The sequence below is a fragment of the Bradyrhizobium erythrophlei genome (genome assembly GCF_900129505.1).
GTDB lineage: Bacteria > Pseudomonadota > Alphaproteobacteria > Rhizobiales > Xanthobacteraceae > Bradyrhizobium > Bradyrhizobium erythrophlei_D.
Genome location: NZ_LT670818.1, coordinates 6186847 through 6242049 on the forward strand (window position 1 = coordinate 6186847; position 55203 = coordinate 6242049).

The 55203-nt window shown below is 63.1% G+C and carries 56 protein-coding genes and 1 riboswitch (2 of these 57 cut by a window edge); of the genes, 27 read left to right on the forward strand and 29 right to left on the reverse strand.

Annotated features, from left to right (window positions below):
• Both B5525_RS28635 and B5525_RS44550 read right to left on the reverse strand, forming a co-directional pair.
• Positions 1 to 899: the 5' portion of a DUF2336 domain-containing protein gene (locus B5525_RS28635; protein WP_338075216.1), read on the reverse strand. Its footprint begins 190 nt before the window's first position; only the first 899 of its 1089 coding nucleotides appear in the window; it begins with the start codon at positions 897 to 899; the stop codon falls past the left edge of the window.
• 142 nt (positions 900 to 1041) lie between these two features.
• Positions 1042 to 1299: a hypothetical protein gene (locus B5525_RS44550; protein ID WP_154073488.1), complete on the reverse strand. Its 258-nt coding sequence runs from the start codon at positions 1297 to 1299 to the stop codon at positions 1042 to 1044.
• Positions 1300 to 1594: 295 nt separating this feature from the next.
• On the opposite strand from B5525_RS44550, the gene B5525_RS28640 reads away from it, so the two are divergent.
• Positions 1595 to 1930 (forward strand): hypothetical protein, encoded by a 336-nt coding sequence (locus B5525_RS28640; RefSeq protein ID WP_244567620.1) that lies wholly within the window; start codon positions 1595 to 1597, stop codon positions 1928 to 1930.
• On the opposite strand, the gene B5525_RS28645 is transcribed toward B5525_RS28640, so the two are convergent.
• Positions 1923 to 2693 (reverse strand): exodeoxyribonuclease III, encoded by a 771-nt coding sequence (locus B5525_RS28645; protein WP_079569007.1) that lies wholly within the window; start codon positions 2691 to 2693, stop codon positions 1923 to 1925. The two genes, B5525_RS28640 and B5525_RS28645, sit on opposite strands and share 8 nt — an antisense overlap.
• A 37-nt stretch (positions 2694 to 2730) precedes the next feature.
• On the opposite strand from B5525_RS28645, the gene B5525_RS28650 reads away from it, so the two are divergent.
• Positions 2731 to 2955, forward strand: a complete 225-nt coding sequence (locus B5525_RS28650) for a cysteine rich repeat-containing protein (RefSeq protein WP_079573904.1) — start codon at positions 2731 to 2733, stop codon at positions 2953 to 2955.
• A 6-nt stretch (positions 2956 to 2961) separates the two neighbouring features.
• Here B5525_RS28650 and alr read toward each other — a convergent pair whose 3' ends face one another.
• The 3 genes from alr to B5525_RS47315 form a co-directional block, all read right to left on the reverse strand.
• A complete protein-coding gene (gene alr, locus B5525_RS28655) occupies positions 2962 to 4185 on the reverse strand; it encodes an alanine racemase (protein WP_154073489.1) in 1224 nt (407 codons plus the stop codon).
• 49 nt (positions 4186 to 4234) lie between these two features.
• Positions 4235 to 5737, reverse strand: coding sequence for a replicative DNA helicase (locus B5525_RS28660; RefSeq protein ID WP_079569008.1), 1503 nt, complete (start codon positions 5735 to 5737; stop codon positions 4235 to 4237).
• Positions 5738 to 6033: 296 nt separating this feature from the next.
• Entirely contained in the window at positions 6034 to 6156 is a 123-nt protein-coding gene (locus B5525_RS47315) for a hypothetical protein (RefSeq protein ID WP_276328804.1), read from the reverse strand.
• A gap of 134 nt (positions 6157 to 6290) precedes the next feature.
• Here B5525_RS47315 and B5525_RS28665 point away from each other — a divergent pair, with 134 nt between their 5' ends.
• A complete protein-coding gene (locus B5525_RS28665) occupies positions 6291 to 6497 on the forward strand; it encodes a hypothetical protein (protein WP_079569009.1) in 207 nt (68 codons plus the stop codon).
• Positions 6498 to 6507: 10 nt separating this feature from the next.
• On the opposite strand, the gene B5525_RS28670 is transcribed toward B5525_RS28665, so the two are convergent.
• Positions 6508 to 7752 (reverse strand): SAM-dependent methyltransferase, encoded by a 1245-nt coding sequence (locus B5525_RS28670; protein ID WP_079569010.1) that lies wholly within the window; start codon positions 7750 to 7752, stop codon positions 6508 to 6510.
• 277 nt (positions 7753 to 8029) lie between these two features.
• On the opposite strand from B5525_RS28670, the gene B5525_RS28675 reads away from it, so the two are divergent.
• Complete coding sequence (locus B5525_RS28675) at positions 8030 to 9187, forward strand: hypothetical protein (RefSeq protein WP_079569011.1); 1158 nt, start codon at positions 8030 to 8032, stop codon at positions 9185 to 9187.
• A 147-nt stretch (positions 9188 to 9334) separates the two neighbouring features.
• On the opposite strand, the gene rplI is transcribed toward B5525_RS28675, so the two are convergent.
• From rplI to rpsF, 4 genes are all read right to left on the reverse strand, one after another.
• Complete coding sequence (rplI, locus tag B5525_RS28680; RefSeq protein ID WP_079569012.1) at positions 9335 to 9934, reverse strand: 50S ribosomal protein L9; 600 nt, start codon at positions 9932 to 9934, stop codon at positions 9335 to 9337.
• Positions 9935 to 9989: 55 nt separating this feature from the next.
• Positions 9990 to 10964, reverse strand: a complete 975-nt coding sequence (locus B5525_RS28685) for a DUF2232 domain-containing protein (protein WP_079569013.1) — start codon at positions 10962 to 10964, stop codon at positions 9990 to 9992.
• A gap of 135 nt (positions 10965 to 11099) precedes the next feature.
• The gene (gene rpsR / locus B5525_RS28690) at positions 11100 to 11339 is read right to left on the reverse strand and encodes a 30S ribosomal protein S18 (protein ID WP_002711478.1); all 240 of its coding nucleotides are present in this window, start codon (positions 11337 to 11339) and stop codon (positions 11100 to 11102) included.
• A gap of 5 nt (positions 11340 to 11344) precedes the next feature.
• Positions 11345 to 11812 (reverse strand): 30S ribosomal protein S6, encoded by a 468-nt coding sequence (rpsF, locus tag B5525_RS28695; RefSeq protein WP_079569014.1) that lies wholly within the window; start codon positions 11810 to 11812, stop codon positions 11345 to 11347.
• A 337-nt stretch (positions 11813 to 12149) separates the two neighbouring features.
• Here rpsF and B5525_RS28700 point away from each other — a divergent pair, with 337 nt between their 5' ends.
• The 10 genes from B5525_RS28700 (at position 12150) to gmk (ending at position 21550) form a co-directional block, all read left to right on the forward strand.
• Positions 12150 to 12869: a TetR/AcrR family transcriptional regulator C-terminal domain-containing protein gene (locus tag B5525_RS28700; RefSeq protein ID WP_079573908.1), complete on the forward strand. Its 720-nt coding sequence runs from the start codon at positions 12150 to 12152 to the stop codon at positions 12867 to 12869.
• Positions 12866 to 13891, forward strand: coding sequence for a fatty acid desaturase family protein (locus B5525_RS28705; protein ID WP_079569015.1), 1026 nt, complete (start codon positions 12866 to 12868; stop codon positions 13889 to 13891). The genes B5525_RS28700 and B5525_RS28705 overlap by 4 nt, the downstream gene beginning before the upstream one ends.
• Before the next feature lie 82 nt (positions 13892 to 13973).
• Positions 13974 to 14600 carry a LysE family translocator gene (locus tag B5525_RS28710; RefSeq protein ID WP_079569016.1) on the forward strand — a complete coding sequence of 209 codons (627 nt, stop codon included), beginning with the start codon at positions 13974 to 13976 and terminating at the stop codon, positions 14598 to 14600.
• 223 nt (positions 14601 to 14823) lie between these two features.
• A complete protein-coding gene (fabD, locus tag B5525_RS28715) occupies positions 14824 to 15783 on the forward strand; it encodes an ACP S-malonyltransferase (RefSeq protein ID WP_079569017.1) in 960 nt (319 codons plus the stop codon).
• Between the two features lie 17 nt (positions 15784 to 15800).
• Complete coding sequence (gene fabG, locus B5525_RS28720; protein WP_079573910.1) at positions 15801 to 16538, forward strand: 3-oxoacyl-[acyl-carrier-protein] reductase; 738 nt, start codon at positions 15801 to 15803, stop codon at positions 16536 to 16538.
• A 296-nt stretch (positions 16539 to 16834) separates the two neighbouring features.
• Positions 16835 to 17074 carry an acyl carrier protein gene (locus B5525_RS28725; protein WP_006610957.1) on the forward strand — a complete coding sequence of 80 codons (240 nt, stop codon included), beginning with the start codon at positions 16835 to 16837 and terminating at the stop codon, positions 17072 to 17074.
• Between the two features lie 96 nt (positions 17075 to 17170).
• A complete protein-coding gene (gene fabF, locus B5525_RS28730; RefSeq protein ID WP_079569018.1) occupies positions 17171 to 18436 on the forward strand; it encodes a beta-ketoacyl-ACP synthase II in 1266 nt (421 codons plus the stop codon).
• A 130-nt stretch (positions 18437 to 18566) separates the two neighbouring features.
• Positions 18567 to 19823: an endolytic transglycosylase MltG gene (mltG, locus tag B5525_RS28735; RefSeq protein WP_079569019.1), complete on the forward strand. Its 1257-nt coding sequence runs from the start codon at positions 18567 to 18569 to the stop codon at positions 19821 to 19823.
• A gap of 176 nt (positions 19824 to 19999) precedes the next feature.
• Complete coding sequence (locus B5525_RS28740; RefSeq protein ID WP_079569020.1) at positions 20000 to 20887, forward strand: YicC/YloC family endoribonuclease; 888 nt, start codon at positions 20000 to 20002, stop codon at positions 20885 to 20887.
• Positions 20888 to 20890: 3 nt separating this feature from the next.
• Positions 20891 to 21550 carry a guanylate kinase gene (gmk, locus tag B5525_RS28745; protein ID WP_079569021.1) on the forward strand — a complete coding sequence of 220 codons (660 nt, stop codon included), beginning with the start codon at positions 20891 to 20893 and terminating at the stop codon, positions 21548 to 21550.
• A 121-nt stretch (positions 21551 to 21671) separates the two neighbouring features.
• On the opposite strand, the gene B5525_RS28750 is transcribed toward gmk, so the two are convergent.
• The 9 genes from B5525_RS28750 to lptF form a co-directional block, all read right to left on the reverse strand.
• Complete coding sequence (locus B5525_RS28750) at positions 21672 to 22652, reverse strand: hypothetical protein (RefSeq protein WP_079569022.1); 981 nt, start codon at positions 22650 to 22652, stop codon at positions 21672 to 21674.
• A 213-nt stretch (positions 22653 to 22865) separates the two neighbouring features.
• Positions 22866 to 24083 (reverse strand): ABC transporter substrate-binding protein, encoded by a 1218-nt coding sequence (locus B5525_RS28755; RefSeq protein ID WP_079569023.1) that lies wholly within the window; start codon positions 24081 to 24083, stop codon positions 22866 to 22868.
• A 71-nt stretch (positions 24084 to 24154) separates the two neighbouring features.
• Positions 24155 to 25213 carry an alcohol dehydrogenase gene (locus B5525_RS28760; RefSeq protein WP_079569024.1) on the reverse strand — a complete coding sequence of 353 codons (1059 nt, stop codon included), beginning with the start codon at positions 25211 to 25213 and terminating at the stop codon, positions 24155 to 24157.
• A gap of 12 nt (positions 25214 to 25225) precedes the next feature.
• On the reverse strand, positions 25226 to 26092 hold the full coding sequence (rsmA, locus tag B5525_RS28765) for a 16S rRNA (adenine(1518)-N(6)/adenine(1519)-N(6))-dimethyltransferase RsmA (RefSeq protein ID WP_079569025.1): 867 nt from the start codon (positions 26090 to 26092) through the stop codon (positions 25226 to 25228).
• Positions 26089 to 27093, reverse strand: a complete 1005-nt coding sequence (gene pdxA / locus B5525_RS28770; RefSeq protein ID WP_079569026.1) for a 4-hydroxythreonine-4-phosphate dehydrogenase PdxA — start codon at positions 27091 to 27093, stop codon at positions 26089 to 26091. The genes rsmA and pdxA overlap by 4 nt, the downstream gene beginning before the upstream one ends.
• Before the next feature lie 3 nt (positions 27094 to 27096).
• A complete protein-coding gene (locus B5525_RS28775) occupies positions 27097 to 28032 on the reverse strand; it encodes a SurA N-terminal domain-containing protein (RefSeq protein WP_172899992.1) in 936 nt (311 codons plus the stop codon).
• Between the two features lie 79 nt (positions 28033 to 28111).
• A complete protein-coding gene (locus B5525_RS28780; RefSeq protein WP_079573912.1) occupies positions 28112 to 30577 on the reverse strand; it encodes an LPS-assembly protein LptD in 2466 nt (821 codons plus the stop codon).
• Positions 30578 to 30606: 29 nt separating this feature from the next.
• Positions 30607 to 31704: an LPS export ABC transporter permease LptG gene (gene lptG, locus B5525_RS28785; protein WP_079569028.1), complete on the reverse strand. Its 1098-nt coding sequence runs from the start codon at positions 31702 to 31704 to the stop codon at positions 30607 to 30609.
• A complete protein-coding gene (gene lptF / locus B5525_RS28790; RefSeq protein WP_079569029.1) occupies positions 31701 to 32870 on the reverse strand; it encodes an LPS export ABC transporter permease LptF in 1170 nt (389 codons plus the stop codon). The genes lptG and lptF overlap by 4 nt, the downstream gene beginning before the upstream one ends.
• Positions 32871 to 33215: 345 nt before the next feature.
• Here lptF and B5525_RS28795 point away from each other — a divergent pair, with 345 nt between their 5' ends.
• The 3 genes from B5525_RS28795 (at position 33216) to B5525_RS28805 (ending at position 35869) form a co-directional block, all read left to right on the forward strand.
• A complete protein-coding gene (locus tag B5525_RS28795) occupies positions 33216 to 34718 on the forward strand; it encodes a leucyl aminopeptidase (RefSeq protein ID WP_079569030.1) in 1503 nt (500 codons plus the stop codon).
• A gap of 20 nt (positions 34719 to 34738) precedes the next feature.
• Positions 34739 to 35197, forward strand: coding sequence for a DNA polymerase III subunit chi (locus B5525_RS28800; RefSeq protein ID WP_079569031.1), 459 nt, complete (start codon positions 34739 to 34741; stop codon positions 35195 to 35197).
• A gap of 123 nt (positions 35198 to 35320) precedes the next feature.
• Entirely contained in the window at positions 35321 to 35869 is a 549-nt protein-coding gene (locus B5525_RS28805) for a hypothetical protein (protein WP_079573914.1), read from the forward strand.
• A gap of 46 nt (positions 35870 to 35915) precedes the next feature.
• On the opposite strand, the gene B5525_RS28810 is transcribed toward B5525_RS28805, so the two are convergent.
• Positions 35916 to 37787, reverse strand: a complete 1872-nt coding sequence (locus tag B5525_RS28810; protein ID WP_079569032.1) for an ABC-F family ATP-binding cassette domain-containing protein — start codon at positions 37785 to 37787, stop codon at positions 35916 to 35918.
• A 184-nt stretch (positions 37788 to 37971) separates the two neighbouring features.
• On the opposite strand from B5525_RS28810, the gene B5525_RS28815 reads away from it, so the two are divergent.
• The 4 genes from B5525_RS28815 to B5525_RS28830 all read left to right on the forward strand — a co-directional run bounded on the left by B5525_RS28815 (position 37972) and on the right by B5525_RS28830 (position 41726).
• Positions 37972 to 38832, forward strand: coding sequence for an SDR family oxidoreductase (locus tag B5525_RS28815; protein ID WP_079569033.1), 861 nt, complete (start codon positions 37972 to 37974; stop codon positions 38830 to 38832).
• A 588-nt stretch (positions 38833 to 39420) separates the two neighbouring features.
• The gene (locus B5525_RS28820; RefSeq protein WP_079569034.1) at positions 39421 to 39813 is read left to right on the forward strand and encodes a septal ring lytic transglycosylase RlpA family protein; all 393 of its coding nucleotides are present in this window, start codon (positions 39421 to 39423) and stop codon (positions 39811 to 39813) included.
• 204 nt (positions 39814 to 40017) lie between these two features.
• A complete protein-coding gene (locus B5525_RS28825; protein WP_244567621.1) occupies positions 40018 to 40374 on the forward strand; it encodes a hypothetical protein in 357 nt (118 codons plus the stop codon).
• A gap of 191 nt (positions 40375 to 40565) precedes the next feature.
• Positions 40566 to 41726 carry a L,D-transpeptidase gene (locus B5525_RS28830; RefSeq protein WP_244567622.1) on the forward strand — a complete coding sequence of 387 codons (1161 nt, stop codon included), beginning with the start codon at positions 40566 to 40568 and terminating at the stop codon, positions 41724 to 41726.
• 164 nt (positions 41727 to 41890) lie between these two features.
• Here B5525_RS28830 and B5525_RS47965 read toward each other — a convergent pair whose 3' ends face one another.
• On the reverse strand, positions 41891 to 42196 hold the full coding sequence (locus B5525_RS47965; RefSeq protein ID WP_244568093.1) for a transposase: 306 nt from the start codon (positions 42194 to 42196) through the stop codon (positions 41891 to 41893).
• A 298-nt stretch (positions 42197 to 42494) separates the two neighbouring features.
• Here B5525_RS47965 and B5525_RS28840 point away from each other — a divergent pair, with 298 nt between their 5' ends.
• Positions 42495 to 42731, forward strand: coding sequence for a PilZ domain-containing protein (locus tag B5525_RS28840; RefSeq protein WP_079569036.1), 237 nt, complete (start codon positions 42495 to 42497; stop codon positions 42729 to 42731).
• Between the two features lie 114 nt (positions 42732 to 42845).
• On the opposite strand, the gene B5525_RS28845 is transcribed toward B5525_RS28840, so the two are convergent.
• A complete protein-coding gene (locus B5525_RS28845) occupies positions 42846 to 43151 on the reverse strand; it encodes a hypothetical protein (protein ID WP_079569037.1) in 306 nt (101 codons plus the stop codon).
• Positions 43152 to 43831: 680 nt separating this feature from the next.
• Between B5525_RS28845 and ltrA the strand changes: the two genes are divergently transcribed.
• Both ltrA and B5525_RS28855 read left to right on the forward strand, forming a co-directional pair.
• Positions 43832 to 45157, forward strand: a complete 1326-nt coding sequence (gene ltrA, locus B5525_RS28850; protein ID WP_172899993.1) for a group II intron reverse transcriptase/maturase — start codon at positions 43832 to 43834, stop codon at positions 45155 to 45157.
• A gap of 388 nt (positions 45158 to 45545) precedes the next feature.
• Positions 45546 to 46130 carry a DUF2147 domain-containing protein gene (locus B5525_RS28855; protein WP_079573917.1) on the forward strand — a complete coding sequence of 195 codons (585 nt, stop codon included), beginning with the start codon at positions 45546 to 45548 and terminating at the stop codon, positions 46128 to 46130.
• Positions 46131 to 46326: 196 nt separating this feature from the next.
• On the opposite strand, the gene B5525_RS47590 is transcribed toward B5525_RS28855, so the two are convergent.
• Positions 46327 to 46809: an integrase core domain-containing protein gene (locus B5525_RS47590; RefSeq protein WP_172899994.1), complete on the reverse strand. Its 483-nt coding sequence runs from the start codon at positions 46807 to 46809 to the stop codon at positions 46327 to 46329.
• A 517-nt stretch (positions 46810 to 47326) separates the two neighbouring features.
• Positions 47327 to 47433, forward strand: a riboswitch (SAM-I-IV-variant riboswitch).
• A 63-nt stretch (positions 47434 to 47496) separates the two neighbouring features.
• On the opposite strand from B5525_RS47590, the gene B5525_RS28865 reads away from it, so the two are divergent.
• Entirely contained in the window at positions 47497 to 48552 is a 1056-nt protein-coding gene (locus B5525_RS28865; RefSeq protein ID WP_079569040.1) for a threonine aldolase family protein, read from the forward strand.
• A gap of 10 nt (positions 48553 to 48562) precedes the next feature.
• On the opposite strand, the gene B5525_RS28870 is transcribed toward B5525_RS28865, so the two are convergent.
• On the reverse strand, positions 48563 to 48748 hold the full coding sequence (locus tag B5525_RS28870; protein ID WP_079569041.1) for a hypothetical protein: 186 nt from the start codon (positions 48746 to 48748) through the stop codon (positions 48563 to 48565).
• Positions 48749 to 48947: 199 nt separating this feature from the next.
• On the reverse strand, positions 48948 to 49199 hold the full coding sequence (locus B5525_RS28875; RefSeq protein ID WP_079573919.1) for a sulfur globule protein precursor: 252 nt from the start codon (positions 49197 to 49199) through the stop codon (positions 48948 to 48950).
• A 279-nt stretch (positions 49200 to 49478) separates the two neighbouring features.
• On the opposite strand from B5525_RS28875, the gene ndk reads away from it, so the two are divergent.
• Positions 49479 to 49901, forward strand: a complete 423-nt coding sequence (ndk, locus tag B5525_RS28880; protein WP_079569042.1) for a nucleoside-diphosphate kinase — start codon at positions 49479 to 49481, stop codon at positions 49899 to 49901.
• Positions 49902 to 49964: 63 nt separating this feature from the next.
• Positions 49965 to 50834 carry a YjbE family putative metal transport protein gene (locus tag B5525_RS28885; RefSeq protein ID WP_079569043.1) on the forward strand — a complete coding sequence of 290 codons (870 nt, stop codon included), beginning with the start codon at positions 49965 to 49967 and terminating at the stop codon, positions 50832 to 50834.
• A gap of 9 nt (positions 50835 to 50843) precedes the next feature.
• On the opposite strand, the gene ppx is transcribed toward B5525_RS28885, so the two are convergent.
• The 3 genes from ppx to B5525_RS28900 form a co-directional block, all read right to left on the reverse strand.
• The gene (ppx, locus tag B5525_RS28890; protein ID WP_079569044.1) at positions 50844 to 52346 is read right to left on the reverse strand and encodes an exopolyphosphatase; all 1503 of its coding nucleotides are present in this window, start codon (positions 52344 to 52346) and stop codon (positions 50844 to 50846) included.
• 12 nt (positions 52347 to 52358) lie between these two features.
• Positions 52359 to 54557, reverse strand: coding sequence for an RNA degradosome polyphosphate kinase (locus tag B5525_RS28895; protein WP_079569045.1), 2199 nt, complete (start codon positions 54555 to 54557; stop codon positions 52359 to 52361).
• A gap of 141 nt (positions 54558 to 54698) precedes the next feature.
• Positions 54699 to 55203: the 3' portion of a DnaA ATPase domain-containing protein gene (locus B5525_RS28900; protein WP_079569046.1), read on the reverse strand. The gene runs 173 nt beyond the window's last position; the window shows 505 of its 678 coding nt (coding positions 174-678); the start codon falls outside the window, past its right edge — the gene reads right to left on this strand; it ends in the stop codon at positions 54699 to 54701.

The following is a 55203-nucleotide window of genomic DNA, read 5'->3' on the forward strand; positions in this document are numbered from 1 at the left end:
GACTTGGCAAAAATGACGGGCATTTCGCCGGTGCTGTCGATCAATCCCCGCTCGATGACGTTTGCAGGCAGGGAGCACAACAAGGAGAGCGCTATGGTCACTTCCGGGAATCTATGGGACCGGGCATATTCGAGAATATCTTCCTCATGCAGATTGCCGTATCGATGAAGCGCCGAAATGGCTTTTTTTGCGCGAAAATAGTCTGGTGACGCGGGTCCGAACACCGAGTGCAATTGGCTGGTGACGTCCCTGACGAGAGCTCCAACTTCGGTCGCCTGGTCCGGGCGCTCCCGTTCCAGCTTCTTTCTGACTTCGTCGGAGGCTTTTGCGATCAACTGCTGGAAGATCGGCCTTGGAATGTCGCTGCGCTGGCCAAGAATCTCGATCAGGATCGAATCGCGCTCGGACCGCTTTATCAATTTGAGAAATCCCAAATCCGAAAAGCGCGCCCCGGCATTGCTCGCTACCGACTTCACGACCTCCTTGTTGCCAGCCGAAACCAGCACGTCCGTAACCGGTTCGGCGACAGAGTCCCTTTTCGATATCGCGAGAAGGTGTTGCTGACTCCCGGAGCTCGCAACCCAAACCAGGGTTCTCACGTCAACCCGCTTCGATTGCCGGAGAACGGGTTCCGCAACGAGGATCGACTTGTCGGCGGCCAACTTGTTGATGCAATTGACCGGAGCATTGTCTGTAACGGCAAGCCGTCTTGCGAGTTGCGCCCGCGCCACGACCTCGAGGTCGCGCGCGAGCCGCTCGATGATCTGTCCAAAGACCCAGACCTGGTTCTCGGAATATTGACCGGTTATCAGAACATCGGTCGTGTGCCACAACGCCCGCAACAGGCTTTCCTCAGAGCCACGCGAAATCGACTCTTCGAGCTCCTGCAAAAGCGACATGGTGCCATCCATTCGGCCGCTCTAGCTGCTTCAAAAACAAATCTGAAAAACTCTCGCGGATCACGCGCGGCGATGAATATTGCCAACCAATTACCGAACTATCCGAGCCTGGCCTCCCGCGGCTGACGAGTTAGGACATTGCCTAATCGACCAATCTTAGCTTGACCCGGCGAGGAGCTTCCTTTTCACATTTCTCCGCATGGAGTTTTCGCAAGCGGTCGTGTTCGTCCTGGAAATCCTGAAGCGCATGATGCAGGTCAGCTGCAGCCCGGCGCATTTGGCTTCGTATCTCACGGCGTTCAGATAAACCAAGGTGCGTCGATCCCAAATCTTCCCACGCCACCCGGAGCAATTGTTTCAGCCCGAGAATGTTTTTGGCAATCACTTCGAGTTCCGTCATCCGCGTCTCTTGATGACCAATAACCAAATATTCTGTGGACGGCGGCGATTCGCAACGAATTTCGTTGAGGGGGCGTGCGCAGCAATGCAACCGTGGCGATACAGACCGGCTGAGTTTCGCGCCGCTGTGCGCTGCTCAGATAGCGACACACTAGCCAAGTTGCGCCAGGATGGCGCCCGCCGCCGCCTGGTTAACCGGCCCTCACCGCGAAGCCCAAAAGACGCACGATCCCGCGGCTGGATCGTTAAAATTTGAAGCGTATTCAATTCAGATCGCCTTGGAGTTGGAATCAGTCATGAAGCATCACGACACGCCGCCGCTGCCCGTCATCGCCTTTCAAGCCATCGCCAACCTGGCGCCGTGCGATGAGGTGCCGGAGCGGGCGAGTTTCCCCTGGTATGCTTCCACCATGCTGGCCTGCGAATCCTTCGAAGTGATCCGTCTTCGTCTGGAAAAACTGCTGATCGGTGGCGATGACGCGCATCACGAGGCCCGCCTGATGGTGAGCGAGAAGGTCGACGCGATGTTCGAAGCCGGTGCGAGCCTGATGGCCGGCGCGACGCCTGCGTCCATCATCGACCGCTATCGCGAGCATGTTGCGGCGAACAGCAAACGTCTTTCGGCTATTTGAGCACGATCCACGCCGGGGCGTGGTCGCTGGCGCCTTCTTCCCCCCGGATTTCGCGATCGACGCCGGCCCTGATCAGGCGCGGTGCCAGCGCAGGGCTCAGCAGGAGGTGATCGAGCCGCAGGCCCGCATCGCGCTGCCAGCGGTTTCGCTTGTAATCCCAGAACGTGTAGATCGGCTTTTCCGGGTACGATTGCCGGATCGCGTCGCACCAGCCCTGTGCCACCAGCGATTTGAACGCGGCGCGGCTCTTCGGCTGGATCAGCGCGTCCTTGTCCCATGATCTGGTCGGGTAGATATCGAGCCCGGTCGGCGCGACGTTGTAGTCGCCCGCCAGCACGGTTGGAATCTCCTGCTTGATGAATTTCGCAGCGTGCGATTTCAGCCGCCTGAACCAGTCGAGCTTGTAGTCGAATTTCGGTCCGGGCTGTGGATTGCCGTTCGGCAAATAGAGGCTGGTAACGATGATGCCGCCCACGGCAGCCTCGATATAGCGCGCCTCGCGGTCATCGGCGTCGCCGGGCAGTTGGCTCCGGACCAGCACGGGATCGGCGTTGCGCGCCAGGATCGCGACGCCGTTCCAGGTCTTCTGTCCGCGCCAGACCGCGCCGTAGCCGGCCTTGTCGATCGCGGCGGCCGGAAACCCGTCGTCGGTCGATTTCAGTTCCTGCAGCGCGACCACGTCGGGCTTTGCCGTGCGCAGCCAGTGCAAGAGATTGGGCAGGCGGCGGTTGACATTGTTGATGTTGAAGGTTGCGATTTTCATGGGCAGACTGGCGGATGCCGATCAGGGGGAGGGTAGCATGCCAAAGCTGGGTTTCGCCGTTGCCGCCATCGTGCTGGGATTTTCCTCAGCCGCATTCGCGCAAGCCCTGACCGCCGAAGATCAGGCGGCCTGCAAGGCGGATTTTGAAAAATACTGCAAAGGCACCGTCCCCGGCGGCGGCCGCATCATCGCCTGCCTGAACAAGCAGTACGCCGAACTCGCCGCGCCGTGCAAGAAAGTGCTCGACGCGCAGAAAAAGTAGGAAGCGCTAGCTTGCGGCGGTGGCCGGGCTGGTTGCCGCGGCGGCGGGTTGGGCTACGGCCCCGGCGGCCGCGCCGCCTTTGTAGACCCGCGTATAGCGCGGGCCGAGGCTGGTCAGCACTTCGTAGCCGATGGTGCCGAAATGGTGCGCGAGTTCGTCGACCGTGATGCCCTCGCCAATCAGCGTCGCCATGTGGCCGCGCCGCGCCGCGTTCTTTTCGAGATCGGTGATGTCGACGGCGATCAGGTCCATCGAGACGCGGCCCGCGATCGGGCAGCGCTTGCCGGCGACGATCACCTCGGCGCCGCGGGTGCCGTCGTTGCTGCCGCCAGCGCGGAAATAGCCGTCGGCATAGCCGGCGGAGACGATCGCGAGTTTTGTGGGTCGCCGCGCGGTCCAGGTTCCGCCATAGCCGACGGTCTCGCCCTTATCGATCGAGCGGAGCTGCACGATGCGGGCCTTGAGGTCGACCACGCCCTGCATCGGGTTGTCGGCTTCCGGCGTCGGATTGATGCCGTAGAGCGCCGCCCCCGGCCGCACCAGGTCGAACTGGAACTGGGCGCCAAGGAAGACGCCCGACGAATTCGCCAGTGAGGCCGGCACGCCGGAGAACAGGCTGGCGATCTCGCGGAAGGTCGCAAGCTGCCTGGCGTTCTGCGGATGATGGAGCGCTTCGGCGCAGGCGAGGTGGCTCATGACCAGCGTGATGCCGTGGTCGCCGGCATTGATCCGGGGGATGATGCCCTGGGCTTCCGTGATGGTCAGGCCGAGGCGGTTCATGCCGGTGTCGATATGGATGCCCGCGCCGCCCTCCCAGCCCGAGCGCCGGCAGAACACGTCCCATTCGGCGAGTTCGTTGAGATCGCCGATCACGGGCCTGGCGTTAATCTTGGCGTAGGCGTCGCCGCAATTCTGGAAGAAGCTGTCGAGCACATAGATGGCGGCCTGCGGCAAGGCGGCGCGTGCGGCGCGGGCCTCGTCCAGGGTAGCGACGAAAAACGTCTTGCAGCCGGCGCCGGCCAGCGCGCTGGCGACCGGCGCGAGGCCGCAGCCATAGGCGTTCGCCTTGATTACCCCGGCGCATTCGGCCGGCACCGCCATCTTCTCGAGTTTGCGCCAGTTGGCGACGATGGCGTCGAGATCGACGGTCAAGACGCCGGTGGCCGCCGCCTGGCTGGCTTCGGGCGAAAGCAGGTCGCTGACCGGTTTCGGGGCGGAGGCGATGTTCATGCCGCCGTTTTACGCGCCACGACGCGGCGGTTCAACCGGGCAGGACCCGTTAATAGCCGCGATCCGGCACTTGGCCGTCGGGGGCGAGGTCGCCGAAGCGGGTGACGTTGGCCTCGAAGTGCAAGTCGACGGTGCCGGTCGGGCCGTGACGCTGCTTGCCGATGATGACTTCGGCCTTGCCGTGCGCGAGGTCCATTTCGGTCTGCCACTTCTCGTATTCCGGCGTGCCCGCGCGGGGCTCCTTGTTGGCGAGGTAATATTCCTCGCGGTACACGAACATCACGACGTCGGCGTCCTGTTCGATCGAGCCGGATTCGCGCAAGTCCGACAGTTGCGGACGCTTGTCGTCGCGGTTTTCCACCTGGCGCGACAGCTGCGACAGCGCGATCACGGGAACGTTGAGTTCTTTCGCCAGCGCCTTCAGGTTGGTCGTGATCTCCGTGACCTCCTGCACGCGGTTGTCGTTGCCGCGCTTTCCCGAGCCTTGCAAAAGCTGGATGTAGTCGATCACGATGAGGTCGAGCCCCTTCTGCCGCTTTAGCCGCCGCGCCCGCGCGGTGAGCTGCGAAATCGACAGGCCGCCGGTTTCGTCGACATAGAACGGCAGCGACTGCAGCTCGATCGAATAATCGCGGATCTTTTCGAAATCTACTTCGGTGATGCCGCCGCGGCGGATCAAACTGGAGGAAATGCCGGTGCGCTCGGCGATGATACGGGTGGCGAGCTGTTCGGCCGACATTTCGCAGGAGAAGAAGCCGACAATGCCGCCATTGATCGACTTCATGGTGCCGTCGGGCTGAACCTCGGCGCGGTGCGCCCTGGCGACGTTAAAGGCGATGTTGGTGGCGAGCGCGGTCTTGCCCATGCCCGGACGGCCTGCCAGGACGATGAGGTCGGAAGGCTGCAGGCCGCCCATCTTGGTGTCGAGGTCGCGCAGGCCGGTGGCAATGCCGGAGAGCTTGCCGTCGCGCTGGAACGCTTTGGCGGCCATGTCGACGGCTACCGTCAGCGCCTGGGAAAAGCGCTGGAAACCGCCGTCGTAACGGCCGGACTCCGCCAGTTCGTAAAGCCGTCGCTCGGCATCCTCGATCTGCGCCCGCGGCGCGAAATCCACCGGCGCCTCATAGGCGACGTTGACCATGTCCTCGCCGATCCCGATCAGATCGCGGCGCAGCGACAATTCATAAACGGTACGTCCGTAATCCTGGGCGTTGATGATGGTGGTGGCCTCGGCGGCGAGGCGTGCGAGGTATTGGCCGACCGTCATGCCGCCGATGTCGGTGTCCGCGGGGAGGAAGGTCTTCAGCGTGACGGGGGTGGCGACCTTGCCCATCCGAATCAGGCTGCCCGCGGTCTCGTAGATCGTCAGGTGAAGCGGCTCGAAGAAGTGTTTCGGCTCCAGAAAGTCCGATACCCGATAAAAAGCGTCGTTGTTGACCAGTATAGCGCCGAGCAGGGCCTGTTCCGCCTCGATATTGTGCGGCGCGCTCCGATAGGCTGGAGTTCCGGCGTCGGGAGCGAGTTTCAGGACGTTCGAATCAAGTGCAGCCATGGTGCTCGAGTGTTCGTGGAACTTGGGCGGATACGGGGCGGCGATAAAGCGCCTGTCCTAGGGCAAGCGGAAGCGCCGTGACGCCTTATGCACGATTCACACAATGGGTGTTGGGATTTCCCGATGCTGTGGCGCAATGGAGCTTGACGGGTTTCCGCCCTGCCAACCTGCCGGCCGGCGTCGTCCGGCGCTCGAAAATCCCGGGAATATGACGGGCGCGGACTGAACCTTATCCCGCCCCGGAGATACCCATCCTAGAGGCAGAGGCCAGTCCGGGACCCGCGATCTCCGCTGGTTCAGATCAGGACGAGGTAGATCAGCGCGATCACGGCCGCGCCGACACTGGCTGCGATCAGGGCGTAGTCGGTGCCGAGGTCACCCTTCGGGCCGAACGGAGATTGGCAGGTTCTCTGGGCCATGGCGGAAGCTTTAGGATAGTCCGCCGGGTCTTTCTGTGAAGCACCTCACATCCGACCGGTGATGTTTGCGGCATGGTGGGGAACAGACGGCAGATTTCCGGATTGGTAGTGGGGCGTTTTGGCAAGGACAGGCAATGGGCCGGCGGCTTCAAATTTGGCGATCAGGGGACGGCGAGCGACGCTGGCTGTCGATGCTGGTCGACGCCATGGAAGAAGTGTCGCGCCCGGAAATCCGGAAGATTCCCTGCGATCCGCGGATCGTGATCGCGCTTCGCGCCCAGCTGGCGCGCCCGGCCTCGCCGTATCCTTACGGCATCTCGAAATTCAGCCTGCGGAACTAGTTTCCCGGCCTTACTCCCCGGCGATCTGCAGCCGCGGCCGCTGGCCGCGCTCGATGCCGCGCAGCTTCGTCTCTTCGTGGCCGATGTAATCGCGCGTCATCGGCACCACGCCCTGGCGCTTGGTGAGCTGGATCTGGAAGTTCATCATGTTCTGCTTGCGGAACGACATCTCGGAGCAGGCGAGGTAAAACTCCCACATCCGCGCAAAGCGCTCGTCATAGAGCTGCACCGCTTCCTCACGCCGGGCCATGAAGCGCTGACGCCAGGCTTTCAGGGTTTCGGCGTAATGCAACCGCAGGATTTCGGTGTCGCACACCAAAAGTCCGGCGCGCTCGATCGCGGGCATCACCTCGGAAAGCGCCGGGATGTAGCCGCCGGGGAAGATATATTTCGCGATCCAGGGATTGGTGGCATCAGGTCCCTCGGATCGGCCGATCGAGTGCAACAGCATCACGCCATCGTCGGTGAGAAGTTCGGCGCAGCGCCTGAAATAGGTCTCATAGAAGTCGACGCCGACATGCTCGAACATGCCCACCGACACGATGCGGTCGAACGGCCCGGTGACGTCGCGATAGTCCTCGAGGAAAAATTTCGCCGTCAGGTTCTTCTCGGCGGCACGCGCGTTCGCCACCTGCAATTGTTCGGTCGACAGCGTGATGCCGGTGACGTTGGCGCCGGTCATCTCGGCCAGATAGAGGCTAAGTCCGCCCCAGCCGCAGCCGATGTCGAGCACGCGATTACCGTGCTCGATCAGCAGCTTCGCGGCAAGATGGCGCTTCTTGGCGAGCTGGGCATCGTCAAGGGTTGCGTCCGGCGTTTCAAAATAGGCGCAGCTGTATTGCTTGTCGGCGTCCAGGAAGAGGGAATACAGCCGCCCGTCGAGATCGTAGTGATGCGCGACGTTGTCTTTCGAGCGGTCGCGCGGATTGAACTGCCGGACGTGCCTGACGAGATAGCGCAGCCACCACTGCAGCTTGGCCCAGCGCGGCAGAATGTCGGGCTGGTCCATCAGGATCGCCAGCGCATCCGCAATCGTGCCGTTCTCGACGACGAAGCTGCCTTCCATGTAGACTTCGCCGAGCGCAAGTTCGGGATTGAGGAGCACCCTGCGTTCGGCGTCAGCGGTCAAAAAGCGAACGGACACCGGCTGGCCGGTTCCATCGCCGCAGCTAAATTTCGCCCCGCTCGCAGTGGTAAAATTCATCGCACCGCGGCGAATGAACTGCTGCAGGAAATAACGCAACAAACGGTCCATCGAAACCACCAAACTGAGCGATCCCAACGAGCTAACGCACCGGCCGTCACTCGACGCATTCGGGACCAGATGATCCCTTCTGCCACCCATTAATAATAGGGATGATGAAACGCGCGCGCTAGTGCGTTGTTCACAAAGCGGATATTCCAGAATGGAACGCTCACGCGGTTGCGCCATAAGCGTGCTTCCATTCGCGGGATAATCGGCTAAAAGGTGACCGCCGCCGCTGCCCGGTTTGGGGCCGCTGGAAGCGATTTCCATATCCGGAGAACAGGGCATGTTGGGCCGAGCGCTCAGTTTAGCGACGGTGACGCTTTTGATCGGCTGTTTTGCGGCTGCCCCTGCGCGGGCGCAGACGCAGAATCTCGAGGCCGGCAAGAGCCCCTCCCAGATTTTCGCCGGCACCTGCACGGCCTGCCACAAGAGCCCGCGCGGTTTGTTGAAGACCGTGCCCGCGGGCTCGCTCCAGGGGTTCCTGAAGCAGCATTACACCACCAGTCCCGAGATGGCCTCGCTGCTCGCCGCGTTCCTGGTTTCGAACGGGGCGGCCGATACCCGCTACGTCGGGAACCAGGGCAAGCCGGGCAAGGATGAAAAACCGGAAGCCAGGCCCGGTAGCGCGCCGGAGCAACTCGACCGGTTCGGCCACAGGCTCCGCGCCGCGCCGCCACAGGAGGCTCCCAGGCCCGAAGCCGAACTGCCGCGCGAGGCCGCCAAGCCTGACGCTGATGGAGTTGAACCCAGCGGACGCCGCGGCCGCAACGCCAAGCGCCTGGCGCGGCCGGGCGAACCGCCTGCCGCGGAAGGGCAGGCGCCGGATCAGGCGGCCAGCGAGCGCGGCCCCGATGGCCGGAAATTGTCGGCCAAGCAGAAGCTGAGCAAGCGCGGCAGGCCGGCGGGCGAAGAGCCCAAACCCGAATCCGCCAAAACTGAATCCGGCAAAACGGAATCCAGCAAGACCGAACCCGGCAAGGAAGAGCCAGCGAAGGGCGAGGCGGCAAAGGAAGAGACGCCCAAGAACGAGCCCAAGAGCGAGTCCCAGACCGATACGGCCAAGGGTGATACTCCGAAGAGCGAGCCGGCCAAGAGTGAAACCGGCAAGAGTGAGACTGCCAAGACCGCGGGCGATAAGCCCGAGGGCACCGAGCCGTCCGGCGAGGGCAAATCCGAATCCGCCAAGGAAACCGTCAAGATCGATACGCCGAAGGAGACGGGCAACAAGGACACCCCGGCGCTGCGACCCGATCCGGTTCCACCGGTCACTGCGGCGCCGGCGGTTTCCGCGGCCGTCACCGGCAGCACGGCGGAGCCGTCTGCCGGATCCTCTGCGCCAACGCCCGCTCAGTCTGCGCCGCCGCCGGCCACGACAGAATCGCTGCCGCCTTCACCGCCCGTTGCCCCGGCGGGACCGCCGGCGCCGCCGATCTCTCAATAATTTTTCGACGGAGCAGGCCCGGCGGCATCCGTGACCGTCGCGCTGGCCTTGATTGCGATGCGCGAGAAAGCGCCGGCAAGAGTCCCAAACCCGGCCTGACCGGGCCGGGCTTGGACACTTCGCCGTGATCAGGACGCGAAAGGCGCGTTACTTTTCCGAAGCGGCTTCGGCCTCGGGTTCCTCGTCGCGGCGGGCTTCCGGATCGAAGAATTCGCCGGCCGCGGCGAGCGCTTCGGCGGCGGCATCCTGGTCTTCCTGACGGGTGGAGATGTCCTCGCCGCGATTGATGCGTTCGGCCTCGTCGGCGCTGCGCGCGACCGTCACGCTGACGCCGACCTCGACTTCCGGATGCACGGCGATCGCGATTTTGTGCTTGCCGATGGTCTTGATCGGCGCGTCCAGCATGACCTGGCTGCGGCTGATGGTGACGCCATCGGCTTCAAACGACGCGAGAATGTCGCGAACCGATACCGAGCCGAACAACTGGCCGGACTCGGAAGCCTGACGCAGCACCACGACGTTGCGGCCGTCGATCTTCTCGGCGACCTTGGTTGCCTCGCCCCTGGCCTTGAGGTTGCGGGCTTCAAGTTCGGCCTTCATGCCGTCGAACTTGGAGCGATTGTCCGCGGTGGCGCGCAGCGCCTTGCCGCGCTTGAGCAGAAAATTGCGGGCAAACCCGTCCTTGACGCGGACGACTTCGCCCATCTGGCCGAGCTTGGCGACGCGTTCGAGCAAAATGACTTCCATATTGGTTCTCCTTTGGTTGGCTTGAGGCTTGAGAAGTTGAGTTGAGAATCCGAATTCACGATGCGGGGAGGGGCGGCGGCCTCCCTTGCAGATAGCGCTGGCGAAGGCCGAAGACCGCGTCGGCCAGCCCGAGCGCAACCATTGCCAAAACCGGCCAGCCGAACACCGCCACGACAACGTAGGTGCAGCCGAGCCAGACCGCGCGGCTCTTCAACGCCAGTGTCAGCGTGTGCAGCACTGCGAAGCCGACCAGCGCGTAAGCCATCATCAGGGTAGCGGTGACGATCTGCGCCAGGATCGCAAGCAGCCCGCCGGTAAAGCACAACGCGATCGCGACGCACAATGCGGCCAGCGTCATCGGCGGCAGCGCAGCGCTTTTCAGGTTCGGCCAGGGGCGGTGCAGCCGTCCCGAGGTCGCGGTGATCTTGGCTGCCAGAAAGAGGTTGAGCGTCAGCGTTGCCATCGCGACCAGGGCTGCCGCGGATGGTGCAATGTTAACGAGCGCATCGATCCATCGCTCGGTCTCGGCGCTCGGCGCCGCGTCGCGCAGATCGAGCATCCGCAGCAGGAAGCGTCGCAGGGCGCCGGTGATGGCGTCGGCGTCGGTGCTAAGCGTGAGCAGGGCGGCCATCGTGGTCAGGGCGGCAAAAGCGCCGATCCAGAGCAGGATGCGGCCGACCGGATACCATTCAAGGTCGGGTGCCACTGGCGCGGCACCATCGGCCGACGAGACGTCGCTGGCGATAGACCGCCCGAGCAGCGCCAGATGCCCGAGCCACCAGGCGGGCACCGCCACGGTGACGGCAAAGGCGATGCAGTAGGGAAGGCCGAAGATCGCGCCGAGACCGATCGCCGCCGCGATGCCGCCGACGGTGGCGCTGAGCGGTCCCCATCCGATCGCGGCCACCATCAGCGGCAGCGGCGCCAGATAGAACAGCAATAGCGAGATCAGCGCGCCCGAGATGATCGAGGCGAACATCAGCGCCGACGCGCAGCCGGCGGCAAGCGCAATGAGAAGGGTCGCGATCATCAGCTGTCCCGCTCCTTTCGAGCGGTTAGAGGTTCTGTTCGAGAACCCCAACCATCGGCAACCGGACGACCCGGAAGCCTTATGAGTTATGAGTATGTGACCCGCGGCGCGAACGCCGCGGATCAAAAGACGTTGTTAGCGGATCACGTAAGGCAGCAGACCGAGAAAGCGCGAGCGCTTGATGGCGCGCGCGAGTTCACGCTGCTTCTTGGCGGAGACGGCGGTGATGCGGCTCGGCACGATCTTGCCGCGCTCGGAGACGTAACGCATCAAAAGCTTGGAATCCTTGTAGTCGATTTTCGGCGCATTCGGACCCGTGAACGGGCAGGTCTTGCGGCGGCGGAAAAACGGACGGCGTGCACCAGCTTCAGCCATGATTCTTACTCCTCAACCGCTGCATCATCGTCGCGCGGACGGCGCGGACCGCGGTCGCCACGGTAGCCGCCGCCCTCACGGTCGCCCCGGAAGCCACCCTCGCGGTCGCCACGGAAGCCGCCGCCACGGTCGTCGCGATCACGGTCGCGATCGGCCTTGCGCATCATCGCCGAGGGGCCTTCCTCGTGCTCTTCGACGCGAACGGTGAGATAGCGGATCACGTCTTCGCTAATCCGCTCCTGCCGCTCGATCTCGGAGACCGCCGCCGACGGGGCGTCGATGTTCAGCAGCACGAAATGCGCCTTGCGATTCTTGTTCATCCGGTAGGTGAGGGAGCGCACGCCCCAGTTTTCCATCTTCACGACCTTGCCGCCGAGCTGCTCGACGATGCCGGTCATCTGGGTTGTCAGTTCTTCGACCTGCTGGGTGCTCGCATCCTGACGCGCGAGAAAAACATGCTCATAAAGAGGCATGGGTGTCCTTTCCTAGTGTTGGCGCGGTTCCCGGCGGCAAGCCCTTCGAGCCCTTCGGAAAGGACTCGACGATAAGCTCAGAAGGCGGAAGCACGGGACGACGGGCCGACTGGCCCTGCCACATCAACATCGCCGATAAGGTGAAATTGCTGAGACCGTCCGTTCAGCTCCCGGCCGGGATCCACGGATGGCGCGGTTTATAAGCATTTTGAGCGGGCTGGCAAGCGCTCATGCTGGGTTCGGGGCCGGATTCGGGAGGGGCCGGCGGGCCTTTCATAGCGGCCCGTTGACATTTTTGTTTGTATAACATACAAACAGAATGCCCGAGGGTAAGAAAATGACTCCCAAGTTCGTCCAAACGGCTGAAATGCCGGCCGGCGATCCCAAGCACGCCGCGCGCGCCACGCGTTCGGCCGGGCGCCAGATGCGCTCGCGGCTGCTCAATGGCGCCAGCCGCCTGTTCAAGGAGCGCGGCCTGTCCGGCACCTCGATCTCCGATATCGCAGCCGCCGCGGACGCGTTTCCAAGCCAGATCACCTATTACTTCCGCACCAAGGAGGCACTGTTCGTCGAGGCAGCCTGCCGCGACATGCTCTACGTGGCACGCGCGGCCGAGCAGGCGGCGCTATCCGCGCAGACGCCGCGCGAATACACCCGCGCGCTGGTCGACAGCGTGACGGCGACCGATTCGGTCGCCTTCTTTGCCGAAGCGCTGACGCTGACGCGCCGCCGCCAGGATCTAGCGCCGCTGGTCGAGCGCACCATCGAGCGGCTGCACGGCGAGGGCTTGCGCGCCTATGCCGGCCAGATCGAACGGCACGGCTGGAACACGCTGCGCGATCCCGATGCGACCTCGCGGCGGTTCTGGGCGGTCGCGATCGGCGTGATGGTCGAGGGCTATGCGATGGGCCGTTCGCCGGAGGAATTGTCGCGCGAGATGCTGCGCGTGCTCGGCGAGCAGGCGACGGCAACGTCCACCGGCGGCAGCGCGCGCCTGCGCCTCGTTGGCGACCACGCATCCACTTCAAGCTCACCCGATGGGGAGACATCATCATGACCGCGCTTCGCATGCGTGCCCGCGATTTCCTGAGCGAGGACGAACTGATCGCCGTGCGCGAGCGTTCGACTTGGAAAGGCGTCGCCATGATCGTCCATGCGTGGGCGCTGATATTGGGTTCGATCGCGCTGGTCGCGTGGTGGCCCAATCCGCTGATCTTTGTGCTGGCGGTTGGCATCATCGGCTCGCGCCAGCTCGGGCTCGCGATCCTGATGCATGACGGCGCGCATGGCTGCCTGTCGGCTGACGAGAAGACCAATCTGACCCTGAGCCAGTGGTTCTGCGCTTATCCGATTTTCGCCGAAACCCGCGCCTATCGCCGCTATCATCTCCAGCATCACGCGCGCACCCAGCAGGACGACGATCCCGATCTCATTCTGTCGGCGCCGTTTCCGATCACGAAGATGAGCTACCGCCGCAAATTCCTGCGCGATATCACCGGGCAGACCGGCTATCAGCAGCGCAAGGCGCAATTGCTCAACGCGCTTGGGCCCAGGGAATGGCCGTTCAAGCAGCGCGCCGCACATTTCTGGGAAAAGCTCGGCCCGCAATGCGTCGTCAATGCGGTGGTGTTCGCGGGGCTCGCTGCGGCCGGCGTGTGGTGGGCCTATCCGCTATTGTGGCTATTGCCGCTCGTTACCTGGATGATGGTGATCACCCGCATCCGCAACATTGCGGAGCACGCCGTAGTGCCCGACAGCGCCGATCCCTTGCGCAACACCCGCACCACGCATGCCGGTTTCCTCGAGCGGCTGTTCATTGCGCCGTACTACGTGAACTATCACCTCGAGCATCATCTGTTGTTCTACGTGCCCTGTTACAACCTGCCGCGCGTTCACCGTATTCTCAGCGCCAGCCGGCATGCCGAGCGCATGGAGGTGCAGCCGAACTACGCAGCCGTGTTGCGGCTGGCGACGGCGAAGCCGAACCAGGAGGATCGCCCGGGGCAATTGGTGAGCAGCCTGCGCCGCGCGCGGGCCGGCGCCGAGGTCGGCGGCGATCAAAAGGCAGGTGGTTTCTAGAGGTCGCGGTGCTTGATACGATTTCCGCCGCAGATGGGGGCGTAAGTTCAACCGGCAGCCCGAACTGCGCAGGATCTAACGAATGATCGATCTCACGACACTGATTAGCTACGTCGCGGTTGTGCTCGGCTTTGTGTTCATTCCGGGGCCCGCCACACTTCTCACGGTTACGCGGGCAACGAGTTCGGGCACAAAGGTGGGCCTCGCGACCGGCGCCGGGATTGCGGCCGGCGACGTGTTTCACAGCTTCATGGCCATTGTCGGTATCTCGGCCGTCGTTGCGACTTCGGCGGTGCTGTTCAGCGTCATCAAATACATTGGCGCGGCGTATCTTGTTTACTTCGGCATCCGTGCAATTCTGCACAAACCCGCGGCAAATCTGGTTGCCGTCGGCCTCCCGATCTCGGCCGGGAGAGCATTTAGGCAAGCGATTTTGGCCGAGGTGCTAAACCCGAAGACGGCACTTTTTTTCCTCGCGTTCCTGCCCCAGTTCGTGCGGCCAGAAAACGGATCGGTCATGCTTCAGTTGACGGTTTTGGGGATTGTCTTTGTTCTACTGGGCCTCGTCAGCACGGCGGTTTTTGCTGTGTGCGCCGGAGTTCTCGGCAACTTCCTCCGTCGAAATCCGACCGTGCTTAAATGGCAGGGCAAGGTCGTTGGCGGCATCTACTGTGCGCTTGGTGTTCGTTTGGCGTTGCAGGAACGCTGAATCGGCCGCTGTCGCGGCGCGCCGCATGGTCCAGGTTCGGCGTGCGGCATTTAAGACCGCGTAAGCGCGGCGGCGAAGTTCCAGACAGCGTAACCATTTTGCCTGCAAGGCGATTGCTTGTGCGATTGCACCTTCCGTCCGGCTTGACAGCGCGGCGAAAGCCGGTGTCTTACGGCCCGACTTTAGCCATTTCCAGCGGTCTCCTAGGCCACTCGGGGTAATAATGACGGCAGCATTCACCTTTCCGGGGCAGGGCTCCCAGGCGGTCGGCATGGGCAAGGCCATGGCGGAGGCCTTTCCGGCCGCGCGCGCGGTGTTCGACGAGGTCGATTCGGCACTCGGGGAGAGACTGACGACGATCATCTGGGACGGCCCGGCCGAGGCCCTGCAGCTCACCGAAAACGCCCAGCCGGCGCTGATGGCGGTCTCATTGGCGACCTTGCGCGTCCTGGAGACCGAGGCCGGTTTCTCGGTTGGGCGCGACGCCGCCTTCGTGGCCGGACATTCGCTCGGCGAATATTCCGCGCTGGCCGCCGCCGGCAGCCTTTCGATCTCCGACACCGCGCGCCTGTTGCGCACCCGCGGCCTTGCCATGCAGAAGGCGGTGCCGGTGGGTGTCGGCGCCATGGCCGCTCTGCTCGGCCTCGATTATGAAGCAGCGGTCGCGGTGGCGAACGAGGCGGCGCAGGGGCAGGTTTGCCAGGCCGCCAACGACAATGGTGGCGGGCAGGTCGTGGTTTCCGGCGACAAGGCCGCGGTCGAACGCGCGCTCGAGATCGCCAAGACCAGGGGCGCCAGGCGCGCCATGCTGTTGCCGGTGTCCGCGCCGTTCCATTGCAGCCTGATGCAGCCGGCCGCCGACGTGATGGCCAGGGCGCTCGCCAATGTCACGATCGCAAAGCCGGCTTCGCCGTTGGTGTCGAACGTACTGGCGGCGCCGATTACCGATCCGGACGAGATCCGCCGCCGCCTGATCGAGCAGGTCACGGGAACCGTGCGCTGGCGCGAATCGGTGGCTTACATGGCAAGCCACGGCGTCACCCGGTTCTTCGAAATCGGCTCCGGCAAGGTGCTGTCGGGGCTCGTCAAGCGCATCGCCGAGGGCGCCGTCGGCATTTCGGTCGGCGGCCCGAACGATCTTAATGCCGCGAAAGACGCGCTCGCTGCCGCGCAGCCGGCCTGAGCGAGGGAGAGACCATGATGTTCGATCTGACTGGCAGGACGGCACTCGTCACCGGTGCGACCGGTGGTATCGGGAGCGCCATCGCGCAGGCTCTGCATGCCCAGGGCGCGACGGTGGCCATTTCCGGCACGCGGCGCGAGGTGCTGGACACGCTCGCCGGCAAACTCGGTGAGCGCGTTCACGTGTTGCCCTGCAATCTCTCCGACTCAGCCGAGGTCGAGGCGCTGGTGCCGGCAGCCGAAAAGGCCATGGGCCAGGTCGATATTCTCGTCGCCAACGCCGGCATCACCCGGGACAATCTCTTTGTGCAGTTGCGTGATGAGGATTGGGACGAGGTCATCAAGGTCAACCTGACCGCGACGTTCCGCCTCGCCCGTGCCGCCACCAAACTGATGATGCGCAAGCGTTTCGGCCGCATTATCGCCATCACGTCGATCGTCGGCGTCACCGGCAATCCGGGCCAGGGCAATTACAGCGCCTCGAAGGCCGGACTGATCGGCATGATCAAGTCGCTGGGCGCGGAATATGCCAAGCGCAACGTGACCGCCAACTGCATTGCGCCGGGCTTCATCAGGACCCCGATGACCGACGCGCTCAACGACAAGCAGCGGGAAACGATTCTTTCGAGAGTTCCGGCCGCGCGGCTTGGGACGCCGGAAGATATCGCTGCTGCGGCGGTCTATCTCAGCTCGAACGAGGCGGCCTATGTCACCGGGCAGACCATTCACGTCAACGGTGGAATGGCCATGATTTGAGCCGGTTAACGGCCGCTTTCGCAAGGCGGAATGAGTTTCCGCGGGCCGATGGAGGCTTATAGTCAAGGCTTGGGAAGTATGATAACCGAACCCCCAACGGATGGGCAAAGAACGCCTTGCAGGAATTTGAAACCCTGTATATTGGCGGTGCTGAGCCTGCGACGTTCGCCGGGCCTTTGTCGGCTATGACGGGGCCAAATCAAGACTATGCGCGATTGCGAAGGAAAGTTTACCGACCAGGATGGCTCGTATCGTCTTGGGGACGGGTCTAATGGGAACAAGCACGAGGTTGAACGATGAGTGAGATTGGCGAGCGGGTTAAGAAGATCGTGGTCGAGCACCTTGGTGTTGAACCCGAAAAAGTTGTCGACAACGCGAGCTTCATTGACGACCTCGGCGCCGACAGCCTCGATACCGTCGAGCTCGTGATGGCGTTTGAAGAAGAGTTCGGTTGCGAAATCCCGGATGATGCCGCCGAGACGATTTTGACGGTCGGCGACGCCACAAAATTTCTTGAAAAGAACGCGAAGAGCTGACGCCCAGCGCGGTACTGACGGAGCCGGGCGGGCCGTGGTCGTGCGGTCCACCGGTTTCTTGTTGTGGGCCGCAAATGCTGGGCTGGAGTGCTGGATATGAGGCGGGTTGTCGTCACGGGCCTCGGCATGGTGTCGCCACTTGGCTGTGGCGTCGAACCGACCTGGAAGCGCATCCTCAACAGCGAGAGCGGTGCCAGGAAGATCGATACGTTTGACGTGTCCGATCTGACCAGCCGAATCGCCTGCGTGGTTCCGCGCGGCGACGGCTCCGACGGCACCTTCAATCCCGACCAGTGGATGGAGCCGAAGGACCAGCGCAAGGTCGACGACTTCATCATCTTCGCGATGTGCGCGGCGCGCCAGGCGCTGGACGATGCCGATTGGCATCCGTCCACCGAAGAGGATCGCTGCGCCACCGGCACCATGATCGGCTCCGGAATCGGCGGTCTGTCCGGCATCGCCGACACCGCGCTGCTGCTCAAGGAGCGCGGGCCGCGCAAGGTATCGCCATTCTTCATTCCCGGGCGTCTGATCAATCTGGCTTCCGGCTATGTCTCGATCGAGCACGGCCTCAAGGGCCCCAACCATGCCGTGGTGACGGCATGTTCGACCGGCGCGCATGCGATCGGCGACGCCGGCCGGCTGATTGCGCTCGGCGATGCCGATGTGATGGTGGCGGGCGGAACGGAATCGCCGATCTGCCGGCTGGCGATGGCGGGGTTTTGCGCCTCGCGCGCGCTGTCGACGGGCTTCAACGAAACGCCGGAGCGGGCATCGCGGCCTTATGACAGGGACCGTGATGGTTTCGTCATGGGGGAAGGAGCCGGCGTGGTGGTGCTCGAGGAATACGAGCACGCCAGGGCGCGCGGCGCCAAGATCTACGCCGAGGTGATCGGCTACGGTCTGTCGGGCGACGCCTATCATATCACCTCGCCATCGCCCGACGGTGACGGCGCATTCCGCAGCATGAGCGCCGCCATGAAGCGCGCCGGGATCCGCGCCGCCGATATCGATTACATCAACGCGCACGGGACATCGACGCAGGTCGGCGACGAGATCGAACTCGGCGCGGTCGAACGGCTAATGGGCAACGCCGCCTCGAGGGTGTCGATGTCGTCGACCAAATCGTCGATCGGACATCTGTTGGGCGCGGCGGGAGCGGTGGAGACGATTTTCGGCATCCTGGCGATTCGCGACAACATCGCTCCGCCGACGATCAATCTCGAAAATCCGTCGGTGGAAACCGCGATCGACCTCGTGCCGCAAAACCCGCGCAAGCGCGAGATCAATGTCGTGCTGTCGAATTCTTTCGGTTTCGGCGGCACCAACGCTTCCGTAATCCTGCAGCGCGTGGCCAACTGACGCGCTTGCAAGAAGACTCCACCGATTCGCCGTATTCGGTGCTAAATCCTATACGCGGGCGTAGACTACCGGCAGTTCGCGGCGATCTCGCGGGGCCACGATTAAACCGAACAGGATTCAGGTTGCATCGATGAGTGAGAGGCCGCCCATTTCGCCACGTAGCCCGCGCGCCGCGCTGGAGCCCGAGCAGGTTCCGCCGCCGCCGAGACGTTCGGCACGCGCGCGCAATCCGCTCGTCGTTTTCGGCAATGCCGTCATCACCATCATTCTGGTGCTGATGATCGGCGCCGGCGCCGGATATTTCTACGGCAGGCAGAAGATCGAGGCTCCCGGTCCGTTGGCGGAGGACAAGATCGTCAACATTCCCTCGCGCGCGGGAATGACCGACATCGCCGATACGCTGCAGCGTGAGGGCGTCATCGACAACAATCGCTGGGCGTTCATCGGCGCCGTGTTCGCGCTGAAGGCGCGCTCGGAGCTCAAGCCCGGCGAATATCTGTTTCAGAAGAACGCCAGTCTGCGTGATGTCATCGGCACCATGGTCGAAGGCAAGGTGGTGCAGCATGCCGTCACGATTCCCGAAGGCCTGACTTCCGAACAGATCATGGCCCGCCTCGCGGACAACGACATCTTTTCGGGCACGGTCCGCGAGGTGCCGCGCGAAGGCACCCTGCTGCCGGAGACCTACAAATTCCCGCGCGGCACCAACCGCGATCAGGTGATTGCGCGCATGCAGCAGGCGCAGAAGCGGGCGCTCGCGGAAATCTGGGAGCGCCGCAACCCGGATATCCCGATCAAGTCGCCGGAGCAGCTGGTGACGCTGGCCTCGATCGTCGAGAAGGAAACCGGCAAGCCGGATGAACGCAGCCGTGTCGCAGCGGTGTTCGTCAACCGGCTGCGGCAGAAGATCAAACTGCAGTCGGACCCGACCATCATCTACGGGCTGGTCGGCGGCAAGGGGACGCTGGGCCGGCCGATCAAACGCAGCGAAATCCAGCAGCCGTCGCCCTACAACACCTATGTGGTCGAGGGCCTGCCGCCGGGCCCGATCGCCAATCCCGGCCGCGCCTCGCTCGAGGCCGCCGCCAATCCGGCGCGCACCCGCGACCTGTTCTTCGTCGCCGACGGCACCGGCGGCCACGCCTTCAGCGACACCTACGACCAGCACCAGAAGAACGTCGCCAAGCTGCGCGCGATGGAGAAGCAGATCCAGAACGACACCGTGGAGCCGGCTGACGATCCCCCGCCGGCCGCGGCGGGCGCGCCGGCCGACACCACCCCGACCGCGACGACGACCAAGCCGGCGCCTGCGAAGAAACCCGCGCGCGCCCCGGCCCGGCAAGGCGCCGCGCAGTCGACGGCGTCGCCGCCGGAGGTGCAGCAGTAGTCCGCCGAGGGTACGGGTTTTGGGGAGCAGCCGGCCTTGCGAAGCGCCGCTGAGCATTAATTTGCGCGCATTGGCGGCGCAAAACCGGTATCCACTTTTGCGCAATACGCGATAAGGTCGCGCCGTAACTCTTTTTGCGAATCTCACACCTTTCAACTGCCGGGGAAATTCACGCGATGGCGCTGTCGAGCATGACCGGTTTTGCGCGCAGCCATGGCGCCAGCGGACCCTACACCTTCGAATGGGAGCTGAAGTCGGTCAATGCCAAGGGCTTCGACCTGCGGATGCGGCTGCCGCCGGGATGGGACGAACTCGAAGCCTTCGCCAAGAAGCGCGCCGGCGAGGTGCTCTCGCGCGGTACCGTGTATGCCAATCTGAACGTCAAGCGTACCGGCGCGGCCTCGACGATCCGTATCAACGAGGAGGTGCTGGCCTCGATCGTGAAGGTGGCCGGTGTGCTCGCCGGCAAGATCGATGCGGTGGCGCCGAGTATCGACGGGCTCCTCGGAATCAAGGGCGTCATCGAGCTCGTCGAGCCCGAAAGCAGCGAGGAAGAAGACAAGGCGGCAAAGGGGGCGGCCGCGGCCGCGTTCGATCAGGCGCTGCTCGACCTCGTCGAGATGCGCCAGCGCGAGGGCGTGACGCTAGGGCAGATCCTGAGCCAGCGAATGGATGAGCTCGAACGCCTGGTGCAGAAGGCGGAGGCGGCTCCCGGCCGCCGGCCCGAGGCGATCAAGGCACGGCTTGCCGAGCAGATCGCGGCGTTGCTGGAAACCTCCGATCGCTTCGACCCCGACCGGCTCAACCAGGAGGCGCTGTTGATCGCGGCCAAGGCCGACATTCGCGAGGAACTCGACCGCATCGCCTCGCATGTTTCGCAGACGCGCGAGATGATCGGCAAGGGCGGCCCGATCGGACGGCGGCTCGATTTCCTGGCGCAGGAATTCAACCGCGAGGTCAATACCTGCTGCTCCAAATCGAACGATCTTGAATTGACCAACACGGGCCTTGCGATGAAGAACGTGGTCGAGCAGTTCCGCGAACAGGTTCAGAATCTGGAGTGAGGCATGACCGCGCATGGCCACGGCTTCGACGGAGTTGAGCGGCGCGGGCTGATGTTCGTGCTGTCGTCGCCCTCGGGCGCCGGGAAGACCACGCTGTCGCGCCTGCTGATCGAACGCACCCCCGGCCTGAAGATGTCGGTGTCCGCGACCACGCGCCCGATGCGGCCGGGCGAAGTCGACGGCCGCGATTATCGCTTCATCGGCAAGGCCGAATTCGAAGCGATGGCCGAGCACGGCGATCTGCTGGAGTGGGCCACCGTGTTCGACAACCGCTACGGCACGCCGCGCGCGCCGGTCGAGGCGGCGTTGTCGGCGGGACAGGACGTGCTGTTCGATATCGACTGGCAGGGCACCCAGCAATTGCGGGAAAAGGCGCGCGCCGATGTCGTCAGCGTCTTCATCCTGCCGCCGTCCGCCGCCGATCTTGAAAAGCGGCTGCACTCCCGGGCCCAGGATTCCGATGAGGTGATCCGCGGCCGGATGAGCCGCGCCAGCCACGAAATGAGCCATTGGGCCGAATACGATTACATCGTGATCAATCACGATATCGGCGAAGCGTTTGCCGAAGTGCAGTCGATCCTCAACGCCGAACGGCTGAAGCGCGAACGCCGTACCGGTTTGACGACGTTCGTCCGCGAGCTGCAGCGGCAGCTGAAGAAGTAGACGGGTGCTTGATCATGATCCGATCGGATCATGATCGCGTCTCTTAGTTTGAGCATGATCTCCGAGCAAACACTTCGCGTTTGTCGAGGGAAAACCGCTACCAACTTTTCCGGATCATGCTCTAGCTGCGCGCCCGCTTTGAAATCTGCGCGTAGAAATCGGCGACCCTGTCGTTCGGCTCGGCGACCTGATCGAGGTCGCGCGGGAAGGGGCGTCGAGGGACGACATCGTCGTCCGAGTGAGCCGGCAGCCTGATGTTGTCGTTGTCCATCGATTCCCAGATCTGGTTCCGGCGCACGCGCTGGCGCGCCGTGCGCCGCGCCCCGCCGAATTTGAGGACGAGGCTGGCGGTGATGCCGGCGAGCGCCAGCGCGCCGCTCATCACAGCCAGCAGCACCGGGAGCGAAGCGGGCAGGCCTTGCGAGGAATCCGCCGTAGCGAGCGGAACCGCGGCCGCCGCGGGCGGCGGAGCGGCCGCGGTTGCATCCGATGGCGCTGAATCGGATTGCGGCGTAGCTGACTGCGACGAATCCGATGGCGGCGAATCGGATGGCGACGCCGATTGCATGTTCGGGGCTTGTTGCATATTCGCGGCTTGCATGTTCGCGGCCACTTGATCTGCCGGCGCTGGCGGACTGGCCGTCGAACCCGCGGCCGGGGAATCGGGCCAGCGCGAGGCGACAACCGACTGCGGTGCGTCCGCGCCCGCGGCGTTATCTGGGCTCGCCGCCGGATTGGCTGGCATCGCCGGAGCGTCGTTGTGCCCCGGCGGTTCGATGCTCGTCTGCTGCGGCCATTCGGCACGGGCGTCAGCGACCGAACGCTGCATTGGCGCGGCGGCAACCGGCTTTGCCGCAGCGGAGGAATTGGGCTCGGCGGTCTGCGATAGCTTTTCGCCTTCACCCCGCAGATACCAGCAATGGCGTTTGGTGCCGTGCTCGATGCGATAGTACCAATGGCTGCCTTCGGGCGTCTCGTTCTTCGGAGCGGCAAGGCAATCGTCCGCCGCGCGCGCCGCGTCATGCGTGACGGACGCGAGAGCGGCGACCGCGAGCGCGCTGACGAAGATTGCGGAGACGAATTTCGCGGCTCTGTCTGGCATGTGCCCCTCCGGTGATGATACGCGACACTTCACGGGCCATATCTCCGCAAAGACTTGGGTCGCAATGAGCCGCAATTCCGGAACGGGTAGGGTTTAATTTGGGCCTGCATTTGCGGCCGTAACGCCCCATATCGGACCAAAAGACAGCGGTTGTTTGTCATTGTTTGGATGACGTCCACTTTCCGGCGCAGCCCGGCCTTTTCCAGCGCAGGGTCAGTCGCTCGCGAGCACGTCGCTGAACAGCACGTAGCGCTGGCCATCGAAGCGCACCAGCCGCATCTGCTTGATCGGACGCAGATCGGTCGGGCTGGTCTTGAGACGGATCCCCGGCAGCAGCAGCGGCAGCTCCATGTCCAGGTGTGAGGCCTGCTTCATGATGTTCTCGCGCGTGAGATTGTCGCCGCACTGCTTGAGCAGTTGCACCACCGCGTAACCGATGTTGTAGCCATAGGGCGCGTAGTAGTCGCTCTTGCTGATGCGCGGATTGTATTTGTCCATCCACACGTTCCAGGCTTGCATCCGCGGATCGTCCCGCCATTGCGGGTCGGCCGGATCCTTCTGGTAGGCCGCGGAGATGATGCCCTTTGCGGCCTCGAACCCGGCCGGCTTGATCGCGCCCGCGATCGACGAACCGACGCTGACCACGAATTCCTGCGGATGCCAGTCGATGTCATAGGCCTTGCGAATGGCTTGCGCAGAGAATTTGGGGATCGTGACGATGAAGAACACGTCGGCGCCGGACGTCTTCAGCGAGACCACCTGAGAATCGACGGTCGGGTCGGTGGTGTTGTAGCTTTGCGTCGACACGATCATCGTCGACGCCTTGTCGCCGAGTCCGCGTTTGAAGCCGAGCAGATAGTCGCGGCCGAGATCGTCGTTCTGCGCCAGGATACCGATCTTGGCATCGGGTTTCGCAGACAGGATGTACCTGGCGTAGATCTCGCCTTCCGACGCGTAATGCGGCGTCCAGCTCATTGTCCACGGATAATGCTCGGGGTCGTTGAAGACGGTCGCGCCGGTGCCGATGAACAGATGCGGCACCTGCTTCTGGTTGATGTATTTCACCACGGCCATGTTGGTCGCGGTGCCGACCGGATTGACCAGAAACAGCACTTCGTCGCTTTCGATCAGGCGCCGGATCTGCTCCACCGTCTTGGGCGGGCTGTAGGCGTCGTCCAGGCTGATGAAGTTGATCTTGCGGCCGTTGACCCCGCCCTGGTCGTTGATCATCGCGAAATAGGCGGTAGCGGAGACCGCGCCGGCCGAATAGGCCGACGCCGGGCCGCTATAGGGCGTGGTGGTGCCGATCTTGATTTCGGTGTCGCTGGCGCCCGGACTGTATTGCTTCTGTGCCGGGGCCGGCGTCGCGGCCAGGCTCAGCGCGAGCGCCGCGATGGCGGCGAGAGCAGAACGATTCCTCCAACAAGCCATTACGTCCTCCCTGTCAAGCGAGGCTACATGGCACTCCGCCTCTTTTGGCGAGGCTTATAAAATGCGCTGCCTCAGTTCTTCAGCACGATGCGCCCGACGACTTTGCCGGCGCGCAATTCATCGATCCATTTTTGGACGTCGCCCATCGGTTCTTCCTTCATGGGGGTCGGCTTGATCTTGCCGGCTCGCGCCAGCGCCATCAGCTCATGCGCTTCGGCCAGCGTACCGACCATGAAACCCTCGATCGTCATGCGCTTGTAGATCCACTGTACCATGGGCAGGCTGAAATTACCGCCCATTAATCCGGACACCACGATCTTGCCGCCGCGGGCGATCACCGAGACCGCGAACGCCATCGACTTCTCGTTGCCGGCGAAATCGACGATCTCGTCGAACCCGCCTTCGGTCTCCTTGATGATGCGTTTGACCACGTCGGCTTCGGAAGGATCATAGGCGACGGCGGCGCCGTTCTTGAGCGCCGCCTCGCGCGCGGCCGGGCTCAGATCCGCGACCGAGATTTTCTGCTTGAACATCGCCTGCGCGAACGAAAGGCCCATCATGCCGACACCGCCAAGCCCGATCAGCAAGAGGTTGCGTTGCCGCGGCCGGTCGACCAGCCGCTTCAGCGCGCCGTAGGCGGTCACGCCCGAGCACATCAGCGTCGCCGCCTGATTGACCGGCAGCGGATCGTAATCCAGCAAATATTTCGCGTCCGGCACCAGTACGTGGCTGGCGAAACCGCCGTCGATGGAGACACCGAGAAAACGCTGCTTGAGACAGAGGTTCTCGTCGCCATTGGCGCAGTCGCGGCACTGGCCGCAGCCGATCCAGGGAAATACCGCCTTCTTCTTGTCGATCAGGTCCTTCGAAGCGTCGGGGCCGACTTCCTCGACGACGCCGGCGATCTCGTGGCCCAGCGTGAACGGCAGCGTCATGCCGCGGGTGGTATCGAGCCGCTTGCCGCCGCCGAGATCGGCATAGCCGTCCTGGATGTGCAGGTCGGAATGGCACAGCCCGCAGCGCTCGATGCGGACCAGGACTTCCCTGGCGGCAGGCTTCGGCGTGTCGATGATGGTCTCACACAATGGCGCATCGAATTTGACCAGTGATTGACGTCGCATCAGCGCCATGGTGATTCTCTCCTAAGGCACGTTCGATTTTGTGGTTCGTATATCGGTCAATTCGCGGGCCATGGCAACAAAGCCGGAGACCGGAATGGTCTCGGCGCGGCGCGTCGGATCGACATCCGCCGCCGCGGCCAGCTGGGCCGGGTCGACGCCGAGCGATTTGAGGCTCTGCCGCAGCATTTTCCGCCGCTGCCCGAACGCGGCGGCGGCAACCCGTTCGAGCGCCTTGCGGTCGCACGGCGCCGGCGCGGTGCGCGGCACCAATCGCACCACGGAAGAGGTGACCTTGGGTTGCGGCACGAAGGCGGCCGGCGAAATGTCGAACAGGATCTTGGTCTCGGCGCGCCAGTTGGCGAGCACCGCCAGCCGTCCATAGGCTTCGTCATCCTCGCGCGCGACGATGCGCTCGGCCACCTCGCGCTGAAACATCAGGACCATCATGTCGTACCATGGCGGCCACGGTTCGATCGACAGCCAGTCGATCAGGAGCGCGGTGGCGATATTGTAGGGCAGGTTGGCGACGATCTTTGCCTTGGTGGCGCCGATCAGCGGCCGCGGATCGAAATGCTGCGCGTCGGCACAGACGATCTCCAGGCGTCCCGGATATCGCCTGGAAATATCTTCGAGCGCCGGAAGGGCGCGCTGGTCGCGCTCGACCGCGATGACGTGCCGCGCCCCCAGTGCCAACAGCGCGCGCGTCAGCCCGCCCGGACCGGGGCCGACCTCGACGATCGTGGCATCTTCCAGCGGGCCCGCGGCGCGCGCGATCCGCGCGGTGAGGTTGAGGTCCAGCAGGAAGTTCTGGCCCAGCGATTTGCGGGCGGACAGGGCGTGCTGGCGAATGACCTCGCGAAGCGGCGGAAGGTCGTCGATCGCGCTCATGCGCCCTGCATCGCCGCCATGCGGTCGGCGAGCCGCAACGCCGCGACCAGGCTGGACGGATTGGCCTTGCCGGTTCCGGCGATGTCGAACGCCGTGCCGTGATCGGGCGAGGTGCGAATGAACGGCAATCCAAGCGTGACGTTGACGGCGTCGTCGAAAGCCAGCGTCTTGATCGGGATCAGCGCCTGATCGTGATACATGCAGATCGCGCAGTCATAGGTTTTGCGTGCGGCTTCGTGGAACATGGTGTCCGCCGGCAGCGGTCCGTGAACCGCGATGCCTTCTCTGCGCAGGATTTCGACGGCGGGCGCCACCAGGGTCTGGTCCTCGGTGCCGAGCGTGCCGTCTTCGCCGGCGTGCGGATTGAGGCCGGATACCGCCAGCCGCGGATTGGCGAGGCCGAAGCGGGCCTTCAAATCCGCGACCGCGATGCGGGCGGTCGTAACGATCAGTTCGCTCGTCAGCTGCGCGATCGCCTCACGCAGCGCCAGATGGATGGTCACGGGAACGACGGCGAGGACAGGCGACCACAGCATCATCACCGGCTGCGGCGTGTGGCCGCCGGTCGCCGCCAGTTCGGCGAGAAACTCGGTATGGCCGGGATGCCGGAAGCCTGCGCGGTAGAGAACGCTCTTGGCAATCGGATTGGTGACGACCGCGCTGGCCCGTCCGGCCGCGACGTCGCTGACGGCCTGACGGATGGAGGCGATGGCGGCGTCCGCGCTGCTGTGGTCGGGCTGGCCCGGCTGCGCCGTCGCGGGGTGGCCGGTGGCCACCACCGGCAAGACGTCGGGGAATGCAGCAAGTGCGTCCTCGGCGCGAATTTCGGCGATCGCAACGGTGAGCCCGAGCAGCTTTGCGCGGTGCCTGTGAAAGTCGGGATCGCCGAGCAGGTAAAAGGCGGGGAGTTTCAGTTCAGTCCGGCGCAGCCACGCCGCGAGGGTGATGTCGGGCCCGATGCCCGCGGGTTCGCCTGAAGTCAGCGCGAGCGGCTTTGCCATGCGTCAACGATATTCGATCATCGCGGCTTTGTGGAGTTCCTGCAGGTACCAGTTCGACTTCGCCGTGTATTTCTCCGCATACATCTTTTCCCGGATTTCCTTCCTCTTCGGCGTGTCGATAGTGGTGGGCGTCCTCGCGCACAGCGCCACCATCTCCACGCCCTGCTTGGTGATCTCGGGCGCGGTCAGATGGCCGATCGGGGTCTTGTCGAGCCCGTCACGAAGAACCTCCGGGATGTCGGCCGAGGTCTTCACCACGATATCGCGTATCGCGGCATTGGGCATGGACTTGAAGAGAGCGTTGGCCTCGGCGCAGCTCTGCACGCGGCTGCGCAGCGTTTCGGCCTCCTTCTGCCTTCCCTCGATGACGGCCTGGGCCGATCCCCGCGGCACGATCAGAACGATCGGCTGCATCTTGTACTCGAAGGCGTCCGCTTGCTGTTTTTCATCGCCGCCGCCGGCCTGGACGGCGGCAGCGACGTCCTTCTCGCCGACCTGGAGGCTCTCCTTGTACCGTCCGCGCACCAGGCTGGTCCAAACCATGTCGGCCTTGATGCGGGACTTCAGCGTGTCGGGCCGAATGCCCTGGCTTTCGAGGGATTTGGCCAGTTGTTCCGCCGAAATCCGCATCCTTCCGGCCATCGAGCCAAACGCCTGATCGACATCGGAATCGGCGGGGTCGACGCCGTATTTCTTGGCTTCCTTGATCTTCAGCTTTTCATCGATCAGCTCGTTGATCACCTGCTGTCGGTCGGCTTGCTTGTGTGTTGTCAGGAAGTTCAGCTTGCTGCGCTGTTCGATATCGAAAGTGGTGATGGGGTCGCCATTGACCATGACGGCGACGGATTGCGCATGCAGCGGCGTGGCGCAGGCCATCAAGAGAAGGCCCGCGGCACAGCCGAGGATGAGAGAGGAGAGGCGATGAGAGAACGTTGTCATGGTCATGTTCGCGATATCAGCCGATTCGAATTGCAGCGACGGTGGGACCCGGTCTTGCGGTCGCCCGCCGACGCCAGTTCTACTGAACGCCAGTGGCTCCGCTCGCCGACGCGGCCGAATTGGCGATGGTCCGCAAGCCGATCTGCAGCATGAAGGCGTGACTGAGCACGGGCGGCGTGGTGCCGGCCGAGTAACTGTAGGACGTCACGTAGTTGGCCGCCAGCACGAAGCAATCGTCCACATATCCGGCGCCGACGACGTACTGGTTGACCTTGTTCGCTTCGAGATCCCACCGCGCCGACCCCGTCACCACCCAGTTCGCGGCGAGCTTGACCGAGGCGGTGCCCAGGAGTCCTTCGCGGCGGGTCAGGTATCCCAGTTCCGGCTGCGGCGCGTAGTTACCGTACATCATGCTGACCGACCAGCGGTCGAACGCCGCCCGGCCTTCAGCCTCGAAACGGTTGACGTTGAGCGTCGCCTCGTCGAGCCGCGTGCGCACGCTGAACGTATAGGTGCGGTTGGGCGAATAATTGACCCGCGCCACGTAATCGGATTTTGCGTTCTGCAAGCCGGAATCGACCCCGGTATTGGTCACATCCTGCACCGCGTAGGAATTCAGGCCGAACAGCTGGTAGGACTGTCCGAACAGCACGTTGACCGATCCGCCGCGGTCGAACTGCGTCGTTGACTGCACGCCGACATTGGCGCGGCCACCGCCTTCGACGCGGTCATAGCCCGAGAATTTGTCGACGCTGAACAAGTTGCTGGCGTCGAAGACCATGCTCTGCGCGTCTTCGTTGGGAAGCTTGCCCGCATAGGATTCGTTGGGACGGGCGATGATCTGTGCGATCGGCTCGATCGTCGTGGAGCCCCACGGCTGCACGTTGATGAAGGGATAGCGATATTCGAGGCCGATCGTCGGCATCACCCGGAGCGCCTGCGTGTCGCCGACCGGCAGGAAGTTAGAGACACCCGGCTGGTTCGAGATCGAAGCATCGATCGCGTCGGCGCGGATGCTGGCAAACGGCGTCCAGATTTCACCGGCGGAATCGGTGAACGAGCGCCGCCACTGCGCCTCGCCCGTCAGCCGCGTATAGGTGCCAGGCATGCCGCGCAGCAGGCATTGCGACGGCGTCCGCGCCAGTGGATCGGCGGATGTCGTCGTGCACAGGCTGGCGGTATTAGCCAGCGTCGTGATCGGGTCAAACACGGCGTCGTTGCGCGTCAGGCTGGTGAAATTCGTCTTGTAGCTGACTTCGCCGCCGAAGATCGGGCTGTTGAGCACGTTCGAATAGTCGACGACCGGGTGAATGACCGGAACGTTCTGCTGGAAGCCGGAGAAGCTCAGATAGTAGATCGTACGCGCGTCGAAATAGCTGCGATTGCCGACGCCCGTTAGATAGAGCTGCGAAATGGCTTCGGTCGGCAGGCTCAGGAACGAGCCGAGCGGATCCTTGTACTGGGCCAGCCGATAGTCGGAGAAGAAGTAATAGTCCGTGAGCAAAACGCCATCCCAGCCCCACACCCATTTGTCGTTGAGCGCGAACTGGCCCTTGGTTTCGACGCCGCCACGGAACTGGCGGTCGCCGGGCTGGCCGGCGAAGGCGCCGGGATCAAGCTGATCGATGCCGTAGGCGCGGACCTGGTAGGCGCCGTTCAACAGGCGCTGGCGGAATTCGGCCTGCATCAATACGCCTTGCCGGGTCGTGAAGCGCGGGCTGAAGGTCGCGTCATAGTCGGGCGCGATGGCCCAGTAGAACGGCGTTTCAACGCCATATCCGTAGGTCGTGTCCGATGAGAAGCCCGGCATCAGGAACCCGGTCTTGCGCTTGACGGTCGGATCGGGGGTCGAGAAATACGGCATATAGGCCATCGGAACGCCGAAGAACTCGAGCTGCGCGTTCTCGAAGTACAGCATCTTCTCGTTCTGGTCGTGAATGATGCGCGCGCCCTTGACCTGCCACAGCGGCGGCTTCTTCGGATCGTCCTTGCAAGCGGCGCAGGCGGTATAGACGCCGTTTTCGAACACGGTGAAGTTGCCGCTCGAGCGGTCCGCGCGTGTCGCGGCCATCCGCGTCGCGTCGGCGGTGTCGACGCGCAGCGAATCGACGAACCCGTCGCGGTAGTCGTCGCTCAGATCCATGATGTTGGCGTAGGTAATCTTGCCTTCCGCATCGGTCATGCGGATGTTGCCTTCGGCATGCAGCCGTTTGGTCTTCTGGTCGTAGATGACCTTGTCGGCTTCGACGGATGTGCCGTTGTAAAACATCTGCACGTTGCCGACGGCCGACACCCGCGAGTTGTTGTAGTCGTAGTCGACCTCGACGGCCTGGACGAGCATCTGTCCGTCGTTGGCGACGCGGGGCGCCACCGGCCGGGTCGGTTGCGGATTGTAGGTGAAGCTCTGCGCCGAGGCGGGCGTCGCGGACGCAACCGCGCCGCCAATGACGGCGGCGAACATCAGCGCGAGAACGGTCCCACTGACGCCAGCCAAGCGGGAGCGATCGCCGCGCACGGGCGCGCGCCGCCGGAACGCGGACAACATTCTCTGGCGGGCGGCGACAACCACAGCCACTACCCGTCCTCCTGGTACAGCAAGGCCAAAAAGCCGGTGAGGCCGCCCACCAACACGGGCAGCCACGCCGCAGCGATCGGATGCATCAACTCAGCCTTGCTCAAATCCTCAGTTACTTTCGACAGAACGTAGAGCAGAAAGCCTGCGCCCACGCCACTCAAAACCATCTTTTGCACGCCGCCCATCCGGAAGAAGCGCAACGAGACGGACGCCGCCAGCATGACCATTGCGGCCAGCAAAAACGGCTGTGCGAGCAGCTTATGATACTGCAGGCGGTAGCCGGCGGTCGCAAATCCCGAGCTCTCCGAAGATCGGATATAGCTCGGGAGTTGCCAAAAGGACACAGTCTCCGGGGTGGAGAAACTGTTGCGGACCTGGGCCGCGGTCAGGCTGGTCGCAAGTCTGAAACTGTCCTGCTCGACCGGGGGCGAGTCGAGCGAATAGCGGCGGGCGGATTTGAACAGCCAGTAGCCGTCCTCGAGCGTCGCTTCGCGCGCCTCGATTCGCTCCTTGAACTGGAAGTCATTGTCGAATCGGAACAGCGTCAGTCCGGTCAGCCGCACGCCCTGCTGCTCGCTGCGCGCCGCGTTGATGATGACCTGTCCGTCGCTGTTGATCAGGTTGAGCCAGAAGCCGGAGGCGTCCTGGATGCCGCCGCCGGGCGCGGAGCCGAACAGATCCGCCTCCATCTGCTTGGAGAGTTCGCGCAAATTGGCGGACATCGGATTGTAGGCGGCGGTGGCCAAAATCCCGAGCACGATGGCGCTGGCCAGCGCCGGTGCGATGAACTGCCACGCCGAGACGCCGGCGGCGCGCGCGACCACCAGCTCAAGCCGCCGCGACAGCGCGAGATAACAGGTCATCGCCCCGATCAGGATGCAGAACGGCATCATCTTTTCGAGCAGCTGCGGGACGCGGAACAGCGACGTCTCGGCGACAACGACCGCCGACGCCGAAACCAGGCCCGACGTCTTCCTCACCATTTCGATGTAGTCGACCAGCACCAGCAGCAGGAAGATGCTCAGAAACACACCGAGCGCCGAGATCACGAAGCGGCCGGCAAAATATCGCCCGAGCGTGTTGGTCATCATGCTCATGCTGCGACGGGCCGCCCGAACAGCCGCAACAGACGTGCGTTCGATTTGTTGATCGCCTCGAGCAGCGCCGGCGGCGGTTCCACCACCACGCCGGCCAGGATGATCCAGATGCCCGCGCCGATCGTCGCCACCAGCATCAGATATTGAACGAACGGGGCGAGCGGCGATTTCACCGCCATGACGGAACAGGCAAATCCCGCCATCCGCAGCCCGAACACCGCGAGAATCGAACTGCCGATCGAGAAATTGCGGCTCTGGCGCGTGGTGCGCGGTGCGCCGAGGAAGGCGAAGGTGAGGGCGGCGAATGCGAACGGATAGAGCGGCGCCATGAAGCGGTCATGCAGCTCGGCGCGGAATTGTCCGGGCACCTGCGTGTAGACCGGATCGTCCGGCGGCGGATCGAGCAATTCCCAGAGGTAGCGCTCGCGAATCCCGAGCGCGGCGTCGTGGCCCTGATTGGAGAATTTCGACATGTCGAACGCATAGCGGGCGAACGCGACCAGCGCGGGATCGCGCTTGCCGATCTCGAAGCGCTCCAGATTGCCATCTTCCAGGACCAGGAACGACCCGCTGCTGTTCTTCAGCACCGTTCCGTGGTCGGCGACGATGGTGACACGTTCATTGGGATCGCGGCGGTCGTCGACGAAGATGCCGGCGAGCACGCCGCCCGGCTGCCGCTCGCGAATGCGGATGGTCAGGTTCTGGTCGAGCTGGGCAAAGCGGCCGGGCTGCAGGATGTTGGTCAGCACGTCGGCGGTGATTTCGGCATCCCATTGCTTCAGGCGGCGCAGGCCGTCGGGCGAGAGATAGGCGGCGATGAAGGCGACCATGATCGCCACCACGATGGTGGCGTAGAAGAACGGACGGAACAGCCGGAACGGCGAAAAGCCGGCCGCATTCATCACGATGATCTCGGAGTCGGTCGCGAGCTTGTTGAGGGTGTGCGAGATCGCGATCATCAGTGCGATCGGCGAGATGATCAAGACCAGCGCCGGGATCACGAGGCTCGTGATGCCGAGAAAGGTCACGATGGTCTGGCCCTGGCTGGTCATCAGGTCGATGCCGCGCAACGCCTGCGTAATCCAGATCACGCCCGTCAGGCTGACCAGAACCAGCGCAAACGACGCCAGGGTCGTTCGAAAAATGTACCTGTCGATCGACCCCATCGCCACCGCACGATTCCGCCCCGCCGAACCTGAACTGCGTCCACGACCAATCCCGAATCCGGGATCCCCTGTGGTCGTGCCGCGCTTTATCCAGCCAGCCAGTCCTCATTACCATCCCTTTGATCCGTCGACAAAATGGCTGCGCCATGGCACCCTCGGGATATCGTTAATAATTCGTGAGATGTGGCCTCCCGGCCACTGTCGGGCTTGGCAGCGCGGGCGCCGGCAGGCCATAGTGTTGCCGGACTGCTCTTGACGGACGTAAATCGCGGCCGGATGAGACATGACGCGCGCCGCCCGGCGGGTTCCCGACCAGCGACAGCCCCGATTTTGGAGGACTTCCCTATGCCCGACGCCGTCAAGGTCGGCTTCGTCCCGTTTTCCGCGAGCCCCCGCGGCATTCTGGTGATTTTCTGCGATGATTCGCTGAAGTTCGGCGAGGCGACCCGCAAGGCGCTGGGCGAGGCCGCCGATCTCGTCATACGGGCGGCCGCGACCAACCAGTTCAAGGGCAAAAGGGGCGCCACGCTCGATATTCTGGCCCCTGAGGGCCTCAAGGCCCCGCGCCTGATCGTGGTCGGCGCCGGCAAGCTCGAAGGCTTGAAGGACAACGACTTTTTCACGCTCGGCGGCACGGCCGCCGGCAAGCTTGTCGCCGGCAAGGAGCCCGTGACGATCGTGGCTGACTTGCCCGACGGACCGATGAAGCCCGAACAGGCGGCAGCGGTCGCCGCGGGCGTGCGGCTTCGCGCCTATAAATTCGACCGCTACAAGACCAAGAAGAAGGACGGCGAGGAGGCCCCCTTGCGGGCCGACGTTTCGCTTGCCGTCGGCGATGCCGCCGCCGCGAAAAAGGCGTTCGCGCCGGATGCCCACATCGTCGATGGCGTCATCACCGCGCGCGACCTCGTCAACGAGCCGCCGAACATCCTCTACCCCGACGAATTCGCGCGCCGCGCCAGCCAGCTGCGCAAGCTCGGCGTCGGCGTCGAGATCCTCGACGTCAAGGCGATGACCAAGCTCGGCATGGGGGCGCTGCTCGGCGTGTCCCAGGGCTCGGCGCGGCCCGGCCGCACCGTGATCATGCGCTGGAACGGCGGCAAGGCCGGCGACAAGCCGGTTGCCTTTATCGGCAAGGGGGTTTGCTTCGATACCGGCGGCATCTCGATCAAGGGCGCCTCCGGCATGGAGGACATGAAGGGCGACATGGGGGGTGCTGCCTGCGTCGTCGGGCTGATGCAGGCGCTGGCGGCGCGCAAGGCCAGGGTCAATGCGGTCGGCGCCATTGGCCTCGTCGAGAACATGCCGGACGGCAACGCCCAGCGCCCCGGCGATATCGTCACCTCGATGTCGGGCCAGACCATCGAGATCATCAACACCGACGCCGAAGGCCGGCTGGTGCTCGCCGACGTGCTCTGGTACGTGGCGAAGAAGTTCAAGCCGAAATTCATGGTCGATCTGGCAACCCTGACCGGCGCCATCATGGTGGCGCTCGGCACCGAACATGCCGGGCTGTTCTCCAACAATGACGAGTTGGCCGAGCGGTTGAGCAAGGTCGGGCAGGCCACGGGCGAGCGCGTCTGGCGTATGCCGCTCGGCGCCGAATACGACAAGCAGATCGATTCGCAGTTCGCCGACATGAAGAACACCGGCGGCCGTCACGGCGGTTCGATCACCGCCGCGCAGTTCCTGCAGCGATTCGTCGACGACACGCCGTGGGCGCATCTCGACATCGCGGGAACGGCGATGGGCGCGCCGAAATCCGAAATCAACCAGAGCTGGGGCTCGGGCTATGGCGTTCGCCTGCTGAACCAGCTGGTCGCGGAGTATTACGAAGCCAAGAAATAGTAGAGATAGCCTTAAATCCGATGACGGAAGTGCTGTTCTATCATCTGCAGAACATGTCGCTGGAAAGCGTTCTGCCGCCGCTACTTGAGAAGTCGCTCGAGCGCGGCTGGCGGGTGGTGGTGCAGTCGACGTCGCAGGAGCGCGCCGACGCGCTGGATGCGCATCTGTGGACCTATCGCGATGATTCGTTCCTGCCGCATGCCACCTGGCGCGCAGGCGCCGGCGAGGCGCCGGATCAGCCGATCGTGCTGGCGGTGGAAGAGGCCAATCCAAACGGGGCCAATGTCAGGTTTCTGATCGACAACGCCGCGCTTCCTGCCGACTGCGACGCCTATGAGCGTATGGTGCTGGTCTTCAACGGCGACGACGGCGACGCGCTTGCCGCCGCCAGAAGCGCCTGGAGCGATTGCAAGGCGCGCGGCTTCGAGGTCACCTATTGGCAGGCCGACGAGCGGGGCCGCTGGCAACGGCGGGATTAGCGATATCCGGCAATTGATGATAATCTGCGCTTTTGGCAGGCGAGCTTGTATCCAGCCACGGTCGTGCCGCAAAGTGATGGTGGGACAAGCGCTTATTGGTTTGGGGTGGGAAACTAGTTGATCGTGCAATACAGCAACAAGCCAAAACGACTGCTGGCGCTGTGTGTGTTCGCGCCCTTGCTCGCGGGTTGCGCGGGGTCCGATCTGCTCTCGAGGGACGCCGAATGGTTCTCGGGTCCCAGCCGGCTGTTCATCCGGAATATCGAAGCGCCGCCGCTCTCGCCTGACAAACCAGTCACCGCGGAAGATCTGGTCAGCGCCGAGGGCTATTGCCCGGGTATGGCACCGCCCGCCGCGAGTCCTGCCGACGCCAACGCCGCGGCCGGCGGCGCCGCCGGTGAGCCGGTCGTTCCCTCGACCTCGGGAACGGTGGCGCTGGGTCACACCGAGTGCGACGTCGTGCGCGGCATCGGCGCGCCCGCCAGCGTCAGCCTCTCCAACAATCCGCGCGGCAACCGGGTGGCGGTCATCACCTACGCCCAAGGCCAGCGCGGCGGGATCTATACCTTCACGGCCGGACGCCTGACCTCGATTGAGCGTGGGCCGGAAGCCGAGGCCCCGCCGCCGAAGACGGCAAAATCCAAAGCGAAGAAGAAGCCTGCGGCGACGTGATCGTTGCCGCTCCCCGCGGTTAAACGCTCGTCGCGCCTGAACCGGCTCAACCGGCCGCGTTGTCGAATTCCGAACTCGCCGCCAGCCATTCTTCCTCGGCGCGCTGCAGCGCGCTCTCGGCGCCGGCGCGCGCCTTGGCGAGCTGGCCGGCCTGTTTCGGATCGCGCTTGAACAGATCCGGCAGCGCCAGCGCGGTGTCTATCTTCGCGATAATGCCGTTGATGCGCGCGATTTCGGCCTCGGCGTCCGAAATCCGCTGTTTCGGCGAGTTGCGCTTTTCGTTTCTGTTGCGCTGGGGTTTTTCGCGGCCGCGATCGTTGCTGCCATTCTCGCGCGCACTGACGCGCATGCCGCGCGCCGACAGCACCATGCGCCGGTAATCGTCGAGGTCGCCGTCGAAATTCGTCACGGTGTGATCGGCGACCACCCATAGCTGGTCGGCGCAGGCCTCGATCAGATAGCGATCATGCGAGACCATGATGACGGCGCCGGGAAACTCGTTGATCGCTTCCGCCAGGGCGGCGCGGCTGTCGATGTCGAGATGGTTGGTCGGCTCGTCGAGAATGATCATGTTGGGACCGAAGAAGGTCGCAAGTCCCAATAGCAGCCGGGCTTTTTCGCCGCCCGACAGGCTCCGCACCACGGTGTCGCCGGCCTTGCCGGAAAAGCCGATCGCGCCGGTCCGGCCGCGCACCTTGGTTTCCGTTGCCTCCGGCATCAGCCTGCGGACGTGATCATAGGGCGAGCCGTCGAGATCGAGCTCGTCGACCTGATGCTGCGCGAAGTAGCCGACCGAGAGCTTGTCGGCGCGGGTGACATGGCCGGAGAACGGCGGCAGCTTGCCCGCCAGCAGCTTGACCAGCGTCGACTTGCCGTTGCCGTTGGAGCCGAGCAGGGCGATGCGGTCGTCAGTATCGATCCGCAAAGTGACGCGGTTCAATACCGGGCTCTTCGGATCGTAGCCGACCGAGACATTGTCGACCGCGATGATCGGCGGCGACAGCATCTTCTCAGGCACCGGAAACGAGATTTCGCGCACGTCCTGCGTCACCAAAGCGGTGACCGGCTTCATCCGCTCCAGCATCTTGACGCGGGACTGGGCCTGGCGGGCCTTTGAGGCCTTGGCCTTGAAGCGGTCGACGAAGGCCTGCAGGCGCTTGCGCTCGTCGGCCTGGCGCTTGGCGTGCTTGGCGTCGAGCACCTCGCGCATTGCGCGCTGCTCCTCGAACGAGGAGTAGGTGCCCTTGTAGAGCGTCAGCTTGCCGCGATCGAGATGCAGGATCTGGTCGACCGAGGTATCGAGCAGGTCGCGGTCATGGCTGATGACGATCACGGTGCGCGGATAATGCGCCAGATGGTCTTCGAGCCACAGCGTGCCCTCGAGGTCGAGATAATTGGTCGGCTCGTCCAAGAGCAGGAGGTCGGGCGCGGAAAACAGCGTCGCGGCAAGCGCGACGCGCATCCGCCAGCCGCCGGAAAATTCCTGGCAGGGCCGCGCCTGGTCCGCGGTCGAAAAGCCGAGGCCGCTGAGGATCGCAGCCGCACGGGCGGGCGCCGAATGGGCGTCGATGTCGACGAGGCGGGTCTGGATCTCTGCGATCCGATGCGGATCGTGGGCGGTGTCGGCTTCCCGCAGCAAGGCGTCGCGCTCGAGGTCCGCCTTCAGCACGACCTCGATCAGGCTTTCCGGACCATCGGGCGCTTCCTGGGCGAGGCTGCCGACGCGCCAGCGCGGCGGAAGGGCGATGGAGCCGCTTTCGATCGGCAATTCGCCGCGGATCGCGGCAAACAGCGTCGATTTGCCGACCCCGTTGCGGCCGACAAAGCCGACGCGGGCGCCCGGCACGATCTGGGCTGTGCCATGATCGATGAGAAGCCGTCCGGCAATCCGGACCGATATTTCGGTGAGTGAAAGCATGCGGGGTTGTCACCGCAACCGCCGCCAAACGCAACCCTGTTTTTTTGGACAAATAAAATAACGGACTTTGCCGATGCGGCGGGCCAGGAATTGGCCGGATTTGTCGTTCCATCGTATGCTCAGGGGCTAGGGACCGGAGATGCCGGTCGTTCCCACTGTCGGCACGCTTCAACGGGAGGCAGCAATGGCAATCGCATTGGTTACTGGCACGAGCAGTGGCATAGGATTGGCGACCGCAGTGACGCTCGCACGCGCGGGCCATCAGGTCATTGCGACAATGCGAAATCTGGATGGCGCCGGTGAACTGCAGAAGATCGTCTCCGCAGAAAAGCTCGCGGTGACGGTAGCTGCGCTTAACGTGGATGACGATGCTTCCGTTGAGAATGCGATCAGTAAGGCGATTGCGGAGAACGGCAGGATTGACGTTCTCGTGAACAACGCGGGGATAGGTGGTGGCGGATCGGTGGAGGAGGTGCCGATGGCCAGATTCCGCGAAGTCATGGAGACCAATTGTTTCGGTGCGCTGCGCTGCATCAAGGCTGTAGTACCGGGCATGCGCGAACGTCGGCATGGATGCATCGTCAATGTAACCTCGATTGCCGGCCGGATGGCTCTGGCTCCAGCAGCAGCGTACGCCGCTTCCAAGTTCGCTCTTGAGGCGCTGAGCGAGTGCCTTGCGCAGGAAATGAAGGCGTTCAATGTGCGTGTAGCGATCATCGAACCGGGCGTCATCGCCACGCCGATATTCGGTAAGGCGAGGCCGCAACCGCAGGACAGTCCTTATCCGCATGCCCGACGTCAAGCCGCCTTGTTTGCCGCATCACTCACGAAGCCGACCTCGCCATACGTCGTCGGGGAACAAATACGAGAGATCGTCGACGGCGACAGTTGGCAACTCCGCTATCCGGTCGGGTCGGACGCGGTGCCGTTCCTCACGTGGCGAGCGAGCAAGACCGATGAAGAAATGGTCGAGTATGGCGGAGCCAGCGATGAGGAATACAAAATCCTGATGAAGAGCGAGTTCGGCTTGGACGTGAATCTTTGAGTGCAGAAGCCCGCAGGATGGGTGGAGCGCAGCGATACCCATCACGTGAAGCTCGGGCGGATTAGCCGAAGGCGTCATCCGCCGAACGCGACCGCACTATCATCGCCGCTCGCCGAAGTCGTCGTTCGTTTCAATATCGGCGCCCCGATCGAGCGGAAACAATCCCGCACAGACATCGCGATGAAATCAGGAATACGGACAGTCGTGCACGCGACGATAATTGGGCATGCGGTGCAGGATCGCAGACCTGGTGTTTGACTGGACGGCGTTCGAACTCCTGCGTGCCGCGGAGAGCATCGGACGGGCTCTCGGCAACGATCGTTCCGCGTGTCACGGCGCCGTTCGCAAGCGAGAGATTGGAATCCGCAGCAATCCATCATGCGAGCGGTCGCGGTCCGTCGCGGCGAGCCGTGACCCAATGCCACCATCGCCGGTTCGGTCATTTGTCGTCGTCAAAATGGTGGTTCCGGCAACTTCGTAATAACTTTGTTGCGTCGCACAATGACCGCATTTGAATATGTAATGGCCTCCATCAACTGCGAACTTGTTTCGAGTTGGTGACAACATCAACAACATATGAGGCTATAAGTGAAGGATCGGCGCATCACAGTACTTGGAGTGGGGATTCTAATCGCATGTATTTCGTTTTCTTCTTCATCTAGGGCGGAAACCCAGACAGGAATTGCATCGGTATACAGTGGCGAGCCAACCGCCAATGGCGAGTATGCCCATGCCTTTGCGCTCACGGCGGCTCACCGCACTCTGCCGTTCGGCACCATGGTCGAGGTCACCAACATCCAGACCGGCCGCTCGGTCGTCGTCCGCATCAACGATCGCGGTCCTTACATCCGGGGTCGAGTCATCGACCTGACGCCGGCCGGCGCGCGGGCGATCGGATCCTCCGGCCTCGCGCCGGTCACGCTAACCGTGCTGTCCGCCGGGACTCACGGCAGCCGTTCGGACCGTTCTCTCAAGGGCTGAGCCAGCTTCGGCGGCGCGGATACGACCAACCCTGACTGTCCTGCCAGTAATCGGATGAAGGCCGTAGAGAAACCTACGGCCTTCATCCGACAGCCACTGCCCAATTTTCGACCCACTCCGACCAGATTTGAAGGAGACATTGCTGCCGGGAATGCCGCGTTTCTACTTGGATATCGCATGCGACTTCATTGCATGAGGTACTGAATGAGGGCACAGACCCTGTTAGTCGCTTTCGCCGCCTGCATCGCGACGTTCTCGTCGATCGGGATACCAACTGCGCAGGCGAAACAAGAATGCAGTGCCGCGACGCCGTCAAATTCGCACGGATATTGGTCCTGGCGTCTGATTGACGGAAGAAAATGCTGGTACGAAGGCAAGCCCATGCTTTCGAAATCCTTGTTGGAGTGGCCCACGCAGGCTTCAGCACAACCGAATTCCGATCGAGAAATTAAAAGCGCCCCGCCAGAGAAGCCCGGCAATCCCTTGGATTCACAAGCGCGGGCGCCGGATGACCCGGATACTTTCGAAGCGCGGTGGCGTGCTATCGGAATGACGCGTTAGGCGCCGGCTTCGCAGGCATCGTCTCGAAACGACCAAATCGCGCCTCCAGAATCGGGCGATGTCCGCGCGGGAATTACCAGCACTGCGGCGCGCGGAAACGCCTGAACAGTGCCGTGAGCGCCATGTCTGCACCTCTCTCCTCTGCACCTCTCTCCCGACGCATCAACATCGGATCCGTCCGCGCGATAACAATGGCGGTATTCGCCATTTTGGTGCTCTCGGCAGGAACCGCACACGCTCAATTTCTGTTCTGGCCCCGGTACACGTTCTGGCCACACCACTATGCTCCGTTCAAACACAAGCACCACCACCGGCAGACAAACTCTGAATCGGCAGGGAACGCCCGGCCCGAGGCCGCTGCGAAGGGCCCGCTCCAGATCGTCATCTCGATCGCAGACCAACGGGTCTCGCTTTTCGACGACGGGACCCTGATCGCGCGCTCTTCGGTGTCCACGGGAATTCAGGGGCATCCTACGCCCCTCGGCGTGTTCAGCGTTATCGGCAAACAACGATGGCACCGTTCGAATATTTATAGCGCGGCCCCCATGCCCTACATGCAGCGCATCACCTGGTCGGGGATCGCGTTGCATGCCGGTTTCGTGCCCGGGCATCCGGCGTCACACGGCTGCATCCGTTTGAAAAACGACTTTGCCGCGCGACTGTGGCATCTCACGAAGCGCGGCACGCGCGTGATCATTGCGCGCGACGATGTCCAGCCGGTCGAGATAACCAATCCGCACCTTTTCCAGCCGAAAACCGTGTCCGATTCGGCGGAATTTCAGGCTGGCACTGTCGCGGGCAACAGCATCGGTGCAGCCGCGGCAACGCAGGGATCACCAGTGTCCAACGCCGAAACTCCGGAAACCTCTGATCTCCAGATTCCAGGCTCGGCTCGCGCCGGAGGTGCATCTAAAAAGATCGTTCCGATCTCCGTCTTCGTGAGTCGCAAGTTGAGCAAGCTCTTCGTGCGCCAGGGCTTCTCGCCTTTGTTTGATGTTCCGATCAAGATCGAAAATCGGGAGGAGCCGCTGGGAACGCACGTGTTTACCGCGATGGAATTCCAGAACGAGGGAGCGGCCATTCGCTGGACCGTCGTATCGCTTCAGAAGGAATTTCCTCGTATGTTCGAGGCTGCCGGGAAAGAGCGCGAACCGCCCGCAAAGCAAGCCGCCGCCCTATCGGTACCGTTGCCCGATAAAGCCAACGCGGCCCTCGACCGCATCGAGATCCCCCAGGATACGGTTGCGAGGATATCTGAATTACTGACACCAGCCTCTTCATTGATTATTTCCGACGACGGATTTAGCCACGAGACCGGAAAAGGCACGGATTTCATCGTTGTCACGCATTGAGGCAGCGGCGCAACGAACGCTGCCAGACCACCCTCGCGGTCGCGAAGGCCGGCTAGCAGGCTGCGGAAAAGTCGCTGATTGCGGGTTTTTTGGCAGATTTGACGGGATCTATGCTGCTTCTTGCGGGGATCATCCTTGGTGAGGCACCGCTTCCCCGTTCCTCATCATGGTATGGCCGCCAATAGCTTCGGGATTCGCACGAGATTGTAGGCGGCTGCGGCAAGCGTGAACATGAAGCCGACACGTGCTGTTCCGCGGTGCCTTGTCTTGCGCAGGACCGCCACGGTCTTGATGTAGCCGAAGCCTTCTTCGATCCGCTTGCGGATGCGCTGACTGATCGCGTAACCGGGATAGCGGGTAGTGCGGCCGTCGATCGCCGTCTTGCGTGTTTTGCCGGTCTTGGTGAGATGCGCACCGACGGCGGGTGTATTTTTTCGAATCGCAACGATAGGTGGCTGTCCGCATTGCACGTGCATGTGGTCCTGTTGCTGACCGCCGAACTGCTTGTCCGCAGGACGATGACCGGCGATGAGGTCGACGTGATCGTGCGCTGGCGGTATCGGAACGAGCGCGGCCAATGAGCGCCAGCGTCGTCTGGATTGGGCGCGAGCTTGAGACGGATCATCTCTCAGGCCCAATTTACTCAAATAAATGCGTCCTTTGACTTAATCTGGGCGTCCCGAATTTACCGGACTTTGAAACATTTCAAATCACCTTCGGTTCTCGAATTGCCGTCAAGAGCAGCATCCGGACCAAAAGGATACGCTGATGAACAACCGCATTGGCGAGCGTCACGAAGTCCTGCAGGCTGGAACGATTTCGTTCCGGGGCTCTGCCTTTGATTGCACTATTCATAATATATCGATCGGCGGCGCAAACCTCGAGGTCGGGAACGGTCTGAAGATCCCGGATTCGTTTCGGCTTCTGATCGATCCGGAATTTGGCAATCGTCACTGCCACGTCGTTTGGCGCAAGGAGCGGCGGATCGGCGTCGCTTTCGACTAGCGGTTAAATCATGGTGATCACCGGATCGTCCTCCCGTTGGCAGAAGGCTGTCGTTGCCCTGCTGGTGTTTTGCGTCCTCGGATATATCTGGACCCTGCAATAGACCGCCGCATATCAGTTCGCTTTGTCAGCCAACTTGCTTTCGGCAATTTGAACCTTTCGACGAAGGCTCTGTAACTCGTTGTGCATCGCTGCGAGTTCGCGGCCGGATTTCACCTTTGGTGTCCGTTGCCTCGCAGGCAGCGCCTGCGCATCCGGTCGTACGGCCAGATCTCTCAGTGCGCCGACAGTCCCTCGCCGAGCGCCGCAATCTCCGCAGTAGACGATTGTTTCCCGGGATGCGCTTTCCGGGTTCTCAATTTTTATTCCGAGACTGCCGCAATCGCCGCAGACCACCTGAAAATCGAAACTAATATTCATAGCGAAACTCCCGAGATCCAAATTGCCAATCTCTCGGCCCGCCTCGTCCTCCCTATGGCTTGATTATAACCGCCCCAGTGTCTGCGCCTAATATTGCGGGGACATGACAAAAAAATCTACGCCGATTCTTGGAAGGAAGAAGGCTTGATGCCTCGGAAACCTGACAAAAGCGGCCAATGTCGCGTGTTGGCAGTGCGCCCCGAAGGCGCGGATCACTAGTGGAGGAAGATTCCACCCAGAGAGTTGTCGATTGATCTGGTAGCTGACGAGCGGTTCGGCCGGGTAACCGGCAGGGCTGGAGCCTCGTGACAAAGGCCGCTTTAGGCGGTTGAGCAATCCGGCGGGCCGTAACGTGAGTGAAGCCTGAGCAGGCCTCGAAAGTGACAATGCGGATGCCGACCCTCCTGCCATTTGGGGAAGGCTGTATGAGCGGGGAAGCAATCGACACGCGCACCCGCTTGATCCGCCGGGGTAGTGGGCACGGCACGTCGGAAAGGTGGTTCGGGTAATCGGGGGAGACCCGTCAAGGGCGAGGGTAGCGGCCTCAACGTCGCGAAGGCGGCGGCCATGGCGGGAGTCGGACGGGGTCGTATGACCGTCGAAGCCGGGTAATGCTGGCTGAGGAAAGGGCCCTGACTTCTGGTGCGCTTTCGAAGATGGTGAGGTGAAGGTGATTGGCGATGAGCCTGGCAACACCGACAACGATCCGGACCCTTCAGAGAAAGCTATACCGCAAGGCGAAGGCGGAGCCTGCCTTCCGCTTCTACCTGCTCTACGACAAGATTTACCGAGCGGACATCCTGCGTCATGCCTATGCGTTGGCCCGAGCAAATGCGGGTGCGCCGGGTACGGACGGAATGACCTTTGCGGCGGTTGAGGCGTCGGGCCTGGAGAGGTGGCTGGCGGGCCTGCGCGAGGAACTGGTTTCGAAGGCGTACCGGCCCGATCCGGTGCGGCGGGTGTCCATACCGAAACCGGACGGAGGCGAGCGACCGCTCGGCATTCCGACGATCCGGGATCGGGTGGTGCAGACCGCCGCCAAGCTCGTGCTGGAACCGATCTTCGAGGCGGACTTCGAGGACAATGCCTACGGCTACCGCCCCGTTCGCGGAGCGGTGGACGCGGTCAAGGAAGTGCACCGGCTGATCTGCCGGGGCCATACCGACGTGGTCGACGCCGACTTATCCCGCTACTTCGATTCGATTCCGCACGGCGAGCTTCTGAAATCAGTAGCTCGTCGCATCGTGGACCGGCACGTGCTCCGGCTGATCAAGCTGTGGCTGAAAGCGCCGATCGAGGAACGGGATGATGGCGACGGGACCCGGCGCATCGGTGGTGGCAAGAGCAACGCGCGCGGCACGCCACAGGGCGGCGTCGTGAGCCCACTGCTGGCCAACATCTACATGAATCGGTTCCTGAAGTATTGGCGGCTGACCGGGCGCGGGGAGGCGTTCCGGGCACACGTCATCGCGTATGCCGACGACTTCGTTATCCTCAGTCGCGGATGTGCGGCCGAGGCCCTGGCGTGGACGAAGGCGGTGATGACGCGGCTCGGGCTGACACTCAACGAGGCCAAGACCTCGTTGAAGAATGCTCGGCAAGAACGCTTCGACTTCCTCGGCTACTCGTTCGGACCTCACCGTTACAAAGCGAACGGTCATTGGTATCTGAGCGCGAGCCCGTCCAAGAAGAGCGTGCAACGGCTCAAAACGAAGGTTGGCAATCTGCTGGTGCCTGGCAACAACGATCCATGGCCCGAAGTGCGCGACACGCTGAACAGCTCTCTGCTTGGCTGGTCGAACTACTTCTGCCATGGAACGCGCCGATCGGCATTCCGCGGCATTGACCGATACGTTTATGAGCGCGTACGCGACTTCCTCGCCAGACGGCACAAAGTGGCAGGACGTGGCACACACCGGTTCTCTCTCGACGTTGTCTATGGACAACACGGTCTGCTGCGTCTCGAACGCCTACCCCTAACGGCCCCGCTGTGTGCCTCACGGTGAAATCAGTCGGAGAGCCGGATGCCTTAATCGGGCACGTCCGGTTCGATGAGCGGGGATGGGAAACGGAGCGTTGCCGAATGGCCCAAGCTACCGCGCCCATCCTCGACTCTACCGAAACGGACCTCCCACGATGTCCGCAGTTCGGTCGCTATCGGGAGTAAACCGGACGTCACGGGGATAGCCCAACTTGGTCGAGATTGACCCGGAACGGACATGAACGGCCGCAGCGCACCAGGGTCCAGGCGAACTATGCCAACGCGCTGCAGGAGTTGACCAACTACTATCCGGGCCGCGACCGCAGCTTTCCACGAGCTGCTCGCAAAATGGCCGTAGTTTTCAGCAATTGAAGGCGGTCATCGAATTCGACGGATTGGTCGAGGTGACAACGATGCGGAATTTGTCTTTCGGACTTCGGCGATTGCTGTCGCTGATCGTGGGCCTTACCCTCTGGGCGGCCGCTGCTTGGCCTGCTGCGGCCGAGCCCTCCGCGGCGGGCCTGTGGCAGAAGATCGAGAACGGCGAGCCCCGGCTTTACGTGTTGGTCGTCGATCACAACGGCGTCTTCGAAGGCTTGATGGCGAAACTGTTCCCCAAGCCGGGCAGTACAGGCCCGCGGATCTGTTCGGAGTGCACCGACGACCGCAAGAACGCGCCATGGCTCGGTATCTCCTTCGTCCGCGACATGAAGCGCAATGGTCTGAAATATGAGAACGGCAACGTGCTCGATCCCCGCGACGGCAAGATCTACAGCGCCAAGATGACCTTGAGCCCGGATGGGCAGACCTTGACGCTGCGCGGCTATATCGGCATCTCGCTGCTCGGCCGCGACGAGACCTGGACCCGCCTGCCCGATAGCGCCATCGCCCAAGTCGATCCCGCCATCGTTGCCAAATATTTCCCCGCGCAGGCCGCCGCGATGAAGCCGCCCGCCACGACACCGGGGATGCAGAGAAAGATGGCGCCAGCGCATTAGAGTTTCTATCCTCCCTGGGATTGTGAAGAGGGTAAAAGGGGAGGAAATGGTCTCGTCATCAATAGGCGAAAATGGAATTACGGGTTGCGGTAGGGAATTACGGTGACAGTGGAATTACGGTGACAGTTGAATTACGGTGGCAGTGCTGGACTGCACCCCATAAGTGAGACACGGTAATTTCTGTGACAGGGCATTTTCACTTTGGGTTCATGGCTAGCGCGAAGTTGGTTTCGAACTCAAGTGGCGGGCGGTAGCCGAGGGCGGAGTGAAGACGCTCGGTGTTGTAGATGGTGCCGATGAAGACGCTGATGGAACGTCTTGCGTGCTCGATGTTCTTGAAGCGGCGGCCGTCGACTTCCTCGGTCTTGAGAGTCTTCATGAAGCTCTCGGCTTTGGCATTGTCGTAAGGATTGCCGGGCCTGCTCATGCTGACGGTGATATCATGGCCGGCGAGGCGCTGGCGATAATCGGTTGAAGCATATTGCACGCCACGATCGGAATGATGAATGAGACTGGCGGGCCTGGGCTTGCGATCGGCAAGCGCGTGATCCAGCGCTGCCGGCCTCCCGCGCTCGGCGGATTTGCGTGTAAAATCTAATTTCCCAAGCCGGATCAAGCTGTTTCTACCTGTCCAGTCCCGTTTGAAAAAATATTCTGGTTTTCCGAAATCCCAAATCACCTTATATCCGCAGCCGTCCACCCCACTTAAGGGGCATATCGCGATCGTCACGGACGCGGGGCTGGATGCGATGGACGCGAGCGGTGCTGCTGACGAGAGCGCCTAACTTGCGGACGGAGAAGTCGTGTGGTCCTGACGCCTCGACGCTGGCGTCAAGTTCGCGAAAACAAGTTTTCGCGGGCGACGGTGACAAGAAAGCCCGATCGCCGGGGAGAGCGCGAAGGAAGCCGTTAAAACCATTGCGTGCGGGGATGCCGGGTGATTTCCGGTGCGACCGCTGTGAATACTCGTGTGCATCTTGCACTACCACTTCGCACACGAGGCTGCGGGTGCACTGGGCACCCGGCATTCCCCACGCCCTCTTTCGGGGCGATCGGCTCTTGCAAAACTCGGGCGTTTCACGCCGCGAGATCGCTGATTGATGTCTGGAGCATCGATTCCATGGACAGGGATTCGCTCTTGACGAGCCTGAACCGCGCGCGGCCTTGCCACATCAAATTTTTCCGATTAAATCTGTTCCCGACATCAAGAGTTGAGCTGACGCTCGACGCCAACCTGCTCCCGAGCAAGGTGGCATCCCCGAACCGGGGAGATGCGGCCGATCCGGCAACAAACGGGACAGCGCCGCAAGCTTTCGTCAGCTTTGCCCGGGATGGCCGAGACCTGATGAACCAGAGGCGGTGCGGAATGAGCGATCCCCAGCAATTTGCCAGCGACAATTATTCGGGAATCTGCCCCGAGGCCTGGGCCGCAATGGCAGCGGCGAACCAGGGCCAGGCGCCCGCCTATGGCGAGGACGAATGGACGGCGCGGGCCTCGGATGCCTTTCGCGTGCAGTTCGAAACCGCATGCGAGGTGTTCTTTGTCTTCAACGGCACCGCGGCCAACTCGCTGGCGCTGGCCTCGCTCTGCCAGTCCTATCACAGCGTGATCTGTACGGCCTCGTCGCATGTCGAGACCGACGAGTGCGGCGCGCCGGAGTTCTTCTCCAACGGCTCGAAGCTGCTGGTGGCCCCATCTGCGGACGGCAAGCTGATGCCGCAGGCGATCCGCGCCATCGCGACCAATCGCAACGACATCCATTTTCCGAAGCCGCGCGTCGTGACCATCACCCAGCCGACCGAGACCGGACAGGTCTACAGCCTCGCCGAGTTGCGGGCGATTTCGGCGTGCTGCCGCGAACTCGGCTTGAGCCTGCACATGGACGGCGCGCGCTTTGCCAACGCCTGCGCCAGCCTCGGCTGCAGCCCCGCCGACATGACATGGCGCGCCGGCGTCGACGTGCTCTGTTTCGGCGGCACCAAGAACGGCATGGCCGTGGGCGAAGCGATCCTGTTCTTCAACGGCAAACTCGCGGAGGACTTTGATTATCGCTGCAAGCAGGCCGGGCAGCTGGCCTCGAAGATGCGCTTTCTGTCGGCGTCCTGGGTCGGCATGTTGGAAACCGGGGCCTGGCTGCGCAACGCCGCGCACGGCAATGCCTGCGCGGCTCGGCTGGCGCGGCAGATCGGCGGATTGCCCGGCGTCGAAATCCTGTTTCCTGTTGAAGCCAATGCGGTGTTCGTTCTCATGAGCGACACCAAGCTCGACGCGCTGCGTGACCGCGGCTGGCGATTCTACACTTTCATCGGTGGCGGAGCCCGCTTCATGTTTGCATGGGATTCTTCGCCGCAACGCGTCGACGAGCTCGCCGCCGATATTCGCCAAATTGCATCAGGCGCCGGCGAGGCCGGTCATGAATGAGCGGCCAGTTCTAGCGCCTGCGAAATTCCTCACTGTCCCGCCGGCGCAATTCGTCCATCAGGTGCTGGAGGTGAGGGGACAGGCGCGAATCTTCGGGACGCAGGTTCTGCTGCAGCCTTTCGCCTACCGCGTCGCAGATCGACCGGCTGGTCTTGTAATCAATCGTTTCGCTGCTGTCGTCGATTCGGCCGTTCATGACTAGTTCCGTCTGGCATCCGTGTTCGCTGAGTGACACCGGATCAAGTCATGAGGCCAAATATTGTTTCCGCCCGCGATGGATTTGCATGCTTTCCAGTAAAAATTGTATGAAGGGGAACCCGATCCGCTCCGGCGTCAAGGCAAAGCCCCGGCACAATCGGGCCGGGGCCTGCGTCATCGGCGATCGAACGCTGCGCTCAATAGCAGCGATTGACCAGGCGCCAGCGGGGTCCCCACGGCGTCGGAACCAATTGGCGCGCATAGCAGCCGCCATACCCATAATAAGTGGGGCCGCCGACATAGAAGCGGGGACCCACCCAGCCGCGATGCCAGCCGCCGCCATGCCAGCCACCGTGCCAGCCGCCCCAGGCCGAGGCGGAGGTCGGCGCCAACGCGGCCGCTCCAAGCGAAGCTGCGGCGACGGCAACAAGCGAGAGTTTGCGTAACATGGTCGTCTCCTCGGGGTTCGGCGCGGTCAGCGCCATCGATGAGGTTTTCCCGTTGACGCCCCCTCGAGCGGGAGCGTTCGGTCGATGGCAGCCTAGGCCTCCCAGGCTGAACGAGGACCGCACGGCCGTGTCAGGGAGGGTTAATCTTCGTGAAATTGTTGTAATTCATCTGCCCCGCCGCGGCTCGCCCGGCAAGGCGTCTCGCCGGGTCGCTTGCCGTTGGCCGTCGGCGCCGATATAAGCCCCGCAACTTCCCAGCAGCTTTGCAAGGACGAAATCATGGCGATTGAACGCACCTTTTCGATTATCAAGCCCGACGCGACCGCGCGCAATCTGACCGGCGCGATCAACGCGCTGATCGAGAAGGCCGGACTGCGCATCGTTGCGCAGAAGCGCATCCAGATGACCCGCGCACAGGCCGAAACCTTCTACGCCGTCCACAAAGCGCGTCCGTTCTTCGGCGAACTGGTGGACTTCATGATTTCCGCGCCGGTCGTGGTCCAGGTCCTCGAAGGCGAGGGCGCCGTGCTCAAGTACCGCGACGTCATGGGCGCGACCGATCCTGCCAAGGCGGCGGAGGGCACGATCCGCAAGGTGCATGCGAAGTCGATCGGCGAGAACTCGGTGCATGGATCGGACGCTCCGGAGACGGCCGCGATCGAGATCGCGCAGTTCTTCTCGGGCAACGAGATCGTCGGCTGATTGCGGCCGGCGCGCGCAAGCCGGCCGGCGATCACCGCGGCTGCTTGCGCCAGGGGGTAGGCTGTGAACTGGCTGTTGCAGGTCGTTGATCCCGCCACACTCGGCGGGTTTTTCGCGCAGCTGCGCACCGACATGCACACGCCGGTGTTCTGGCTGGCGGTCGGCAAGATCATCTGGATCAACGTGCTGTTGTCGGGCGACAATGCGCTCGTGATCGCGATGGCTTGCCGCGGCCTGGCGGGGCGGCAGCGCGTGTGGGGCATGGTGATCGGCGCCGGCATCGCGGTGCTGCTCCTGATCGCATTCACCGGCATCGTCGCCAAGCTGATGGTGCTGCCCTATCTGAAGCTGGTCGGCGGAATCGCGCTGCTCCTGATCGCGGCCAGGCTGCTGGTTCCGGAAGACGAGGGCGACGGCGTCGCCGCGGGCACCAGCCTGTGGCATGCGATCCAGATCGTCGTGATCGCCGACATCGTCATGAGTCTCGACAACGTCATCGCGGTCGCTGCCGCCGCCAACGGGCAGCTTTCGCTGTTGATCCTGGGGCTTGCCATCAGCATTCCCATGATCATCGCAGGCGCTGCGCTGATCATGTTTGTGCTCGACCGCTTTCCGATTCTGATCTGGCTGGGGGCGACGCTGCTCGGCTGGATCGCGGGCGATGTGATCGAGACCGATCCGGCGGTCCAGCCGCTCCTGCAACGGCTTCTCGATGGCCAGGTCGTGCTCAATTTTCACGTCACCTCGACGATCTTCGGCGTGTCGCAGCACTTCAGCGTCGACATGGACCTGGTCGAATACATCTGCTCGATCCTTGGCGCGATCGCGGTGTTGGTCGTGGGGTCGATTTGGCGGAAGCGCAAGCTGCGCGAGCTCGATCATCTCGCGCTGGCGGAGACCGGCGAGGCGGCGCGTCCGGTGGACCGGCCGTAACTGAACAGGTCAGCGCCGCACGATCGATCCGGAGCGGCCGACCAGCCGCGCCAGCTGCTTGAACCGGCTGCCGACGCGATCGGCGACCAGATCGACCAGCTGGTGTTCGAACACCAGCATCAGCTTGCGGCCCTGGCTTCGGAAGTGGGTTGCCGGCAGCACGCCCGGCCGCGCCGCCGAGATCAGATGGGCGACGCGAAAGGCGGCGCCGAGCAGCCGCGCGCGTTCGTCCATCGCCGGCGGCACCAGGGCCCTGATCCGCGCCGGCGGTTCGTTCTGTTCGCTCAACCCCGCATAGCGGTAGAACACCGACAGTGCGACGAACGCCCGGCCTTGATGGCTGATCGAGCCGAAATTGCCGTTGGTGATCAAATTGAGCGTTTCCTCGCCGCGGTGGTCGGGATGCACCCGCCAGCCGATGTCCGACAGCAGGCAGGCGGCGTGGCGCAGGCGGCGATCTTCCTCGGTCTCGCGCAGCCTGACGACGCGCACCAGGCGATCGGACCATTCGATCAATTCCTGGGCATGGCGCGCGGATCGCGACAACAGCTCGTTCAGCGTCTGCGCGGCGCAAATCAATCCGTCCCTGGCGCGTTCGGCGTCCGGCAGCTTCTCGTAAAGCAGACCTTCCCGCACGCCGAAGGTCGAAAACACGATGGTCTTCGGCTGCGCGACGCGGATGACGTGTTCGAGCACGAGCGCCGCATAGGCCAGCAGCGGACGCCGGGCATCGGCGACGACTTCGATATTGGCCAGCATGTTCGTCGCTACCAGACTGCGCAGGCGCCGGGCGAAATCAAGCGCGTCCTGCGCCGGTATCGAATAGCCGTGCATCACGCCAAGCGGATATTCGCTCTGGATGATGTGGATGCGCGCCAGTGCGCGCCAGGTTCCTCCGACCGCGTAAAAGGTGCGGCCGCGGCCGGCCTTGAGCTGGATGACGTCGGAAAGCTCGGTCTTGACGATGCGCTCGGCGCGCTTCAGCGATTTATGCGACAAGTCTTGCAGCGCCAGGCTTCCGAGCGGCAGCGTCACGCCGCCGCGAACGCGGTTGCCACGCACGTCGATCAGTTCCAGCGAACCGCCGCCGAGATCGCCGACGATGCCGTCCGGCCGGTGAACGCCCGAGATCACGCCGAGCGCGGACAGTTTTGCCTCGCGCGGGCCCGACAGGATTTCGATTTTGCCGCCGCAGATGCGCTCGGCCTTGGCGATGAAATCCGGGCCGTTGCTGGCGTCGCGGCAGGCGGCGGTGGCGATGGCGTGCACACGGCCGACCTTCATCACCCGGCACAGCGCGCGAAAACGCCGCAACGCCGTCAGCGCCTTGGCGACGGCGTCCGGCGCCAGAATGCCGGTGGTCTGGACCTCGCGGCCGAGCCCGCACAGCGCCTTCTCGTTGAAAATCGTGATCAGGCTGCGCGCCATCGATTCATAGACGACGAGACGCACCGAATTGGAGCCGATGTCGATGACCGCGACGCTGGATGCGCGCTTGCGCGGCCGTTTCACCGCAGGGATCCCTTATGATGAATGCTGACGCTCGGTACGGCGCGTGAGGCGGCGTGGCGAAGATTCCTTGAGAGACTTTCCACGGCCTGACAGACTCGGATTCGTCATGAAATAATTATGCAGGTTGAAAGGCTCTTCGCCTTTCGCGGCCTTCATACGCGTTGACGACCCGTCCGGCAACAACTGCCAGCTCTGCTCATTATCCTTGAGGTTCGCAACCATGATCTGTTCGAGAACCTGCTGATGCACCGTGGGATTTTGCAACGGACAGAGGACTTCGACGCGGCGGTCGAGGTTGCGCGGCATCATGTCGGCGGACGAGATATACACAGCCGCTTTTGCGCTCGGCAGGCCCTGACCCATGCCGAAGCAGTAGATTCGGCCGTGTTCCAGGAATCGGCCGATGATCGACTTGACGCGGATGTTGTCTGAAAGTCCGGGAATGCCCGGCCGCAAACAGCAAATGCCTCGCACTACCAGCTCGATCGGCACGCCGGCCTGCGAGGCCTCGTACAGCGCGTCGATGATGTCGGGATCGACCAGCGAGTTCATCTTCATCCAGATCGCGGCCGGCCTGCCGTGACGGGCGTGGCTGGTTTCGCCGTGGATATGTTCGATCATCCGCTTGCGCAGCGTGAGCGGCGATACCGCCATCTTCTCGATGTCGCTCGGCTCGGCATAGCCGGTGATGTAGTTGAATACCCGCGCGGCGTCGCGTCCGATGATCGGATCGGAGGTGAAATAGGACAGGTCGGTGTAGATGCGCGCGGTGACCGGGTGATAGTTGCCGGTGCCGGTGTGGACATAGGTCGTGAGGCTGCCGCCCTCGCGGCGCACGATCAGCGACAGCTTGGCGTGGGTCTTCAGTTCGAGGAATCCGTACACCACCTGGACGCCCGCGCGTTCGAGATCGCGCGCCCAGCGGATGTTGGCTTCCTCGTCGAACCGCGCCTTGAGCTCGATCAGCGCCGTCACCGACTTGCCGGCTTCCGCGGCCTCCGCCAGTGCGCGCACGATCGGCGAGTTGTTGGAGGTGCGATAGAGTGTCTGCTTGATGGCGACGACATCGGGGTCGCGCGCGGCCTGCTGCAGGAACTGCACCACGACGTCGAAGGATTCGTAAGGGTGATGGACGATCAGATCCTTTTGCCGGATCGCGGCGAAGATGTCGCCGCCATGATCGCGCACGCGCTCGGGATGACGGGGCACGTAGGGCGGGAATTCGAGATCCGGCCGGTCGAGCCTTGTCAGTTGCGACAGTTCGTTCATCGCCAGCACGCCGTCGACCAGCAGTACCTCATCGTCGGCCGCGGAAAGCGCCCGCTGCACGAAGCCGCGTAATTCGTCCGGCATCTTGGCTTCGATTTCAAGCCGGATCACCGATCCCCGCCGACGGCGCTTCAGCGCGGTTTCGAACAGCCGCACCAGATCTTCCGCCTCTTCCTCGATTTCGAGTTCGGAATCCCGGATCACGCGGAACGCGCCCTGGCCCTTGACCGTATAGCCGGGGAACAGCCGGCCGATGAACAGGCCGGTGGCCTGCTCCAGCGTGATCAGCCGCACCGCGCCGTCCTTGCCGGCGGGCAGGCGAATGAAGCGGTCGATCTTGCCGGGCATGCGGATCAGCGCGTTCATCGGCTTGCCATCGGAGACCCGCGCCAAATGCAGCGCGATGGTGAAGCCGAGGCTCGGGATGAACGGGAAGGGGTGGGCCGGATCGATCGCCAGCGGCGTCAGCAACGGGAAGATGTTGTGGAGGAAATGATCCTCGATCCAGTTTCGCTCGATCTTGGTGACATCGCGGCCATCGACCAGAACGACACCGACTTCGGCCAGGACCCCCCGCAGATCGCGCCAGATCGCCTGCTGGTCGTTGGCGAGTTTTGAGACGGTCTCGTTGATGAGGACGAGCTGCTCGGCGGGCGTGCGCCCGTCGGGGCTGCGCTCGGTGATGCCCTCCCGCACCTGGGCCTTGATGCCGGCGACGCGGACCATGAAAAATTCATCAAGGTTATTGGCGGAAATCGACAGGAATCGCACCCGCTCGAGCGCGGGGTGGCCGGCATTGACCGATTCCTCAAGTACCCGGCGGTTGAAATGCAGCCAGGAAAGCTCGCGGTTGATGAAGCGTTCGGGGCTGTGGGCAATCGTCGGAACAGTCTCCGGTTCCGACTCTTTTTCTTTAATTACAATAGCTTGCGCGGGTTCCATGAAGTTTCAATCTATCCCAGAGCAGACACCAGCGCGATTCTAGGCACGGATGCGGCAAAGCATGTGTTATCGCGACGACGTTTCAGTGACATTGACGTCCGCCGCGCTCTTGCCGTCAAGATGCGACTGGGCCTGCGGCCATCAGGCATTACGCAGCAATTCCGCCGCCAACGCCCGGGTTACCGGCCGGCCCAGGCGCAGGGCTTCGCTGTCCAGGAGTTCGACAGCCCGCCTTGCGGCGGCATAGGACCGCTCGATCCGGGTTGCCAGATAGCTGACCACGCTCTCATCGACCGCCATTTGACGATCGGCGCAGAACTTGACGATCAGCGCGCGAAACAGCGCATCGTCGGGCGGCAGCAGCGATACCGTCGGCACGGCGCGCAGGCGCGAGCGCAGGTCGCGCAGTTCGATCTGAAACGTCGAGGGCGGCACCCGTGCGGTGATCAGCACGAAGGCCTGGTCTTCCCGCGCCAGATTCATCAAATGAAACAGTGCGCGTTCGTCGACCTCGGACGGATTCAAATCCTCCACGACCAAAGCCCCGGTCGCCAGCGCGGCGGGCACGGAAGGCGGGGTCAGCGCATGCGCCGATGTCGAGCGCGCGCCCGCTTGCTCCGCCCAGATCGCGGCCAGATGGCTCTTG

Excerpts from the sequence above, each read along its gene's own strand:
- B5525_RS28740 (WP_079569020.1), top strand. The coding sequence starts at position 20,000 with ATGGCGCTGTCGAGCATGACCGGTTTTGCGCGCAGCCATGGCGCCAGC.
- B5525_RS28795 (WP_079569030.1), top strand. The coding sequence starts at position 33,216 with ATGCCCGACGCCGTCAAGGTCGGCTTCGTCCCGTTTTCCGCGAGCCCC.
- B5525_RS28685 (WP_079569013.1), bottom strand. The coding sequence starts at position 10,964 with ATGATCGCGACCCTTCTCATTGCGCTTGCCGCCGGCTGCGCGTCGGCG.
- B5525_RS28810 (WP_079569032.1), bottom strand. The coding sequence starts at position 37,787 with ATGCTTTCACTCACCGAAATATCGGTCCGGATTGCCGGACGGCTTCTC.
- B5525_RS44550 (WP_154073488.1), bottom strand. The coding sequence starts at position 1,299 with ATGACGGAACTCGAAGTGATTGCCAAAAACATTCTCGGGCTGAAACAA.
- lptG (WP_079569028.1), bottom strand. The coding sequence starts at position 31,704 with ATGAGCATGATGACCAACACGCTCGGGCGATATTTTGCCGGCCGCTTC.
- B5525_RS28775 (WP_172899992.1), bottom strand. The coding sequence starts at position 28,032 with ATGACAACGTTCTCTCATCGCCTCTCCTCTCTCATCCTCGGCTGTGCC.
- B5525_RS28725 (WP_006610957.1), top strand. The coding sequence starts at position 16,835 with ATGAGTGAGATTGGCGAGCGGGTTAAGAAGATCGTGGTCGAGCACCTT.
- gmk (WP_079569021.1), top strand. The coding sequence starts at position 20,891 with ATGACCGCGCATGGCCACGGCTTCGACGGAGTTGAGCGGCGCGGGCTG.
- alr (WP_154073489.1), bottom strand. The coding sequence starts at position 4,185 with ATGAACATCGCCTCCGCCCCGAAACCGGTCAGCGACCTGCTTTCGCCC.
- B5525_RS28700 (WP_079573908.1), top strand. The coding sequence starts at position 12,150 with ATGACTCCCAAGTTCGTCCAAACGGCTGAAATGCCGGCCGGCGATCCC.
- B5525_RS28665 (WP_079569009.1), top strand. The coding sequence starts at position 6,291 with ATGGGCCGGCGGCTTCAAATTTGGCGATCAGGGGACGGCGAGCGACGC.
- B5525_RS28865 (WP_079569040.1), top strand. The coding sequence starts at position 47,497 with ATGAGCGATCCCCAGCAATTTGCCAGCGACAATTATTCGGGAATCTGC.
- fabG (WP_079573910.1), top strand. The coding sequence starts at position 15,801 with ATGTTCGATCTGACTGGCAGGACGGCACTCGTCACCGGTGCGACCGGT.
- rsmA (WP_079569025.1), bottom strand. The coding sequence starts at position 26,092 with ATGAGCGCGATCGACGACCTTCCGCCGCTTCGCGAGGTCATTCGCCAG.
- B5525_RS28755 (WP_079569023.1), bottom strand. The coding sequence starts at position 24,083 with ATGGCTTGTTGGAGGAATCGTTCTGCTCTCGCCGCCATCGCGGCGCTC.
- pdxA (WP_079569026.1), bottom strand. The coding sequence starts at position 27,093 with ATGGCAAAGCCGCTCGCGCTGACTTCAGGCGAACCCGCGGGCATCGGG.
- B5525_RS47315 (WP_276328804.1), bottom strand. The coding sequence starts at position 6,156 with ATGGCCCAGAGAACCTGCCAATCTCCGTTCGGCCCGAAGGGTGACCTC.
- B5525_RS28895 (WP_079569045.1), bottom strand. The coding sequence starts at position 54,557 with ATGGAACCCGCGCAAGCTATTGTAATTAAAGAAAAAGAGTCGGAACCG.
- B5525_RS28650 (WP_079573904.1), top strand. The coding sequence starts at position 2,731 with ATGCCAAAGCTGGGTTTCGCCGTTGCCGCCATCGTGCTGGGATTTTCC.
- B5525_RS28800 (WP_079569031.1), top strand. The coding sequence starts at position 34,739 with ATGACGGAAGTGCTGTTCTATCATCTGCAGAACATGTCGCTGGAAAGC.
- rpsF (WP_079569014.1), bottom strand. The coding sequence starts at position 11,812 with ATGCCTCTTTATGAGCATGTTTTTCTCGCGCGTCAGGATGCGAGCACC.
- B5525_RS28645 (WP_079569007.1), bottom strand. The coding sequence starts at position 2,693 with ATGAAAATCGCAACCTTCAACATCAACAATGTCAACCGCCGCCTGCCC.
- B5525_RS28845 (WP_079569037.1), bottom strand. The coding sequence starts at position 43,151 with ATGAATATTAGTTTCGATTTTCAGGTGGTCTGCGGCGATTGCGGCAGT.
- B5525_RS28840 (WP_079569036.1), top strand. The coding sequence starts at position 42,495 with ATGAACAACCGCATTGGCGAGCGTCACGAAGTCCTGCAGGCTGGAACG.
- B5525_RS28750 (WP_079569022.1), bottom strand. The coding sequence starts at position 22,652 with ATGCCAGACAGAGCCGCGAAATTCGTCTCCGCAATCTTCGTCAGCGCG.
- B5525_RS28640 (WP_244567620.1), top strand. The coding sequence starts at position 1,595 with ATGAAGCATCACGACACGCCGCCGCTGCCCGTCATCGCCTTTCAAGCC.
- B5525_RS28830 (WP_244567622.1), top strand. The coding sequence starts at position 40,566 with ATGGCGGTATTCGCCATTTTGGTGCTCTCGGCAGGAACCGCACACGCT.
- ltrA (WP_172899993.1), top strand. The coding sequence starts at position 43,832 with ATGAGCCTGGCAACACCGACAACGATCCGGACCCTTCAGAGAAAGCTA.
- B5525_RS28670 (WP_079569010.1), bottom strand. The coding sequence starts at position 7,752 with ATGGACCGTTTGTTGCGTTATTTCCTGCAGCAGTTCATTCGCCGCGGT.
- B5525_RS28660 (WP_079569008.1), bottom strand. The coding sequence starts at position 5,737 with ATGGCTGCACTTGATTCGAACGTCCTGAAACTCGCTCCCGACGCCGGA.
- ndk (WP_079569042.1), top strand. The coding sequence starts at position 49,479 with ATGGCGATTGAACGCACCTTTTCGATTATCAAGCCCGACGCGACCGCG.
- rplI (WP_079569012.1), bottom strand. The coding sequence starts at position 9,934 with ATGGAAGTCATTTTGCTCGAACGCGTCGCCAAGCTCGGCCAGATGGGC.
- B5525_RS28705 (WP_079569015.1), top strand. The coding sequence starts at position 12,866 with ATGACCGCGCTTCGCATGCGTGCCCGCGATTTCCTGAGCGAGGACGAA.
- fabD (WP_079569017.1), top strand. The coding sequence starts at position 14,824 with ATGACGGCAGCATTCACCTTTCCGGGGCAGGGCTCCCAGGCGGTCGGC.
- B5525_RS28825 (WP_244567621.1), top strand. The coding sequence starts at position 40,018 with ATGAGGGCACAGACCCTGTTAGTCGCTTTCGCCGCCTGCATCGCGACG.
- B5525_RS28875 (WP_079573919.1), bottom strand. The coding sequence starts at position 49,199 with ATGTTACGCAAACTCTCGCTTGTTGCCGTCGCCGCAGCTTCGCTTGGA.
- B5525_RS28855 (WP_079573917.1), top strand. The coding sequence starts at position 45,546 with ATGCGGAATTTGTCTTTCGGACTTCGGCGATTGCTGTCGCTGATCGTG.
- rpsR (WP_002711478.1), bottom strand. The coding sequence starts at position 11,339 with ATGGCTGAAGCTGGTGCACGCCGTCCGTTTTTCCGCCGCCGCAAGACC.
- B5525_RS28710 (WP_079569016.1), top strand. The coding sequence starts at position 13,974 with ATGATCGATCTCACGACACTGATTAGCTACGTCGCGGTTGTGCTCGGC.
- B5525_RS28870 (WP_079569041.1), bottom strand. The coding sequence starts at position 48,748 with ATGAACGGCCGAATCGACGACAGCAGCGAAACGATTGATTACAAGACC.
- mltG (WP_079569019.1), top strand. The coding sequence starts at position 18,567 with ATGAGTGAGAGGCCGCCCATTTCGCCACGTAGCCCGCGCGCCGCGCTG.
- lptF (WP_079569029.1), bottom strand. The coding sequence starts at position 32,870 with ATGGGGTCGATCGACAGGTACATTTTTCGAACGACCCTGGCGTCGTTT.
- B5525_RS28675 (WP_079569011.1), top strand. The coding sequence starts at position 8,030 with ATGTTGGGCCGAGCGCTCAGTTTAGCGACGGTGACGCTTTTGATCGGC.
- fabF (WP_079569018.1), top strand. The coding sequence starts at position 17,171 with ATGAGGCGGGTTGTCGTCACGGGCCTCGGCATGGTGTCGCCACTTGGC.
- B5525_RS28760 (WP_079569024.1), bottom strand. The coding sequence starts at position 25,213 with ATGGCGCTGATGCGACGTCAATCACTGGTCAAATTCGATGCGCCATTG.
- B5525_RS28815 (WP_079569033.1), top strand. The coding sequence starts at position 37,972 with ATGGCAATCGCATTGGTTACTGGCACGAGCAGTGGCATAGGATTGGCG.
- B5525_RS28780 (WP_079573912.1), bottom strand. The coding sequence starts at position 30,577 with ATGTTGTCCGCGTTCCGGCGGCGCGCGCCCGTGCGCGGCGATCGCTCC.